Origin of the sequence: Occallatibacter sp., assembly GCF_035317045.1 — a bacterium.
GTDB lineage: Bacteria > Acidobacteriota > Terriglobia > Terriglobales > Acidobacteriaceae > Telmatobacter.
This window is the reverse complement of record NZ_DATHHT010000022.1, coordinates 1-57,671: the sequence shown is the minus strand read 5'-3', so window position 1 is coordinate 57,671 and position 57,671 is coordinate 1. Positions and strand designations below refer to the sequence as shown.

Here is a 57,671-nt window from a genome sequence, read left to right as displayed (position 1 = left end):
AAGTTGCGCGCGCTGCGCCGCGAAGTCTTCTTCAGGGTATTTGCCGGCGCGATATTCGAAGTTGAGGTCGCGCAGATTTTCGTAGAGTTGTTCCTTGCGTTCTTCGAGATAATCGAGGCGCGTCTTCTGCCGCTGGCTGGCAAACGAATTCTCAGGCCAGAAGGTATAGAGGAACAGCACCATCGCCATCATGCATCCAAGCGCCAATCCAAGAGTTTCGCTCATTGCCGACCTCCTTCGTCGCCGTCATTATCGGTTTCGCGGCGAATTTGTTTGCGCAATTCGTCCATTTCGGGTGTGCTTGCCGTTTGCTCGGCTTCCTTTTTGCCGACTGACCAGTGCCGGACGAGCAGAATGGTGCCGAACATGGCTGCGGCAAAAACCGCAAAGGGCGCGATCCATGCCACAAGGTTGAATCCCTGCATGGTGGGCGCGGCCAGCACGGTAGCGCCATATTTCGCGGCGAAGCTGTCGAGGATCTGCTTGTCCGTCAGGCTGGCATTGATGGCCGTGCGCAATTCAGCCAACTGCACGGGCGAATCGGGGCAGCCGACGTGATTACACTCGCCCAGAACCTGCCCGCATCCGCAACTGCACATAAGCTGGTGGTTCAGGTGATCGTAACGCGCACCTGCGTCGCTCGCACCCATTGAAAAGCAAACCACAACCGCGAGCGTTCCGGCCTGCAAAGCTTTCTTCCAATACTTCAAACTTAGCGGGATTCGCATCTCAGTCGCCGCCTTTCAAAACTGCTTCGGATTGCTCCGTTCGAGCAGTCGGCGTGCGCACTCCCGTGGTTACCGGCTTGAGGCTTGGAACCAGTGCCGCAAGTGTGCCCCACACGATCAGCACCACGCCCGCCCAGATCCAACTGACAAGCGGATTGAGAAACGCCTTGATGATCGGCTGCCCGGTATCAGGATTGGTGCCCTCAAAAACCACGTATAGATCCCAACTGGGAACGGAGTGAATCGCGACCATGGTCTGGGGCTGCTGGCTGACCAGGTAGACGCGCTTCTCGGGCGCCATCTGGAACTGCTTTTTGCCATTCCGATACACATCGAGCAGCGCATAGTCGGAGTTGTAATTGGCGTTCGAATCCTGGGTGAAGCCGACGCACTCAAGCGTGTAGGGGCCGACACTCATTGTGTCGTGCAGCGCGAGTTCTTTTTCCGTGTTGCGATTGAACGCCGAACCGGCAAGGCCGATGACGACGATTACCACGCCGATGTGGACCAGGTAACCACCGTAGCGTCGGGTGTTACGGCGACAGAGCAGGTACATCGAACTGGCGATATTTTTGCCTGTCTGTTTTGCAATTACGCCCGCTCCGCGGAAAAACTCCGAGAGAATAGCGGTCATGACACTGGCCGCCAACGCAAACGCAACCAGCGCGTAGAAATTGCCGGGATCGAAAGCACCGTCTTTCCATGGGCGAACGCCAAACACGAGACAGACGATGACCATGGCCCACAAGGCAACCGTCGGCAATATAAAGTTGCGGCGAACGGCTCGCAGTGATGTCGAACGCCACGGCAGCAGGGGTCCTACGCCGGTCAGGAACAGCAGGAACAAGCCGATGGGAATCGCCACCCGGTTATAGAAGGGTGCGCCCACCGTGACCTTGTTGCCTACGACGTATTCGCTCAGGATGGGAAAGAGTGTTCCCCAGAGGATCACGAAGCAGGCGGTCAGGAGTACGAGGTTGTTGAAGAGGAAGCTCGACTCGCGGCTCACCAGCGACTCAAGCCGGTGCTCGGCCTGCAGGTGATCGCGCTGCACAATGTAGGTGAAGGTACAGACTGCAATCACGATCCCCATGAAGACCATGAACCAGGTGCCGATTGACGACTGCGCGAACGCGTGAACCGAACTTACAAGGCCAGCGCGGGTAAGCAGCGTTCCCAGAAGGGTGAGCAGGAAGGTAGAGAAGATGAGCCAGACGTTCCAGCTCTTCATCATCCCTTTCTTCTCCTGCATCATCACGGAGTGCAAGAAGGCCGTCCCGGTGAGCCAGGGCATGAAGCTTGCGTTCTCAACTGGATCCCATCCCCAGTAGCCGCCCCAGCCGAGTACAGCGTAGGCCCAGTGCATGCCGAGGAAGATGCCGCCCGTGAGGAAGAGCCATGTCACCAGCGTCCACACGCGCGTGATCTTGATCCATTTTTCTCCGGGGTATCGCATCATCAGGGCGCCCAGCGCGAAGGCGAAGGGTACCGAGAATCCCACGTAGCCGAGGTAGAGCATCGGGGGATGAATCACCATCTCCGGATACTGGAGCAGCGGATTCAATCCGTTGCCGTCGGCAGGAAGCGCGCCCCTGAGCAGCGCAAAAGGCGGTGCCGCAAAGTTCACCAATGCCAGAAAGAAGACCTGAATGCCGGCCATAATTGTCCCGGCGTAGGCATAGAGCTTTACATCCGTCTTATGACGCAGGCGCAGCACAAACCCGTACGTGGCGAGCAGCCAGCACCAGAGGAGCAGGGAACCCTCCTGGCCGCTCCACAGGGCAGAGAATTTGTACCAGCCGGGGAGAGCGCGGTTCGAGTGCTCCATGATGTAGGTGATGGAGAAATCGTTGGTGAAAACCGACCAAACCAGTGCAATTGCCGCTGCTGTTACCGCGACAAACACGGCAATTCCGGCCCGGCGAGCCGTGTCGGCCAGTCGTTCCGGGGCAATCGGCGCGGGCTGGCCGGTCGCCAGCAGTCTCAGCGCGACAATGCCGGCAAAGAGGTTATATGCCGCCAACGCTAAAGCGATGAGAAGAGAGAGACTTCCAAACGTTGCCATCAGAGCTCCATCTCTGATTCTCGCACTGAGGACTAATGCCTTAGGGGAATCTAACGAGCCTATTCTCAACCATCTTAGGCTTCTGACATGTGATTTGCCTCACACTAGAGGTCGAGATGGAAGGGAGTTGGGTGAAAACGAGAAGTCTATACCTAAACGCCGGAGAGGCAATGGACCTGATCAAACAGCAATTCCTGGCAGGCGGGACAGGAGCCGTATCAGCTCCCCCTGGCGGCGGGAGCGTGTTTTGGCCAAAAGGGCCTTCATTTGCGATTTCACGGTCTCGCGGCTGACGCGGCCTAGATCCGCTGTCTCCGATGCTGAATGCCCGTTGAGAAGGGAAAGCGCCAAGCGGGTCTCGGCCGGAGTCAGGCCGAAGAGAGTCCGCAGCACTTCTGCCGGAACTATGGGATTTTCTTCAGGATCGTCGATGAAGACTGCAACGGAGGCTTTAGTGCAAACTGGATTGTCTGTCGCATGAAGGGGAGAAACGAGAATGTGCAAGGGACGTTTTCCGGGGCGGTACAACGGCATCGATCCGCCGCCGGTCCTATCTGCGCGGGCTGGATTGGCGAGGGCCTTCGCAATCAGTTGCTGGAGTCGAGATGATTCGGGGGAATCTCTTTCGGCTAATTTTGATTTGCGCACGTAAAGGCTATTGTCGGCGCCCAGGAGGGTGCGTGCCTTGCGATTGACAAAGATCACGTTCTGGTTTGAGTCGAGCAGGATCAGAGCGCTGGCGATGGCGTCGAGCGCGGTTTCCAGATCGGAAACGCGCCCTTCGAGAGCCGCCAGCTTGCGTCTAGTTTGGAGAGCGATTTTCAGATGTGGTGCAACAGTATTCAGCAAGGTTATCTGCTCGTGATCGAACTTTTGTTCGTGCCTCGCACGGTAGAAGCTGATTCCATCGAACGAACCCTGTTTGCCGGGAAAAAAAACGGCTGCCAACCGGCAAATTCCATACTCGCGGAGAAACTCGTTGTAAAAGACGCTCTTGAGAAACGCCGGTTCGGGCCACACCTCCTCACCCAGATGTACTTGTCCCGCTAAACCCACCTTCGGAAGGCGGGCAGTCCACTCATCGAATTGCCAATAGTATTCCTCGTACTCATTTCCGCTCTCCTTCAACGCATCTCCCAGTCCGGCGACGATGCTGTGATGGTTGCGCGACATGTCATGCGCGATCAGAGCGGCCTTATCCACTCCGCAGCTTTCGCCAAGTTGACGCAGAAACTCGCTCCAGAGTCGGGGGGCGGCGGGGGCGGCATACAGGGTGCTGAGGAGGCGAACAATGGAGTCGTCGTGCATGGATTCCTCGGGGAATGGAGGAATTAGGAGTGGAAGGAGTATAGCGCCCTTTGATTTGAATGGAAAAGAAAAGTTTGATTTTCCCCCAGGTGGGGGATGACACGGCTACCGCGGCGGTGGACCATCTAGGCGATGAACGGAGGTCACATGCATCAACTGAAACCACTTTTGCCGATTCTCTTGAGCCGCGCAGCCCTTTGCGTGGCGATAACCATGTCTGCCGCGATGGGGGCGTCGCTTCAGACCCACGCACAAAAGATCATCACCTTCGATGCGCCGGGCGCGGACTTGACGCCAGGGGATTTCAACGGAACCATCCCCGGCGGCGTCAATGTCTGGGGAACGATCGCTGGAGCCTACGTTGACGCGAACAACGTGTACCACGGGTTCGTGCGCAGTCCTGAGGGCAAATTCACCGCGTTCGAGGCACCCGGCGCGGATACGACCCCAGGTTCTTTTAATGGAACCAGTCCGAACGCCATCAACGACCTCGGGGTGATTACAGGAAACTACTGGGACACGAATGGCTTCAGTCACGGCTTCGTGCGAAGTCCGAACGGAAAGTTTACGACCTTCGACGTTCCAGGTGCGGGCGGTTTCGGCACCACTCCGAGAGCTTTCAATCTTGAGGGAGCAGTCGTAGGCGTCTACACCGACTCAAACTTTTCGTTCCATGCATTTCTGCGCAGTCCCGAGGGTAAGTTTACGACGTGGATTGGTCCAGACGCCTGCACGGGCAACGGGTCGGACGGCTGTTTTGGGTCGGGAGCCAGCAACGTGAACTTATTTGGACTTGTTGCAGGTGGCTTCGAGGACAATAGCGGCAACTTCGTTCACCACGGCTTCGTGCGCAATGCCGAGGGCAAATTGAAAGTGTTTGACGTTCCCGGCGCGGGCACCGGCAGCTATCAAGGGACCGGGTGTCCCGGTTGTAACCTGGGCCTCAACCAATTAGGGGCGATCGCGGGAAGCTACATTGATGCGAATAATGTGAGCCATGGCTTTCTGCGCAATGCCAGAGGCGAGTTTACGACATTCGATGTACCGGGAGCGGGGACCGACAGCTTTGAAGGAACGGGTTGTCCTTCCGATTGTCCCGTGAGCTTAAACGACTGGGGAGCGATCACGGGAATCTACATTGACGCGGATGGCGTGCTTCACGGCTATCTACGCACTCTCGACGGCAAATCTGCAACGGTCGATCCTGCTGGTTCAATCTTCACCTGGGTGTCGGGCATCAACGACCGAGGAGTCATCACGGGCTATTATGTCGACGCCAATGATGTCTACCACGGCTTCATTCGAGAACCCTAGACGGTTTCTACGGCCCGAGAATCTTCTCGGTTTAACGTGGAGCCTTAAAGGTCGGTCTTCCAATCCTTAAGAGACGACGAAACCCCATGCCATGAGGGAGGAATTCGAAGAACAGAATCTGGCGCAGTAGCCTGCACCGTTGTGACGATCGTCCACGCTACACCGATCGTTGGACTGCTCGTTGGCACCATCCTGTCGTCTGGAACGCCGAAGATATCATGCAAGAGGTGCGTGCGCCCGAGCCGCCGCCTGCAAATGCGACCGATCCTGACGATCATGACGAGTGGACAGCAAGAGTTTTTGCCAGCGCCTCGGAACCGTCCAGTCGCACGTGTTTTATCTCACCGAACCAACCATGGTTCGCTGCGCAGGTCTAGTCCGGATAGGGCTCGCCGGGCTTTACGATGCGGATCAGGTGATCCGTAAAAATTGCGTGGCCACCCGGCAAAGGGACCCTGGGCATGTGGCAGCTAACACAGTTTGATTTGCTTACCGGGCAGCTTTTGGCAGCCGACGTCGCATTGGTTGCGGTCTCTCCGTGGCAGGCCAGGCACTTCGCATCGTAAGAAACAAGGTTATGGTCGGCCTGTTGATGTGGATTGTGGCATGCGAGGCAGCTGATGCGCGGATCGTTGCCGATGAAGCACTTGCTGTTTGCGAGCCGATAGGGCTGGAAGCGCACATCGGAAGGCCCGTGCCAATGATTCCGCACCGTCGCGTCCCATGTGCGATGGCATTGACCGCAGAAATTCCCGGCATCTTCAGCGTTCATGGTCTTGAGCGACTTTGGCAGCGAAGAGAAGTTTCCGCGAGCGGCGTCGGCTTTGTGCTGTTCGGCGCCGGCGTGGCATCGTTCGCATCCTACCCCAGGGCTAAGATTTTCCAGATCCAGCTTTTTCCCTTTGACTACGTTGGATGCGTGGCAGCCGAAACACTGTAGAGATTCCCACGCGGAAATCTTCCTGCCGAATGCTTGCATCAGGTCCTTGGGAACGATTTTCGCATCTCCGGGCGTCGTGGCCAGCCCCTGGTCCAGCGGGAAGTAGCTGACCAGGCTTTCATAGAGAACGCCATCTTTTTCGAGTACCCAGGTTTGGGCGTGCTGGCCAAAAATCCACCGAATGGGCACGGTTAAGGCGTTAGTGCCGTCTGACACGCTGTACGTGCTGCGACCATTTCTGGTCTGCACTGTGTAAAGGTACTGGCCTTGTTGAACACTCAGGTTGGGATGAGACTCAAGGGTTGGATTCGCTCCGGGAGTTTCAAGTGCGTGGTGCATGGCTGCGTGCGCATAGGAGGACGTGACACCCGAATGGCAGTCGGCGCAGGCAGGCTGATTCGCCGAAGGCTTCGGCGACGCCGCGAAAGCCGTCTGCCCTGAAGACAGCGCGCACAGCAACAAAACGAGTGTGAGGATGCGGGCTCCCAAGATTTTCAAACTATTTTGCCAGGCTAAGACAGACCATCCGCTCACGGTAGGCGTCCTCTCTTCTACCAGCCCGCGAGTAGACGTCTGCCAATCCCATATGCGCTTCGAGGTTCTGAGGGTCTTTTCGCAGCACCTTGTTCAGCAATTCGGTGGTGCGTTTTACATCTCCGGTATCAGCGAGGGCGCGTCCCAGGGCGACCTGCGCCATTTCCATGTCGGGGGCGGCGGCTAGAGCGATTTCGGCTTCCGGCTTTGCCTCGGCGAAGCGGCCGGCAACAGTGAGGGTGAACGCGAGCACGCCGTGCGCATAAATGTTGGCGGGCACATGCTCCACTTCAGCGCGGAACTGCTCAATTGCGAGCGTTGGACTGTCTTTGTAGAGCAACGTGCCATAGAAGAAATTCAGATTAGGCGTCGTAGGATAGCGCGCGAAGAGGTCGTTGAACTGTCCATCGGCCGCATCGGTGTCATCCGAAAGATACGCATACCCAGCGTCGCCCACGGCTTCAAAAAATTGACGCTTCTCCGGGAGGACATTCTGGGGCAGGTCCGGGATTCTCAAACCGGCCAGCCCAATCCCCAGCGAGAGCAAAGGATCTTTGAGGCGGTGGGCGGCGAAGAATGAGTATTGCGCCACGGCGTCGTCAAAACGTCCGGCGCGGCCCAGTAGTTCTGCGAGATGAAAACGGAGAATCGCCTCGTTGCCGGGCTGATCTCCCGCACCCTGCTTGACGCCTTGCTCAAGATCGCGCAGCGCATCATCGTAAGCCGCGGTTTCGAATTCAGACAATCCGCGCAAGGCGATTGCAGCGCCGACGCCGGGTTGAAGCTTGAGAAAGTGATTCAACGCATCGATCGCGGAGGCATAGCCATTGGACCTGTATTGAAGCAAGCCGACATAGAACCAGCCATCAGCCCAGTCCGGCTTTGCGTCTAAAGCTTCGCCGTAGAGTTGAATTGCGAGCGGGATGTTTTGCTGATTGCGTGCTTCGGTTGCGCGAGCGGACAGGGTATCAAATTGCGACACCGGTTGTTGCGCGTGCAAGCGTCCCGCGCATGCCGCGAGCAGAATGATCAAAACGATGGTGAAAGAGCCCTTGGCCACCGGCTTGACGGTCACCAATCGTGTCTCCAGTCCTTTCAATAGGGACGGCCAGCGAAAAAGATTCGACGATCAGTCCTGTATTGTTTGACGGAATTGGAATTCCCCGGGGAATCTGCTTGCACGGTGCATTCTAACAAAAAACTTCATCTCGATTGCAGACGATTCCGTTTGCTCAGGCGTCCGTCGACCGCTATCCGAACAGAAACTCCTTTTCGCGGAGTTCTTTGATCGAGTCGCGCAGTTTGGCGGCCTTTTCGAATTCGAATTTCCGGGCGGCCTCGCGCATCTCCGTCTCGAGCCTGGCGATGAAGGCATCGACATCGGCCTGCGAGTTGAACTCGGGCAATCCCGCGGCTTCCTCGACTTCGATCTCGCCGTATTCGGCCTTGAGAATCTGTGCCAGGCCCATGTCCATCTTGTTGATGATCGACTGCGGCGTGATGCCGTGCTCCTCGTTATAGGCGCGCTGAATGGCGCGACGTCGATCGGTTTCGCCAATGGCGTGCTTCATCGAGTCGGTCATTTTGTCGGCGTAGAGTATCGCGCGGCCTTCGAGGTGGCGCGCCGCACGGCCCATGGTCTGAATCAGCGATCCGGTTGAGCGGAGGAAGCCTTCTTTGTCGGCATCGAGGATTGCAACGAGCGAGACTTCAGGCAGGTCGAGGCCTTCGCGCAACAGGTTGATGCCGATCAGCACGTCGAACTCGCCCTTGCGTAAACCGGCCAGCAGCTTTACCCGTTCCAGCGTTTCGATCTCCGAGTGCAGATAGCGGCAGCGCACACCGACTTCGGTGTAGTAGCCCGCAAGGTCTTCAGACATGCGCTTGGTGAGGGTCGTGACCAGGACGCGCTCGTTCCGCTTGGCACGATCACGAATTTCGGCGAGCAGGTCGTCAATCTGGCCTTTTACCGGACGGATTTCGACTTCAGGATCGACGAGGCCGGTCGGGCGGATCACTTGCTCGACCACGACTCCTGCGGAGCGGGTCAGCTCATACGGACCGGGCGTTGCGGAGACATAGATCGTCTGATGGATGCGATTCTCGAATTCATCAAACTTCAATGGCCGATTGTCCATCGCCGAGGGCAACCGGAATCCATAATCCACAAGGTTCTGCTTGCGGCTTCGGTCGCCGTGCCACATCCCGTGCACTTGCGGAATGGTGGCGTGGCTCTCGTCCACAAATAGCAGAAAATCGCGCGGAAAATAATCGAGCAGCGTTGGCGGAGCTTCGCCGGGCAGTCGGCCCGAGAAGTGGCGCGAATAATTCTCGATGCCGTGGCAGTAGCCCATCGACTTGATCATTTCGAGATCGAAGCGCGTTCGCTGATGCACGCGCTGCGCTTCCACCATGCGGCCTTCAGCCTCGAGATACGCCACCCACTCGTTAAGCTCCGCGACAATGGAGTCGATGGCCTGGGCCTTGCGCTCCGGCAGCACAACATAATGGCTCTTGGGATAAATCGGCAGCCGCGCATATTTCTGCTTGACGGTACCGAAGAGGGGATCGATTTGCGCGAGCGACTCGATCTCGTCGCCAAAGAGCTCGATGCGATAGGCCGACTCGTCGTAGGTGGGGTAGACCTCGATGATGTCGCCGCGCACGCGAAATGTCCCGCGGCGGAAGTCCACGTCGTTGCGTTCGTAGAGGATCTCGACGAGACGGCGGGTGATGTCTTTGCGGCTGATGCGCTGGCCTTTTTCAAGCAGCAGCAACATGCCGTAGTACGCTTCCGGCGAACCGAGTCCGTAGATGCAGCTCACTGAACTGACGATAATGGCGTCGCGCCGCTCAAACAGCGAACGAGTCGCCGAGAGCCGCAGCTTGTCCAGTTCCTCGTTGATCGTGGCTTCTTTTTCTATATAGAGGTCGCCCGCCGGGATGTATGCCTCGGGCTGGTAGTAGTCGTAGTAGCTGACAAAGTATTCAACGGCATTACCGGGGAAAAACTGCTTGAACTCGTGATAAAGCTGTGCGGCGAGCGTTTTATTGTGCGCAAGGATGAGTGCGGGCCGGTTCGATTGCTCGATGACCTTGGCCATGGTGAAGGTCTTGCCCGAGCCGGTGACGCCGAGCAGGACCTGGTGTTTCTCGCCAGCCGAGAGCCCTTCCATCAGCTCCTCGATAGCGCGGGGCTGGTCGCCGCGAGGCTTGTAGCTGGTCACCAACTGAAAATCCATTCAGGGATTATAGCTGAATAGCGAAGAATAGGCGAAGAACCAAGGGTGCGAGAGGTCTTGTCTACTTGGTCTCTTCGAACCCAGGCAGAATGCGGAATTCCGATCCGAACTTGTGGTACCCGCCGGAGGTCACGTCGTTGATCATGGTTTCGAAGTAGCTATACAGGCTGAAGACCATGCCCCACTCGCGCAGTTCGCGCTCGGAGCGGCCTCGCGAGACCTCCACGCTCCTCTGGGGACAGATATAGGTCTTGCCGCCCAACGCCTCCGGACCGTACTCGACCATGATTTGCGACCGGATGAGCGGGACGTCAGGGTCCCGTTCTTCGTCGAGATCTGCAGTGGTCACGATCCGCATGATGGCCCCGGAGTCGGGGTTTAGCGCGAATTCGCCGTAGTCGGCGGCCTTGTTTTGGTAGAGAGTGGTCCCGTTACCTTCCGGAAGACAGCAATACGTGAGCTCGGGCGTGATGCTCGTGCTGGCAGCGCTGTAGGAGAACACCGCCAGATCTCCGTCCTTGCCGCGCTCCCAGCGCTTCCACTTGAGGGTGCTTGAACTCGCGGTGGCGGCCCTCAGCACGTATGCAAGAATGGGTCCGAACGTGCCCGATGATTCAAGATCGCGCGCGCGTACCCCGCGGACGGCGGGTCGTTTGTTCAGTTTCTTCTTTTTCTCAACCACTTCGTGTCCGCTCCGATAAAGAACTGTCGCGTGCTCTCCGGTAGCAAAGTGCAGAGTCTGATCCTGGTGCAGCATCTTCCAGCTCTCACTTTCGCGCCCGACAGGCTCTTCAAAGCGCTCGGTGTTTCTCAAAGCAGAGAAGTCGGGCAGTTTGGGAATGGCATTTTGAAGGTAGTCGATTGCTCGCCGGAGAATGGCGCGCTGCTCCTCCATCGGAGGCGGCGGGCGATCCACAATTTCATCGGGCGGGGGCGCGAGCGCGAACGACAGATCGGCATCCGCCGTCAATGCCTGGCGTTCCCGTTCGCTGCGTACCTCGCTCAACAGCGCATTGAGCCGGCGCGTACTCATCCGTTGGGTGAGTTCGACGTTCTCCAGCTTTCGGAGCAGGTCGCTGTGCGCATGCACCAGCTCTTCAAGCTGCGCCACGGTGACTTCTTCTATCCCAGGTCGGGGATTGTCGAAATACACAGGCTCGTTGTAGTAGCCCGTGGCACTGCGGACAGTCAGGGCAGGATGATCGACCTGCACACGGATGTCGTGAAACTCGTCAACCTGGTAGGTGTGCGTCGGATTGAAGGTGAGAGTGTAGAAGCTCCGCATCTCTTCAACACACAGATCGATGTCTCGATCGAGATCTTCCGACGAGTCCAGCACCAGGCCTCCTGTGTGCGTCGCGATCACCTGCAGAGCCATTCTTTCTGGTTGCATGTCCTTTTGTGACCGGGGCGCGTCGAGGTAGTCGTGATAATTGAATAACGGGACTGGATTCAGCCACACGTTAACGCTGTCCACCGTGATGCGCGCTTCCCGCAGCCGCGTAGAAAGCTCCGTTGTCTCGTCGAAACCGGTATCGCCGCCATTCACAACAGGCCAGCCCGGACCGATCCACACCACGACCTTGTGGCCGGGGACATCTCTCTGATCGATGGCAATGGAGCCCAGCGCGCGCAGAGAGAGGCGATTGGGCTGCAACCTTCCCTCTAATGAGCGGCGTAAATCGGATTTATCATTTGGACCCAATCTCCACACGGCCAGTTGCGATCTCGTCTGTTCCAGTTCTTGTTCCAGAAGAGCCCCGTCCTTCACCGGCCTCAATGAGGAAAACAGTCCGTCGCGCGTGAGTCGATAAAGAAGACACGGAAATTCCCGGTGTCCGCTGTTTCGGCGCAGGAATCGCGATATTGCGCTTTCGGTCTGCGTGAGCTGCTGAGGCGATAGATTGTTGGTGTCGAGGACAAAGATGAGCTCGGGCGCTGGTTCGGACGGGGCCAGAGCGTTGTGGAAGGTGCGAATCTTTGCCGGTTGGCCGTTATCGAGAAGAGTGAAATCCAGGGGCGCGAGGTCCGAAACTGGGTTCCCTGCCGAGTCCGCTACAACCAGGTCGATGGTGAAGAGGCCTTTGCGCACCACTGGATTGGTGGCGCTCAGGGGTGCGATTGGCTTTTGCGCACCTAACGGATCTCCCAAAGGCACGGTTTGACCGCCTGCCCCGCAAGTCCCGAGAATCATCATCCATGCGATAAAAGCTGTGCGCTGCGGGTTGAGTCGATTCATCACGATTCCACGTGGTCCGTAGACTCGCGGCGAGCGTAGCATGGAATGCGTCGGCGGCGCTATGCGAGACCGAGGTGAGCTCACGCCGGCCTCTTTCAAAAACAAGGGCGATGCTGGCGAGTCACCGTCAAAGCTGACCGCTGACATATCTTCGTCAGAGGCAACGAACGAGCGGTCGATCACGTTCGCTGCCCGTCCGTTTGTCCCCAGGCTCATCCTGTCAAGGCCTCTTTCTGAATAAATTTCGCAACCCTCCGGCATTGAGCTACTTGCAGATTCCCCACATTTGCAGGTAATTACCCATGAAAAAGGCACAATAGTCCTGTGCGATGAATCCCGATGGTCCGCGCCGTAAACCTGCAGCGCAGGCGGTGGGGAACGATCGGCGATCATTTCTGTTTTTCGCTTTTCGTTCTCTTCGATCCGGCTTCTAACTTCTTTACGAAGAAATCTCTACGGCTACGTTCAATCACTGCAAATCTTTGGCGGCACACATCCTCCTAGACCCATGAAAAGAGGATCTTTCCCCCAAGAGACGGATAATAGGGGGTGCCCGTTGCCGTGCAAATCTCTGTCGAGGCAACGGTGCAAATCGGGGTTGTGCTAGCGAATGCCAAGATCCCGCCGCGGATCGCCAACCATCTTTCGCGGGTCGACGGCGCGATCGAATTCTTCAGCGGTTATGAACCCGCCGGCAACCGCCGCTTCGCGCAAGCTGATCTTCTGCTCAAGAGCGTTGTGTGCGATCCTTGCTGCATTCTCATAGCCGACCAGGGGGCTCAACGCAGTCACCAGCATCAGGGAGTTCTCGACGTTCCTTGCGATCTGATCTCGGTCCAGCGTGATCCCTTCAACGCCATATTTGCGGAACTGACGGCAGGCATCGCCGAGAATCCGCGCACTGTGAAGCACATTGCGAATGACGACAGGGCGCATGACGTTCAGCTCGAAGTTGCCCTGCGTGCCAGCGAACGCGACTGCCGCATCGTTCCCGAGCACCTGCGTGCAGACCATGATCAAGGCTTCCTGCTGGGTGGGATTCACCTTGCCCGGCATGATGGAGCTGCCCGGCTCATTCTCGGGAAGATTGAGTTCGTGCAGTCCCGTGCGCGGGCCGGATCCGAGCCAGCGCAGGTCATTGGCAATCTTCATAAGCGTAACTGCGAGCGCGCGCAACGCGGCGCTGGCCGCTACCATTGCATCCACCGAAGCGAGCGCTGCGAACTTGTTTGGCGCAGAGACGAACGGATAGCCAAGAAGCGACGCTAGCTTTGCAGCGACCTTGTCGCCGAAGTTCTCCGGCGCGTTCAGTCCGGTACCGACGGCCGTGCCGCCAATCGCTAACCGGTATAGGCCGTCCATCGATCGAACCATCAACGCGAGCGCATCATCGAGTTGCGCGCCATAACCCGACCACTCCTGCCCGACAGTCAGTGGCGTAGCATCCTGCAGGTGTGTGCGCCCGATCTTCACCACGTCGACCCATTCACGGGCCTTCGACCTGACTGCGTCTCTGAGCGCAGAGACCGCGGGAATCAGATGCTGGTCGAAAGCAAGCACCGTGGCGATGTGCATCGCCGTCGGGAACGTGTCGTTCGACGACTGGCTCATGTTGACGTCGTCGTTGGGATGAACCGGATCCTTGCTGCCAAGTTTCCCACCCACGAGCTGAATGGCCCGGTTGCTGATGACCTCGTTCACATTCATGTTCGTCTGCGTGCCCGAACCGGTCTGCCAGACGCTGAGAGGGAACTCGCCGTCGAGCGCGCCGGAAATCACTTCCTCGGCAACAGTTGCAATCAGATCGGCTTTCCACGCAGGCATTGCGCCGATCTCGCCATTCGCCTGTGCCGCCATCTTCTTTACATATCCATAAGCTCGACACACCTCGATCGGCATGCGGTCGTCGCCAATTGCAAAGTGAATAAGAGAACGCTGCGTCTGGGCGCCCCAATAGTGTTCGGCTGGCACATCGATCGCGCCCATCGAATCGGTTTCTCTGCGAGTCCCCGTCTTCCCGGCGCCCACGGGAACGTTTCGGATTGTCCGCGTCTCGGCGTGCTCTGCGGGCCGTAGCTTCTTCATTCGTTTGTTCCCCGCAAGCTGAGAATGATCTGGTTTGAATCGCCTTCCGCTCCGCACGTTGCCCTGCTTCACGAATGCTGCTGATGCCGGGGAGCGGCGATCCAAATCGCCGTTCAAGGAGTCACTTCGGAAGCAGGAGGTCTTTGAGCCACGGTACCGGCAGTGCACCTTCATCCAATGCGCGATCGTGAAACGCGGCGAGGTTAAAGTCCTTGCCTTTGGCGGATTCGTAAGCCTTGCGCAGGCGCCACCATTCCGTGGTGCCGACGAAATAAGTCGGGAGTTGCGTGGAACTCAGCTTTGCTCGTTGCAGCTTGCCTTCGGCCTCGGCGCGTGTCTGGAAGGCGTCGTCCATCATGAAGTGCATGGCTTCGTCGTCGGTCATGGCCATGGTTTGCATGCGGATGTCGAGGATGCTGTTGCCGACGGCGCGCAGCCAGACTTTCAAATAGCTGAGCCGGTAGTGGGGATCGCTGTTGGCGAATCCCTGCTGCATCATGACTTGCGCGATGTACTCGGCCCAGCCTTCAACATATGCGCCGTTGCCGTAGAGGCTTCGCACGAGGCGGCGCGTCACGGGCTGGATGTCGTTGGCGTGTTCGGCCTGGACGTAATGGCCCGGAAGCGCTTCGTGGATGCAGAGCCACTTCAACACCCAGTTGTTGTACTCGCGGAGACGCGATTCAGCGCCGGCTTCGGGCGTGGTGGAACTGATGGGCGTGACCCAGAATTCCGCTTCGGCATTGGGATCAAGGGGCGGAGCGGAGTGAAATCCGCCGACCGAGTAGATGCCACGCTCGAATTCAGGAGTGGGAATCACCTTGAGGTTGTCGCGCGATTTCAGCGAGACGACCTTGTTGTCGATGATGAACTGACGGATCCCGACGAGATCGCCCTTGGCAGTCTGGATGAGGTCGTCGCGCTTGGGATGATCGTCGGCAATCTTATGCAGCACCTCGTCGATCATAGTGTTCTCGCGCTCCTGCTGGCTGAGGTTGGCATGATCGCTATGGTCGGGGAAGTACTGCTTATGCAGCGGCAGCGCCAGTTCCAGCATCTCAGCACGCGTCTTTTTGAAGGCGTCTTCGGCCTCGGCAAGCACCTGGTCAGGCGTGATGTCTGTTTCCATCACAAGTTGGAATTTCTCCGCATAGAATTGCTTGCCCAGCCGCCAGGTGCGAGCCGTTTTCCGTTTCGCAAGGTCGTTCTGCAGCCATTGCGAGAAGTCCTTCAGCGCTCTTTCGGCGGGAGGAGCAACCTGTTCGAAGCGCGTCTTCAACTCCGGGTGCTTCGCGACGGCGGCGGCAACAGTGTTTTGGATCAGGTCGACATTGCCGTCGTTTTCTTCCACAGCGACGCGGATGAAGATGGGGTCGGCATCGACTAAGTCACTCCGCGCCTGGTCGAGAAACTTTGGCGTTGCGGCCACGCGCGCGAGCACGTCTCCAAGGCGCACATCTTCCGCTGCGTAATCGTCTGTCAACGGTTGAAACAGGGCGCTGCCAAGGAGTTCCACATATTGGGTCGGATTGTGTTTGTAATTCTGGATGCGATCGAATTCAAGGAGGGACAGCCCGATCTGGTCGTCGATTAGATGCCAGTCGGCGGCGTCTTCCGGTCCGAGAGAAGCAACGGGCGTTTCTGTGTGGAAGCGATCGCGCCACCGCGCATAGACCTGGCGTTGTTCCGCAACGCCCTGGGGGCTTACATCATCGAGCAGGGAATCAAGCGCTATCGTTTTTCCGGTCTTTGGATCGACATGCTTGTGATAGCCGGCCTGCGAGGCGCTCGAGGGTGATAGAGCCAGCGTCTCATGAATGAACTCCTCACTCATCGTGGCAAACTTCGCATTGGCCTGCGGTGCTGGAGGCCCAATTTGTGCCGAGAGCGCACCCGCGCACAGAACGAATACTGCAAGCAGACTTTTTCGCATGCTGATTCCTTTCAATTCACCTTGCCGGCCTGAGACTCGAATCCGTTCCATCGCTACTCGTCGTCGTCCCCATCGGGGCCGCTGCGGGTCACGGCCATTGCGGCTCCGTACGACTTCATCTGATACTCGTTCGGCGGGATGTCGCCTGCAAGGTAGCGCACAAAGTAGTCCCACCGCCGGCGCATCATGTATTGCGATGCAGGCCCGTAGCCGTGCGGGACATTGGGAATCAAGACCAGATCGAAGTCCTTATTGGCCTTGATCAGGGCATCCACCATCAGCAGAGTATTGTTGGGAGGCACGTTGTCGTCCATCGTGCCGTGCGCGAGCATCAGGTGGCCTTTCAGATTCTTGGCGATGTTCTGGTTGGCTTGTGAATCGTAGTTGCTGGTGCCGTCGGGATTTTTGACTTCGATGCCGGCCCATTTTTCTGCCCAGTCGTCTTCGTAGTCGCGCTGGTCGTGGTTGCCGCTTTCGGCGATGCCGACCTTGAAGAAGTCAGGATAGTGCAGCATGGCCGCGCCGGTTGCGTTACCGCCGCCGGAGTGTCCCCAGATTCCAACGCGATCGAGATCGATGAAGGGGTATTGTTTTGCGAGATCTTTCATTCCGGCGACCTGATCGGGAATAGTGTTATCGCCGAGGTCCGCGTAATAGGCCTCGTGAAATGACTTCGAGCGGAAGGGTGTTCCCATGCCGTCGACGCAGACCACGATGAAACCGAGCTCGGCGAGGGCCTGCATGTCCCCATGGGCAGCGCGGAAGTCGCGCGCGCCACAGGAACCGATCTGCGGGCCGGGATAGACGTAGTTAATGACGGGGTACTTCTTCGATGCGTCGAAGTGTGTCGGCTTGAACATGAAGCCGTAGAGTTCGGTTTTGTCGTCGCGGCCTTTTACGGTAATCGGCGTGAGCGGCTGCCAACCCGAAGCGAGCAGAGGCGCAATATCCTGCTTAGCCACGTCCATGACGGTCTTGCCTTCGTCATCGCGCACCACGGTGACCTGCGGTTGGGTCGGCGTCGAGTAAGTGTCGGTGAAGTAGCGGCCGTCGTGCGAGACCTTGATGCGGTGATCCGCGTTCTCGGGCGTTAGCAGCTTCAGTCCGGTGCCGTCAAAGTTCACGCGATAGAAGTGCTGGAAGTACGGATCGCGATCTTTTTCCCTACCGACGCCGACGAAGTAGATGATGTGTGCCTTGTCATCGACATACAACACCTGCGTGACATTTCCCGGACCGCGCGTGACCTGGTTCTTCAATTTGCCTGTGGCGAGGTCGTAGAGATAGAGATTGCCCCAGTCATCACGCTCGCTGAACCACAAGATCTCGTTCGACTTCTGGAGGTAGTGCCAGTTGATTTTGCTGTTGCCGCTTTCGTAGAACTTCGGCACGGTCTCGCCCATCACCTCGCGTACATCCCCTGTGTCGACGTCAGCCACGCGGAGCCATTCCTGCTTGTGTTCGCGCGAGGTCGATACGAACGCCAGGTGTTTTTCGTCGGGACTCCACTCCACGTCGGCAAACGTGTCACCGTCGCAGGCGATGTCATCGCATAAAGTCGAGCGATGCTGATCGGGCTGCATCTTAAGGCGGATCACTTTGCGCGCCTCGACGTCGATGATGACACGCTCGATCATCGTCACGTCCTTGTCGCCCACAAGCGGATACTTCCACGCCTTCAATTCAGGATGCGTGTTGGTGACGGGGACGAGGTACATCTCACCGTCTTTGCGTTGATCCTGTTGAAACGTGGCAATCTTCTTCGAATCGGGCGACCACAGCAGGATCGCGGAATCTGAATGCTTCCAGCCTGCGTTGTCGGTTGCATAGCCAAAGTCCTTGATGCCGTCGGTGGTTAGCTGCGTCTCGGCGCCCGTCGCGAGATCGCGAACCCAGAGATTCCAGTCGCGAATGAAGGCGCCGAGCTTCCGGTCGGGTGAGAGGTTCATGGGTGGTTGCGCGACCTGGCCCGGCCGGGCTGGCCCTCCCGAGATCGCTTTGCACGAGGATGAAGTGGCAAGGGTGCACTGGTATGTCGCGCCGCGCATGTTGAATGCAAGTGTGCGGTCGCCGTCGCTGAGCGAAATATCGGAGAGTTGCAGATGCCGGGCATCGATAGGGGGACCTCCCTTGGCCGTCTCTTTCAGCGCGGCCGCCAGTTTTTCACGGTCGAAGAGAGGTTCGTGCGATCCCTTTGCGGGATCGACCATCAGATAACTGGTTCCGCTTTCATCCACCTCGCGATACCAGAAGCGATCGTCATCGAGCCATTGCGCCGTCACCTGGCCCTTGTATGCAAGAGGATTGACGTTGTAGGCCATGAACTTCTCGGCGTTCGCGTAATCCTGGTCGGTGTATTGGCGCGGCGGCTGCGGCAGCGCGGCAACGCAAGCCAGAGCTAGCCCCGCACATAAGCTCGCAATCGATTTTGCACGTGTCATCGCAATCATTCGTTTGGATTCCTCAATTGCAGACAAACCGTTCGGCAGAGGGGACGGAGTATCCGCTAAGTTGTAGATCGGAGAAGCTGTTACTCGTTCGCAATTTTATACGCAGATCGCCCAGATCGAGATGCCGAGGAGCGGAGACGTTACCTCAACATCGCACCGATATTCGCCTTGATCGAGGGACTGGCTGCGGTTCCTGTAATCGTCAGAGGTATTCCGCGATTTGATGTCTGGGCCGGCTTTGCGTTCGGGTGTAGAAAGCCTCCAACAATCCCGCCAACCGCGTTGACGGCGGTGTTGGCGATGGCACCGACGGCATTAGATGAATTCAGTTTCGCTGTCAAATTGAAATCGATGGATCCCGACTGCGCAACGGTTCCCTCGCCGGTAGCGGAGCCGAGCTGGGGCAGATTGCCGTAGATGGCGGTGACCTTGGCGCCCTCGGGCGAAGAACTGACATTGGCTTTGAGCACTTGGATTTCTGTGCCGGCGGAGGTTCCCCCAAAAGGATTCATGCCTTGAATCTTCGATCCCAGATCGAATCCGGCAAGCTTGGTGTTGTCGATTTCGACGGGCCCCGCGAGGGTTGCGGTAGTTGCCGGACCCGTGACTGTAATGTTGGCGGTCAGTGTTCCGCCCTGGAGCGAAGACCCGCTTGGCAGGTGGATGCCGACGACCGGTAGCAAGCTCTCAAGCTGGTCGATGGGAACGTTGGGCGCAGCCAGATGCAGGTTAAGCATGACAGCCTGGGGCGTGAACTGGAAAGTGCCATTGACATGGACCGCAGCCGATCCGGCGTGCACCGCGATATCCGAAACGGTTGCCAGACGCGACTCGAGATTGTCGGTGATGGTGTAATCCATCTCAACCGGATCCTGCGCGGGTGATCCCCTGGGCACCAGTTGCAGCCGCACTGCCTTGATCTTACCTGTGCTCGAGACGGTGACTCCATCGGACTTCATCTGGGCATCCACGTCATCCACCATTGAGATTCCCTTGCTCTGGTCGATTACGCCGGATGCAACCGGATCGAAGTCGCGCAACTGCAGCGTGGCCTGGAACCGGGTTTGAGTCGTGTCTGTCTGAGAGATTGGGCCGGCCTCACCGGTGAGCTTTAAAGAGCCCTCACCTGGGAGCTTGGCGGAAAGATCGAACGGAAAAGACCTCAGAAACGAGAAGTCCTTTACCGTCAAGTTGACCGCAGAATACTGAAAAGGCGTTTGAGTCACGGGAATTGAAGATACCGTTGCGCTACCATCGGTGATTTTCAGTTCGTCTACGGTCAAGTCGGGCACAGAACTCGGCTGGCCCGGTTGCGTCGATGCGCCACCGATGCTGGAGAAATTCCATTTGCCGCTTCCGTTCTGGATGAGCTGAATGGAGGGAGTGTCGATGTTCAGCCGTGTGATCCGCACCTCGTGATGAAGAACGAGAGGCAGAATCTTCACGCCCACGTCGAGTCTCTTAGCCTGGATGAAAGGAACGGAGCTGTAGGCCGGATCATCGGCGATGGCAATGTCGTCTGCCACCAGATTTCCGGCCAGGATGGAGAGAGTCAGACGTCCCATTGTCACGTCGCGGCCGAGCGCCGACGAAAGCTGACTCTCCACCGCCGGTCTGAACGTGTCCGCGTTCACGAAAACCGGCACCAGAGTGACGATGAAGATCATGAGAAGCACGACGGCAGCAGCAGGTAGAGCCCATTCCTTTTGCATGGGGTTCCATCTCCAGTTCAGACTGGCACGATTGTATCGCCCCGGCCGCCGGCCGCGTCATGCGGGGCCGCCTCCGTAATTTGCGAGAGATGAGGCACGTTCTACCAAGGCAGAGGCTTACCCATGTGGAAGTAGCCACCGGTGGGTCCATCGTCGGGAAGCGTGGCCAGGGCCGCGCTGGTCTTGCCGCCCTCGCTCAGGTCCATCGTCGCGCTCTGACCGCCCATGTCGGTTTTGACCCACCCGGGGTGCGCGGAGTTCACCTTGATTTTGGTATCGCGCAACTCGTAGGCAAGATGCACAGTGAATGCATTCAGGGCGGTCTTCGAGGCGTCATAGGCGAAGGACTTTGCATGGTAAATCGGCGAATTCGGATCGGCATGGAGCTTGAGCGAACCCAGAATGCTGGAAAGATTCACGATCCGTCCTGCCGGGCTTTTCCTGATCAGGGGCAGCAGTTTCTCGGTCAGTTCGACCTGGGCGAAGAAGTTGGTCTCGAAAACCTTGCGCAGCAGATCCATCGGCACATCGGCGGCGCGATGTTCCGGGCCCTCGCCGGGAAATGTGCCTCCGGCGATACCAGCGTTATTTACGAGGATGTCGAGCCGTCCGTAATTGGAGTCAAAGTAGTCGTAGGCGGCGTTGTAATCCGCCGGCCTGGTGATGTCGAACTGGATCATGTCGGCGTCGACGTCGGCGGCGCGCAACCGGGCCAGCGCCTGCTCCCCCTGCGTTTTGTCGCGAGAGCCGACTACAACCTTGATGTCAAATTCCTTGTTCTGTCCGAGGTCGAGTGCGGTCTGGAAGCCGAGTCCGCGATTTCCACCTGTAATGAATGCGATCTTTTGTGCCATGGGGCCTGTTTCTCCTGTCGAGCCTTGGATTCCAAAGCAGATCCGTAGGGTGCAGAAATTCAGCACTGGAGGCCGAGTCGAAGCGCGCATTCTTTGATGGGACAAAGGAGATTCTCAACTACATGGGGGAAAGCTCTCCAATTCGTTTGCATCGTGGGATGGAGAGCGACTAAGGTTCAATTGATATAAGTTGGAGCCTGAATGCGCCTTTCTGATTCCCCGGAAGAGGACGCAGTTGCTGAAGCTGAGGTCAAGCCGGTCGGACTCGCTCAGTTCGCGTTGGAGAACCTGTTTGACATCTCTCCTGACGCCATCTTTGTCACGGACGCCCAAGGCATCATTCGTGCCGCAAATCCGCGTTCCGCAGAGCTGTTTGGTTACATCCAGTCGGACCTGATCGGCAAGCCGATCGAGAGCCTTGTTCCAGAGCGCTTCAGGACGCACCACCCAGCACATCGCGAGAACTATCATGCCCATCCACGGGCCCGCCAGATGGGTGCAGCCCTGAACCTCTTCGGACTTCGCAGGGATGGCACGGAGTTCCCGGTCGACATCATGCTCAAGCCGCTGACGACGCCAGATGGCACGATTGTGCTGAGCATCGTTCGCGATGTTACCGAGCAGCACGAAGCGCAGCAACTGGCGCGGCGCAAAGACCTTCAGCTTCGTTCGTTGCTCGACGGCGTGCGGGACTATGCCATCTACCTCCTCGACACGGAGGGACACGTCACAACGTGGAATCCCGGCGCGGAAAGGGCCAAGCAATACAAAGCCGAGGAGATCATCGGCAAACACTTCTCACGCTTCTTCACGCAGGATGATATCGACCGCGAGCGTCCGGCAGAGTTGCTGAAGCTCGCGGCACAACGCGGACGAATTGAAGACGAAGGCTGGCGAGTTCGCAAGGACGGTTCTCGTTTCTGGGCGAATGTCGTTCTTACTGCCATTCGCGACGAAACCGGCGAACTGACGGGGTTTGCGAAGGTGACGCGCGACTTTACCGACCGCAAACGGGCGGGAGAAGCTGTAATGCTGCAGCTTAGCCAGGCGCTGCTGGCCAATATGGATGTGCGCAAGCTTCTGTCTGCCATTTCTGCCAGCCTGCAGGAGGTGGTGCCAATGGATTGCGCAACGCTGGGACTGGTCGAAGAAGGATCGGATTCGATGATGGTTCAGTTTCTCGGCGTCAGCGAAACGCAGCCTAGCCGTGGGGATGTTCGCGTGCCGCTGCACGATTCGCCTGCCGGCCGCGCCTTCCTTACACGGGAGCCCGTCTGTCTCACGCACATCCAGAGTAGCGGGTTTTCACAAGAGGGAATTCAACACCTTACGAGCCTCGGCATGCAGTCCGGTTGTTGGATACCGCTGGTGGATCGCGGCCAGGCAATCGGGGCTCTTGCCGTGGCGAGCAGGATCGAGGGCGCTTTTGCCGAGCATGAAACCGAAATGCTAGTGCAGGTGGCCGACCAGGTGGCGATGGCAGTCAGTAACGCGATGGTCTTTCGCCAGATCACCGATCTTCGCGATCGCCTGAGCCAGGAGAAGCAGTATCTCGAAGAGGAAATCAATCTCGAGAATCGCTTCGAAGACATCGTTGGCGAAAGCGGGGGGTTGCGCCAGGTTCTCAAACAGATTGAGACGGTGGCACCGACGGACGCAACCGTATTGATCCAGGGCGAGACAGGAACAGGAAAAGAACTTCTGGCCCGCGCCATCCATCGCCTGAGCCCACGCAGAGATCGCACGTTCGTGAAGGTGAATTGTGCCGCGATCCCTGCGGGGCTTCTCGAGAGTGAACTTTTTGGCCACGAGAAGGGCGCATTTACAGGAGCCATCGCGCGCAAGCTCGGCCGGCTCGAACTCGCGCACGAAGGCACGCTGTTTCTCGACGAGGTTGGGGAACTTCCGCTTGAGTTGCAACCAAAGCTGCTTCGTGCGATCCAGGAAAGGGAAATCGAGCGTCTAGGCAGCACGCGTTCCATTCCCATCAGCATTCGACTTGTCGCGGCCACTAATCGCGATCTGGGCCAGATGGTTGCCGAGAAGCAGTTCCGCAGCGATCTGTTTTATCGGCTCAAGGTTTTTCCGATCTTTGCTCCGCCGCTGCGCGACCGCGCGGGGGACATTCCGGTGTTGGTGCGCCACTTTGTGTCAACACACAGCCGGCGGATGGGCAAGAACATCGAGACCATCCCCGAGGAAACCATGAAGGCTCTTTGCCGCTGGCCGTGGCCGGGCAATATCCGCGAACTGGAGAACTTTCTGGAGCGCGCCGTGATCCTAACCCGCGGATCCGCACTCTACGTTCCCCTTGCGGAGCTTGAGACGAAGGTCGCCGAGGAAGAGGCGGAGCTGGAAGAGCGGAACCCGACCCTGCATGCTGCAGAGCGTGAACACATCCTGCGGGTGCTGCGCGAAACCAAAGGTCAGATCGGCGGAGCGGACGGCGCCGCGGATCGTCTCGGTCTGAAGCGGACAACGCTAAATTCGAAGCTCAAGAAACTCGGCATTGAACGCAGCGACTATATGTAGGGTCGCATTGCGGGAGTTGCTGGCCTGCTGAGTTGTTTTTCTTAACCCAAGAAGCCGGCTTGTGACGACATCTCGTCTGGTGACGATATTCCGTCTTCGTCACTTCGTCAGTTCGGGGTCGTCGCTTTGGTTCAGCTGAAGATTCCTGCAAAAATAAACCTTTCAAAATCAGCTACTCACAGCCATCGTTTATTCGTCACACCAGTTTGGCACGCCAGTTGCCTTAGTAGTGGTCGAGGCCATTGAGGGCCAATATACGTTGCGAATCACATTTCAAGATACCGACGAAGCAGTAGAGATGAGGCTGGAAGGCCGTGTGGCGGGGCCGTGGGCGAGTGAGCTCGACCGTGTCTGGGTGGATACGGCACCGCGAGTGGCTTCCAAGAAACTCATCATCGATCTGCACAACGTTACATATGCAGATGCTGCCGGCAAGAACGTGCTGAAAGCGATCTACGCACAGACTCACGCCGAGTTTGTCACAAACACACCATGGGCCAGGTTTCTAGCAGAAGAAGTCACCGCAAGCGAAGCCGCAAAAGTCGAAGAGGGAGAGTAACAATGCTGACGACACGCGATACGATGAACACCTCGAATGGGCAGACTCAACGTGCAGGCGAGTTTTTCAACAGACTTTCACCTGCAGCTCTGCGAGACCTGGAGTCGATGGAATTCCCCACGTTGTATCAACCGGGCATGATGCTGTTCTCTGAGAAGGCTACGCCCCAGGGGATCTTCATCGTGGTGTCGGGCGAAGTGAAGCTATCGATCAACTCGAGCGAAGGCAAGCGCCTGATCCTCAGCATCGCCAAGGCCGGCGAGGTGCTGGGTCTCTCATCGGCTCTTTCGGGACTGCCCAGCGAGATGACGGCTGAGATAATGCATCCTTCACGCATTGCCATCATCGAGCGCGATCAGTTCATCGCATTCATGGGCCGTCACCCCGAGGTCTACCAGGTAGTGACGCAGGAGCTGAGCCTGCAGTACAAGGTCGCCTGCGAGCAACTGCGCACGGTCGCCCTCTCTGGCTCGGCGCCTGAGAAACTCGCCCGCCTTCTGCTGGACTGGAGCGAGAACGGCCAGAAGACCGAAGTGGGCACTCGTTTTCGCTTCTCTCTAACGCACGAAGAAATCGGCGAATTCATCGGTGCATCGCGTGAAACGGTCACGCGCACGCTGTCGACGTTCAAGAGCCGCCGGCTAGTTGCATTCCACGGTTCGATTCTTGAGATTCCCAGCAGAGTGGCACTCGAGCACCTGGCCGGAGTTTAAGAGAAACCCGCAAATTGCGTTGTAATCGTTCGTTCAACAGTCTTGATTTTCATCCGCCGCGATACATATATATATTCGGGCCCGGGTTCGTGGCGACGCAGTCATAACAAATCCCGAGCAATGCGCATGGAAGCCTTCGCGTTACAATGGCAGCCAACCATCTGCCACTCACCTTCAGGAGGCTTCCATGCGCAGGGTCCTTCCCGCAATCCTCTCCATTCTGATCGCATTTGCTGCTGTTGCGCCGCTCCTGGCACAGGGTGCTCCGCCGCAGGCAAGCGCCGATCAGCCCTATTCCGTTGAGTACTACTACAAGGTGCAATGGGGCCATCAGCAGGAGTTTCTCAATCTCTTCCTCAAGAACCACTACCCGCTATTGAAGAAGATTGAGTCTACCGGCCGCATGCTCACCATCAAGATCGAGGCGCCCGCGTACCACACGACCGAGGACGGCCGGTGGGATTACCGCGTCACTATCCGCTACAAGAACTCCACCGTAGCGACGACCGCGAATCCCGACGAGGAAGCATTTATCAAGCAGCTCTGGCCGGATCAGGACACCTACAAACGCGAGGAGCAACGGCGCTTCGAAATCCTCGCGGGACACTGGGATCTTCCGGTCACGGATATTACGCCGCATTAGACGGCAGGTGCTACGCTCTGCGTCTCCATTTCTCGACCAGGTCCTCGGCGGCGTGGGCCCAGTTGGGAATATTGAACGTGAACCCCGCGTTCAGCAGGCGGGTCGGAATCACACGGCGGCTCTTCAACACCAACTCAGTCTCGGTGCGCATGAAGAAGGCAGCAATCTCGAGAAGCGGAGCCGGGGCAGGGATTCCATTGGGCATGTTCCAGGCTTCGCGCAGGATTGCCATGAATTCGCGGTTCTGTTCCGGGTTCGGGGAAGCGATGTTGACCGGGCCTTCAAGGTCTTCGCGCGCGATCAGGAACTCCACAGCTCGGGCGAAGTCGTCTTCATGAATCCATGAAACCCACTGCCTACCGTTTCCTTGTTTTCCGCCGAGTCCTATGCGTACCAAATTTGACAATACGGCAAATGCATTTCCGGGGACCGGGCTGAAGGTAATGGCGGAGCGCATCGCAACTTTGCGGGTGTTCGGTGTTTCGGCCTTGAGGAATGCGGTCTCCCAGTCACGCGCCACACGAATGGAGAAATTCCAGGTATCGGGCGCGCCTGATTCGCGTCCGCCGAGTACGCCGGTTTTCTCGTCCATCGGGCGGTCGAGGGCGTGGCGGTAAATGGTCGCTGTCGAGGCATTGAGCCACACACGAGGTGGATTTGAGAGTGAGGCGATGACCTCACCGAGGAGGCGTGTGGATGCGATGCGCGAGTTGTAAATTTCAACGCGATTGTCCGGCGTATAGCGGCAGTTGACGCTGCGGCCGGTGAGATTGATGCAGACATCTGCGCCGTCGAGATACTGCGTCCAGAGGCCCGGCGTCTGCGCGTCCCAGTGCACGGTCTGCCACTCTGCCGTATGCGGCGAGCGGGTGAGAACGATGACCTGGTCGCCGCGGCGCTGGAAGTGCCGTGCCAGAACGCGCCCTACCTGTCCGCTTCCACCCGGAATGACAATGCGCAGGGGACGCACTGTCGCAAAACGACTCGTGGTCATCAAAGCGAGTGTATCGGAAGGCTATTGGGCGGGCGGTCCCTGCTGAACTGGCGGTTGCGGTGGGATGGGCGGGTACCCATAGGCTGCGAAATACTGCCTGCGCCGCCGCTCTCGAATTTCGCGCACGACGAGAACGATAATCAGGCTCATAACCAGCAGCGGAGTCCAGAACACCCATATCGGCTGTGCAAAGCGGCTGCCTGTGATATTCGCCGTGTCGGCTGCTTGCAGGCCGCCGAACATGACTACCAGGTCGTTGCCGACCGTTACGTTCTCTCCCAGGTGCACGTTCCCGAAGAAGTTCACGACATCGTGGCCGATTGCGGCATCATCTTCGGTGTGAACGGAGCCAAAGAAGACGACAACATCGTGCCTGGACTGGTGCGCGATGTGTACGTTGCCGAAGAAGACCACTACGTCATGGTCGATGTCGCCTTTTGCGTTGACGCTGCAGAAGAAGCAGACCGCGTCATGCACGGACTGGCCTTCGGGGACCACAATATTGCTGCCAAACTGCACCGCGTCTTTGTCGGCGTGCGCGGGCGAGGCTATGACCAGAAGTGCAGAGAACACAAGCAGGGCGGAGAACAAGCGTTGAGTCATGGCAGCCCTCACTTGGAATTCTACGCGTGGGCCGGGCAAACGGTTCCCGCAAACCGAAGATAAATGGAGTGAATCAGTCTAGTTCGACCCGCGAAAAACCTACAAGGGCTTTGATCGCCTTGCGCCCGGGGTCCGCAGCGAACTTCACCGCCTCACACCGAGGGATGACAAAGGCAGACTTAAACACAAACTCTTTCGCAGGCTGACTGACGATCTTCGCCATCCCAAACTCGAAGAGCATCTCGCAACCGTCACAGCGGGGTGAAAATCGAGGGGCTTGACAGGTTTTTTGCGTCTTTGTCCCGTGCCCTTAGATGTTCTCGGCAGCGGTGGTTGTCTCGGCGAGAGCCAAAGCCGGCCCAAAATGAAATTTAAAGTTTTATTAAATATGACACGTGTTGTCATGTATGGTCTGTCATCGTTGTTCTGTGCTCAGATTTGGGCCGGAGGAAAACCGATATGACAACGGCGATTGCGGAAGTGGGCGTGGAGACGGCTAACGATCTCCTGAAGAACTGGCAGGGACACAGGCGACTTACGCGCAGGGTGATTGATGCGTTTCCTGAAGACAAGCTTTTCGAGTTTTCAATTGGCGGGATGCGGCCGTTTTCGGAGTTGGCGTGGGAGTTTATCCGCATGGCGGTTCCGATTGCGGAGGGCGTAGCGACAGGGAAGTGGGCGGAGTTCACGGTATCGAAGGCGAATGTGACAACGAAGGCTGAGCTGTTACGGATATGGGATGAACAGACCGCAAAGCTGGACGAGGTGTTCGCGCAGATTCCGCCGCACCGCTTCAGCGAGGTGGACAAGGCATTTGGCCAGTGGGAGAATCGGGGCATCGATACGATCCGGTACGCAATCGACAATGAGATTCACCACCGAGGCCAGGGGTATGTGTATCTGCGGGCTCTCGGAATCGAACCGCCTCCGTTCTGGGAGCGGTGAGGTTTGTTTTTGCGAAGGTGAGAGTGGGGGAAGGCAGAAAAGCAACTACAAGTTCCTCCACTCCTCTTCCCCTTCGCTCAGGGTCAGGATCGGTCGGAATGACAAACTCACTAAGGAAGACGCCTGAATCCTTAGAATTCCACGCGCATGCCTAACTGAATGCGGCGGGGTGGGCCGTCTGCGGTGACTTCACCGAATGTTGGTGAGCTATCTACCGTGTCGATGCTCGACGGATTCTGGTGATTCAGCAGGTTGAATGCGCCCGCGGACAGGCCCACGCGTGGCGCATCCTCGTCCTTATTGGCGGTGATGGCGAAGTCGTGGCCCCAGCGCAGGTCCAGATCGACATAGGATGGAGCGTTCTCAGTATTGCGACCAACGCCGTCGGGCCGCGTGTTGAAGAGCGAATCGCCGTAGAGATCGCTGCCAGTGGTGATGGTCCATGGCCGTCCGGTGTTGGCGAAGATGCCTGCTGCAATGTTGTAAACGCTCTTGGGATTGACCATGGCGTACATGCCGAGCCGGTTACGCCGATCGAAGCTGGCGTTTGACCACTCGTCATTCGGGGCGTACTGGTTCTGCGGAAACCAGCCGATGCCGCTGGTATTGGACTCGTAATGGGACCAGGTGTAGCGTCCGAAGCCCGTGAAGTACTTATTGACACGACCGCGGAAGGACAGGTCGAGTCCGTTGCCCTCGAAGAACCCATACGGCTGCATCTGGCGGATCATTCCGAAGTCGAGATCGGGGCGCTGGGTGTAACCAGACTCAGGAGTCGGCGCGTTGATGTCGACGGAACGGAACTCGTGGATGCCGCGAGTCTGATACGCGCTGATGATGCCGGTGGCCTTCTCGCCCAGCTGGCGCTCGATGGAGAGTCCGTACTGCATCTGGTAGGGAATTGCCGCATGGGGAGCAAGTTGGGCCAGGTTTGCGGGCTGTTCAGTGACCGTGGCGCAGGCATTGACGGGCACGCATCCCGTTGCCGGCTCACTCGCGGGATTCAGAGATATCTGCACCGACCGGCGCCGCGCATTCTCGTAGCGCGCGAGGTCAAGCAGCGGTCCGGAGCCGAAGCGGTCGTAGTAGACTCCGCCGCCGCTGCGCACGACAGTCTTCGAATCTTGATCGACCACCCAGGCGAACGAGACACGTGGCGAGAATCCAAGGTGCTTCGTGGCCAGGAAGTTCTGCCAATCGTAGCGAAGGCCGGGCGTGATGGCGAAGCGGTCGTTGATCTTCCACTGGTCCTGGATGAAGGCGCCCATCTCCTGCTGGTGATAGATGAAGTGCACGTCGCCGGTGTTTTGCGAAAAACCTGACGGCAGATTGTTGGAGTAGTTCTGGAGAGCCGACTGGGCGACGCTGCCATCCGCATTCAGCGTGGGACCGAAGGTATAGGTACCGAGCGCGTTGGTGTTGTCGTCGAACGCGCGGCGATTCATGTGGGGAATGCCGGCGCCAAACTTGAAGGTATGACGACCGCGCGTCCACGTCACCATGTCGCTGATGCGGAAGTTATATTCGGTGCTGAGGTAATCGCCCTGCGCTGAGCCGCCAACGAAGTCGCCCGCAACGTTGATCTTCGGTGCCTCAAACACATTGGCGTGGGTATTGAAGTCGTGCTCGCCGACGACGGAAAACTGGTTGAGCAGCACGGCGGAGAGCGTCGAGTCGACGTGTACCACCGTGTCGTCTTCATGGTACTTGCTGTTATATCCGCTGCCGGCAAGCGACTGTCCGCCTACGCCCTGGTTTTGCCCGGTCCACTCTTCGTAGCTGTACTGTGCGTATGCCGAGTACTTGTCGCCGAACTGGTGGGCGGCGCGGACGCTGAATTCGGTGTCGCGCGTGGGAGCAGCGACATTGGCTTGGAAGAGTCCGGTTGGATCGGCATCGGTGGGAAGGACGGTGGCGTCGACGACCGAGTCGAGGTCTTCTTCAGCGCGATTGAAGCTTGCGAGAAAGCTGCTCTTTTTCGCAAAGAAGATCGGGCCGGTCGTGCTGCCCTCATACACGCGGCGCTGCTCGAAGGGTTTCGACGGAGCAAGTGCGTTCTGCGCATTCAGCGCGGAATCGCGAAAGAGGAAATTGAACTGGCCGTGATATTTGTCTGCGGCAGATTTGGTGATGATTTCCATTTGCCCACGACCGGGCCAGTAGTACTGCGCCGAATAGGGGTCTTGGTTGATGCGTACTTCCTGGACTGCCGAGGAGGATACGGTCGCGCGATTGGCTTCTACACCATCGACCATCAAACCCGACCCGCCTGTGCCGGATGCGCTGTCGTCGAGGAAGGAACTCATCGCGGTGACGTAATCGTTGTCGAAGATTGGTAACGCTTTCAAATCACTCGAAGTCATCACCGAGGAATCACGATTGTCTTCGGATGCGGTGAGATCTTCGTCAGTATCGCCGTTCACGCGGACACTGGTGGCGACTGCGGCGATGGGCAGCGTAATGTGCAGCGGCGCAGCCATGACGTGCGCTGCCGGGGCCGCCGCCGAAACCACGTTGGGCCGGACTGTCACGGGAAGGTGAACGGTCTCAAAGCCAGGCTCGGAGATGACCAGCGTGAAGCTGCCGGAATGAGGTGCGGCCATCAGGAAGTTTCCGACGCCGTCGGACTTCGTTGTACCGGCGATCGATCCATCAGCGTTAACCAGGTCGACTTCTGCGTTCGGCACAATGGCGCCCGTTTTGTCGGCGACAACGCCTTGTACGGTGGCCGCGGGGGTCGGTTTTGAACTGGAATTAGACGAATTGCCGGCGAGAATCGCGGCGGGCGACAGTAGCAATACAGCCAAGGCAAAAAAGCGAAGCATGCATATCTCCAGCGAAACCGAACATCAAGGCCAGGGGAGTGGCCCGTCATTGCTTTAGTATTCAGAGGCCCATGTCCCCGCTTCAAGATGGACATCCGATGCCGGCGAAAGTCCTAGAGAAAAAGCGCATCTCCTAAACTCTTCGCTTCGGAATGATCTTGGACTGCGCTCTAACTCCATGCAGCATACGCACTTGCAGTCTCGATTGAGGGTACCGTTATGAATCAATTCTCGCAGGACTCAGGGCGGCTGTCCAGTCCGCTGGTGAATCGACCATCACGTCGGGGGGAATGGCTTCGAGGCTTCCCGGAGCGAGGCCGAAGGTGCAGCCGATGACCCAAGCGCCGGCGTTGCGGGCAGTGAGCACATCCACCTGACTGTCGCCGATCATCACGGTCTGCTCGGGCGTTGCGCCTGCATCCTTCATGAGCGCAAGCAGGCCCTCGGGATCGGGCTTTTTGGTGGCGAAACTGTTGCCGCCGTAGATGCGCAGAAAGTAGGGGGCCAGTCCCAGCGCTTCGCAGATGGCCTGCGCGGGACGCACCGGCTTGTTCGTAAGCACGGCCATGGCGCGCGCCGGCACGTCGGGTTGATCGTGTACCTGGTGCAGCGCCTTGAGCGCTTCCAGCACGCCTTCGTAAGCGTAGGTGAAGTCCAGTTTGTGTTCTCGATAGTAGTCGAGGAAGAACTTGTAAGCTGCGGCGAGCAATTCTTCGTCCGGCTCTTTGCCGTCGTCGGTGGCGAAGGCGCGGCGCACGAGCATGAGCGCACCGTTGCCGATATATCCGGCGATGATTTCGTCGGAGAGTTTCGGGCGTCCAAAATTCTCGAGCGTGGCATTCACACTGTTGCAGAGATCCTGCGCCGAGTCGATGAGGGTACCATCAAGGTCGAATACCAGCAGCTTGAGGCGTTCGACAGGCACAGGGCGAATAACCCGAATCATGCTTCCAGTGTAACGGTTGCACCATTTGTTCGCGCTGATGGCAATCACGCTCTGGAGAAGGGAATTGCACCACGCGGTCAATTAGAATTTACAGTTTGCATACAAGCCGAGGAGGCTTCGCATGTTCCGAAAGAACCTCGTATCGTTCTTCATTTGCCTCGCGTGCATCACAGGCAGCTTGCTGAGCGCGGCGCAAGAGGCGCCGCGCACCGCACCGGTCGCAGCCAGCGAAAGTATTCCAAATCTCGGACCGCTGCTCAACCGCGTGAATGCGCTCAAATCGGAATTGCGGCAATACCACGCCTGCACCTGCACGTGCGGTTGCTATACGAAGGACCTGGACATGGAGGCGGATCGTGCGGTTGCTTTCCTGGGAGCGCGTGCACATCGGCGTGACAACGAAAAGACGGCTCTCGTTCTCGACATCGATGAGACGACGTTGTCGAACTGGGGGGAGATGTCGGGTGCGAATTTCGAGTACGACAGCAAGGCCTTCAATGCATGGATCGAATCGGCGCAGGCACCGGCCATCCAGGGTACGCTGCGCATCTATAGTGCGGCGCAACGATCGGGGGTGAAAGTGTTCTTTCTCACGGGTCGGCCGGAGGCGCAGCGCGCGTCGACAGAGACCAATCTGCGGCTGCAGGGATTCACCACATGGCAGCAACTCATCTTGCGCAAGCCGGAGCAAGCAAAGTTGACTGCAATCGCATACAAATCAGCGGAGCGCGCGAAGATTGAGGCGGCGGGATATCGGATCATCCTCAATGTCGGCGATCAGTGGAGCGACCTGCGCGGCAAGCCGGAGGCGCAATTCTCGGTGAAGTATCCTGACCCTTTTTATTTCATCCCATGAGTGGGAGGGCACATTCAGAAATCGGGGGGAGGGAAAAAAGACAGGCGAGGCCTCCCAGGAGGTTGAGCTAAGTCATCGCGGTCTGATGGCAAAACTCCGAAGCCTCGCCTGAGGAACGAACTTGTTAGCAAAACTGTTGATTGTCGCGCGGCCCAACCCAGCCACCTAGACCTGGCCGCAAACACTTCTGCAAATCAATGAACGCGAACGTCGCCCGAGCCGGTTTCGATGCGCACGGTTGGTCCGCCGCCATGAACTTTTCCAATGATGTGGTGCTTGTCAAACGATCCCTGCACGGCCATTTCCTGATCGGTGTGTACTGAACCGGAGCCCGTCGATGCATCGAGTGTGAAGCCGGTGTTGCCAGCCCAGAATTCAACGCTGCCGGAGCCGGTTTCGAGCTTCCAATCGGAGGTCGGGGTTCCTGCAACCTTGATGTTGCCCGATCCAGTGCCGGCACGCAGGCTTCCATTCAGGTTTTTCAATTCGACGGTGCCGGAGCCGGTTTGCGCCTTCACATCGCCCTGGCCGGTCTGCTCGGCGTAGATGTTGCCGGAGCCGGTATTGGCGTTGAAACCGCCCTGCAAGCCGGTGGCATGGATGCCGCCTGAACCAGTTCCGAGCTTTGCATTCTGGCCGACGCCATCGTCGTTGATGTCGCCGGAGCCGGAGTTGGCCTCGAGAAATGCATTCGCCGGAGCTTCAATATCGTAGTCGATGCTGATGTTGTGGTAGTTCTCGTGGCGCTGGCCGATCCTAACGATATTTCCGGTCTGCTCGACGGGTGGATTGTTTGCGATCTCCTGCACCTTGGCATCGTTGGAACCCCAGCTGGACTTCACATGACCGACGATGTGGACGCGGTCGCCGGAACCATGCGTGATGTGGATGTGCCCGGCGCCTGTTGAGACTGTCAGTTCGACGTGGCCGTTGACGGTGAGGTTGCGCTCGAATGTCGCTTCGTTGGCCAGCGCCGGAACAGCGGCGAGAGCCAGAATTGCTGCTGCAAATGCAAATCGCTTCATCATGTTCCTCGATTCACTTCTGGTACCGCGGCCAGTGTGCGGGATTCCGATTTGATCTGATCCGTTCTTGACCTTGCACTTCTGACCTTGTTTTGTTCTTCGTTGCTGTCAGTTGATGGGGGAGGGAAATAAACTCCACGTTGTAGGGATGAGCATGCGCATTGCCAAAGGCACATTCCGCTGCAACTTCACTGATTTGTGTGCGCCCGCCTTCGGAGAGGAGACGGACAACCGCGTCGCGGGTGTCCGTTTGCGAACACTGTTGTGCGGCACTGAACAATCTGCCCAGGGCATTTGAGCGAACCGGAGAAGGCTGATCTTTCGCACTTGTTCTCCCATGAAATCCCGTACTACAGGGATGACGTTTGGAATGCACCCTTGTTAACAAGAAATCGTTAACTCAAAACATCGAACTCCAACTCACAACTGCTTCATTGCTGCAGTACGACCTGATCGCCCTCTTTGAGGCCTTTGACGATCTCGGTTTGCGAGCCATTCGAAAGGCCAACGGCGACGGCTACTTTGCGCGTGCCGTCTTTCTGATTCTTGTCAGGTACCTGGACGAAGGCGTTCTTCTGCGCATCGTAGCTCACGGCGTTTTCAGGAACCATCAGCACGCCCTTGTGCTCGTCGAGCATGATCTCGGCATTGGCCGTCATGTTGGCTTTGAGTTCGCCGCCGGGATTGTCGATGCTCACGCGCACTTCAAAGGTGGTTACATTGTCTTTTTCAACGCCGAGCGGAGCGATTTTGGTGACCTTGCCGTAGAAGGAGCGGTCTCGGAAGCTTTCGACCTTGATGCGGGCGGGCTGACCCATATAGACGTGCGCGATGTCAGCCTCATCGACCTTACCCTGTACGTAGACCTGATTCACATCTCCTTCGGTCATGACCAGCGTGGCCGTGGAACCGAGCACGAGGATGGAGCTGACGGCGTCGCCCATCTCCACATCGCGCGAAAGGATTTCGCCATCCATGGGGGCCACAATCGTGGTGTAGCTCAACTGCTCTTCGAGCTGTTTGAGGCTGGCCTGACTCTGGGCCACCTGAGCCTTCGCCTGTTTCAGTTTGGCGGTGTCAACGCCAATCTGGGCTTTGGATGAATCGCGGCGTGTCAGCGCTGCGAGGTAGTCCTTGTTCGCATCATCCAGCGCCTGCCGGCTCACAATGCCTTCTTTCGACAGCTGTTGATTGCGATCGAGCGTGGCCTTGTACATGGGTAGATCCGGCGCCGCCGCATTCACCTTGTCCTGCTCGATGTTGGCTTCATAGGTGGCGACGTTCGCCTCAGCTCCCGAGAGCTGAGCCCGTTGAGCTTCTACCTGGGCTTCAATCTCCTGCTGATCGAGCTGCGCCAGCTGCTGCCCTTTGTGGACCTTGTTGTTGATGTCCACGAAGAGCCTGGTAACGATGCCGGATGCCTTGCTCTTGACTTCGACCTTGGTAATTGGCTGAATCTTGCCTGTCGCCACTACGGACCGCAATACATCGCCGCGCTGCACCTTGGCGATGCGGTTGGGATCGATACTCGCCGACCGCACCAGTCGTGCAGCCCCAACGCCAATCACCACAATCACCAACAGCGCAACCGAACCAATCCAGATCCAGATCTTTTTGCTTTTGCGCGAAGCCATGGAGCACCCCCGAGACCAATCAGGAGCCTGTCGCTCCTCGAATATGAAAGCCGAATGAATGAGCCAAATGCCGGTGAAGAATGGAAACTCCGCAACGGTAACAGCAATTTCAGTTCCAAAAAGACGGAACGAAGCAGACTCGACATCGCTTTCAGTCGCTCTGCCGGCTGTAACCGGATACGCACCCTGCGCGTGGTTAGTTCCAGACATGGCTGTGACTCGCCTTATTCCCAATTGGTGAGCACCAAACTGGGCACCCCAGGGGCGAATGCTATCCTCACAACCGAGATGCACGGTCTGCCGCTTCTCCAGGTTGTCGCCGTCGCCATGCTGATTCTGGCCAATGCCTTCTTTGTGGCCGCCGAATTCGCGATGGTGAGTACTCGCGACACCCGCATCGAGCAACTGCTCGCCGCCAAGGTATCGGGCGCGCGGGCCGTTCGACGCCTTCAGCACGATCTCGATTACTTCTTGCCGGCGGTTCAGCTCGGTGTCACGTTGTGTTCCCTGGCGATCGGTTGGATCGGCGAACCACTGGCGGCCAACATCGTTCTTGGCTGGATCAACCTGTTGCCGCAGCCACCCTCTCACGCGCAGGTTTATGCGCATGCGGCAGCGATTGTGTCCGTCGCCATCGGTTTTGCAATCATCACGTACTTTCACGTGACCATTGGCGAACTCGTTCCCAAGTCACTTGCCCTGCGCCGTGCCGAGGCACTGGCGGTCGCCGTAGCGCCGCCCATGCTGATCTTTATGCGCATGGCGCGGCCGGCGGTGAGGCTGCTGAAGGTTTCGGCAGCTGTCATTCTTCGCGGCTTCGATATCCCTATGACGGAGCGCGCTGCCGTCCACTCACCCGAGGAACTGAAGCTCATCACCACGGCCGCGCGACGTCTCGGTCTGCTGCCGCGCTTTCAGGAGACGCTGATTCATCGGGCAATTGAGCTGGACGATGTGCCGGTGCGGGAGATCATGACGCCGCGTCAGCGCATCTTTTCGCTGCCGTCGAACATGCTGATTGAAGAGGCCAGCGCGCAGGTGATCGAGCACATGAACTCACGCGTTCCGGTATACGACGAGACGCGTGGTCCGGAGCATATTATCGGGGTTGTTTACTCGAAGGATCTTTCCCGGCTTATGTTCTTCCGGCCCAAATCGCAGCAACGCCCGGCTGTGCAGCAGAGCAGCGATGATGCGGCCGCTTCACGTCCCGTGAATCCGCAGCTTGGCCTGCCATTCATGGAATTGCGGCTGCGGCAGGTGATGCGCGAAGTGCTGGTTGTGCCGGAGACCAAATCCGCGCTGGCGCTCCTGCGCGAATTTCAGAAGCGACGCCGGCAGATGGCGATTGTTGTCGACGAGTTTGGATCGACGGTAGGACTTGTCACCGCGGAGGACGCCATAGAGCAGCTCACCGGCGAACTGGAAGACGAGTTCGACGATCCAGCGCGCCCCGTGCTTGCCAATGCGCAGGGAACGCTGGTGCTGGAGGGTGGAGCCAACCTGCGCGATCTGGAGACACAGATGCAATGGAGCCTGCCGCGAGATGGAGGGGTGGAGACCATCGCCGGATTCATGCTCACGCGCCTCGGCCACATTCCAAAAGCGGGCGAGAGCGTGGACTATGAAGGCCGCCGGCTCACGGTGGCGGAGATGGAGGGCCGCCGCATTGCGAAGATTCATGTCGACCCCATCGACACAGAGGCCGAGACACAGAGCAGCAGTGCAGCCGACCCCAGCAATGCGGCTTCATCCTGAAGGAGCCGGTCGCAAAGCAGGAGGATTGCTCGAAGGTCCCACCCGTGGCTTAGGATCGTGGGATGAATTACGAGAGCATCTCCTTCGAAACCGAAGACAACATCGCAGTGGTGACCCTGAATCGACCGCAGCGGCGCAACGCTCTTTCGCTTTCACTGATGCGCGAGTTGATCGACTGCCTGAGTGCGATTGGAAACCGGCGTGATCTGCGCGTGGTAATTCTGGCGGCAGCAGGCAGCGTCTTTTCTTCTGGCCACGATCTCTCGGAGATGGTCGGGCGCGAACTGGAGGAATACCGACAGCTCTTTGCCATTTGCACGGAACTGATGGCCAGGTTGCAATCGATTCCTCAGCCAGTGATCGCCGAAGTGCAGGGGATGGCTACGGCCGCCGGGTGCCAGCTTGTGGCAAGCTGCGACCTGGCGATTGCGGCTGAACGAGCCAGTTTTGCGACGCCCGGCGTGAGAATCGGGCTTTTTTGCATTACTCCGATGGTGGCTCTGAGTCGGGCACTCGGACGCAAGCGGGCCCTTGAGATGCTGCTGACTGGGGAGGCGATCGATGCACAGACGGCGGCCGATTGGGGACTGGTGAACCGGGTGGTTCCAGCGGAGCGGTTGCGCACGGAGACGGTCAGGCTGGCGCGCCGGATTGCTGAAGCCAGCGACATGGTGGTGGCTTTGGGCAAGAATGCCTTCTACGCCGAGATAGACCTCGATCAGCCGAAGGCTTACGCATGCGCGCAGGAAGTCATGAGCAGGAACGCAGTCGCCTGCGATGCGCAGGAAGGGATCTCAGCTTTCCTGGAGAAACGGACTCCGTGCTGGACGGGGAAATGAGCGATACCCGCGGGCGGAAGTTTGTTTTATCGGGTCAGCCTCCGGCGTAAGTCCAGTTCGTTTCGATTACCTGGTGCCCTTGTTTACGCAGTGCGTCGGCCTTATCTTTTTCGGCGTTCTTCGATGTGACCTGGTCGCAGGTGACGCTTATACCTCCCTCATTGCCGGATTGGCCGAGGTACGTCCTGAAGTCCTTTGCCCAGGGCTCTTCCATCATTTGGGTTGGGTCCGCCGTTTTGATGGGGAAGACCGCGCTGATGCGCACGACCTGCGCGGTCGGGGTGGTGTAGCACAGCATTTGCACGGGACCGTTTGCACTCGTAGCTTCACCCGGAGATGAGGCTGACTTACAGGAAGTACAAAACCAAAAACCGCAAAGCGCGACTGCAAGGCACGTGGTTCGCATGACTCTGTTCTGCATCGTTCCTCCATGAAGCCGGCCCCGGATCAGACACAGTTTTGAACCGATTCAGCGCAATTGGATCAAGGGATGATCCCAAGAGTATAGAGGCGGCGGCGCGGGAAGGCAGAAATCATTGACAACGAAGATGTCCTTATCCTCTCAGTTCCCTTTGAGGCCGCTAACTGTGATCCGCTCAACGGAGCGGAAACGTCCGGCGTTTTTCACTTTTCGCGTCATTTGCACTGTTCAAGGCGCAAAAAATCGTTGAAATTCGAACTGTATTGTTTTGTAGATAAACAAGATACGACGATCATGGTGCATAAGATGGGAACACTACCTAGGGAGGGGTGGGCCTTTTCGCCCCAGCGCAACTGGTGATATCGGATTCGCGCTCAATTTCGCGTCGTCAGGGATCCAGAATAGCGAATTGGAAGAAATAAACTGCAAATCTTCGCAAATTTTTTGCGGTTTGTTTTCAGTCATTTAGGGGGAGTTGATAGACAAAATGGGTTGACACCGGCAAAAGTGGAGCCCTTTCGGCAGGCTTGGTCGAAAGCGAAAGTCCAAGAGGCACATGTTACTTGCGTTACAGGAGTAATTCGGACTAGCGTTACTTAACTCTTGTTTGGTAACACCTAGGTGCTACACAATGCCACCAAGGGTTGACTATGAGACAAGAAACCTATCGATTCGCACTTGACCAGGCGACTGCGGAACTCAACGACATCGTTACGCAATTTGAGTCGCTGAAAGCTAAGAAGGAACAGATCGAGAAAATTGTTGAGGCTCTCAGGCCTTTCATCGGTCTGCAGGCCGAGACTCTAACCGTTGAGGCGAGCGCATCATTCTTTGCTCCCGAGTTTGCCCCAGCGCCCGTGGTTGAACAGACAGTTTCAGAAGAACCAATCGCATTCACCTTCATGCAGGTTTCTGGACCGGGCATGGAGGTTGAGAAGTCGGAGCCGGTTCACGTGAAAGCTCACGTGGAAGAGAAGGAAGAGATTCTTGAGCCGGTGCACGCACTGGATGAGGCAACACCGGAACAGGTTGCATATTTTCGGCAGCCCACGGCAGATCCGTTCCAGCGGCGCATCGACGATGCATTGTGGGGGTGGCAGCAGAGGCCGGAGGGGCTTCTGTCGCCTATATAGGAGCAATTGGGCCAATCGTGAAGGAGTAGTCGGAAAAAGGGCCATAAGATGCGGGCCGTTCCGCCCAAATTGAAGCGGAAATGGTCAACCCAGACAGGCGCTCCCCGCCCACAGGCGGAGAGCGCCTGACCGCGTCTATATGCTGCACTTTGTTAGAGATGCGACTAACATGATAGTTGCAGAAGGAATATATTGCGGGCTTCGGGAATCATGTTAAATTCGCCACTGTGGAGATCGATATGAAGCCCAATCAAGGTGAAGTTTATCGTATCGCGTTCGACTCAGCGAACTCTGAATTGAACGACATTCTGGGTGCGTTCGAGGAACTCAGGGCACGCAAAGATCGGATTGAAAAGGTTGTGATGGCTCTTAAGCCACTGCTAGGCGCCGAAGAAGCCGCCGCAGCCGCCGCAGCGGTGCAAAGCGCTTCGGATGCCGCCAACGAGGCGGCCCAGTCGATGGAAGAAGTTCCGGCATATCAATATCAGAGTTCGAATGGTGCTTCGTCGGATCCCTTTGCGCGTCGACTCGACAGCGCACTCGGACACGGCGTGGGACGGAAGTTCAGCCGGCAGTTCTAAACCCGGGTCAACCCAGGCTCAACGGCTGGCGGTGCGATGCACCTGCCTGCCGTTGAGCTTTTTTGTGTCGGATTTGGGGTTGTCGCTTCCCACTCATGACGCGATAAGGCTACGTCATGAGCGGGCACAGGGCTGCGTCGTCGTGGGCACTCGCGGTTCTCAAATCCGCGTGGGGGCAGGGTAACTCTTACTATTGACTCTTACTTTATGTCCTTTTCTGCGTGCTAGACTACGCGCCGGGAGAGGGCATGAAACCGCAAGGAAATGTAGAGATTTATCGTGTAGCATTTGACGCTGCGAATTCAGAACTGGCTGAGATCAGTGCGGAGTTTGAGAGACTTCGCATTCGGAAAGAACATATCGAGAAGCTGGTTCAAGTTCTGCAGCCTCTGATTGCCGAGGGGGAAGAAACAGTCGAGCGTACTTCGGTTGCAGGATCAGCGCCGAATACGGAAAACACAGCGGAATCGCCCATCGAGGCGCGCGGCGGGTCGGAAGCGGTTCCCGCGGATCCATTCCAGCGCCGTATCGATCACGTGCTGGGAATCGGCGGCGGTATCCGTGACGTGAGGAAGTACAGCAGGCAGTTCTAGAACGTCATTGTCAGCGAGGTGCGATCGCTAGTAATTCCTGCGCGATCGGCAGCCTTTTGCTCTCCTTTTCAATTTGCAAAAAATTGCAGGTTGGCAAAGTGCATCCGTCGCGCGGCGCGGGGTGATGGAACTGGCGCGCGCTGATTATCGTTGAAGCCAGCCCATGAAGCAGTTTTTTGTCCGCCTCGCGTTGACGCTGCCGGATGTCTGGCGGGTGGTGTCGCTTGTGTTTCTTCTGATTCACCTTGTACCAAGCGGTCCGATCCAGATGATGTGGACGAGGGTGGGATTATGCGCTGTTGCAGGGAAACCTGCTCTCGATCGGGCTGACCTATGTGCTGGTGAACCTGTTGACCGATCTGGTTTACCGGCTGGTGAATCCGCGGATGCGCTGAAGCGGGAACGGCGCCTGGGGATGGCAACAATGGTTTGGATGGAGGCAGGGGTTTGGCCTGCTCTTGCATCCAAGGTCAACAGGTGATCGAACCTAAGTTTGTTCCCTGGATGCCCGAATTTGATTTTCCTGATGAGCGTCTGCGTGACATCCATGTCTAATGGATTGCTGGCGAAGCGGCCGGTTTCCCCTTTGGCGCGTCGCGCGGGATTTACAAACAATCGAGTCGAAAAGTTGGTTCAGGAGGCATGCAGTCTTGAAGTATCCCAACCGTGAGAGCTCGTGTATCGATGCGGAGCAGTGGCCGGTGGTTGTTGATTCGCGGAAGAGAGCGGAGTTTGGATTCCCTACGTGGGTGCGTTTAAGCCGGCGGTGGCGAGCGGCGGGTTTGGTCGTCGTGCTGCTGGGGGGAGTGAGCGCCGCGATTGCGCAGTCGGCGGAACAGGGGATGCAGACGGTGGGATCTTCTACGACCGTCGATCGGCCGAGGTCGGGGAGAGACAGGCAGGCGGCGTCAGAGAATCCGGATGCGCCCAGACCGGTTCTGCTGCAGGCCGCAGGCGACCCGCGGCATACCGGAACGGGGGAAGTTGCGCTTCAGAACGCGCTACAGACGGGGGAGATTGCCGGACTGCCGGCATTTGACTCTGCCGATTGGAGCGTATCGCCGGACGCAAGTTTCGATCCGAGTGTAGAACCGGCGGCTCACGCAACCTATGTACCCCTGAAGGATTGCCCGACAGATGAGACGCGCGCGCGGGAGTGCCGGATGCACTGGGGGCCGATGGTAATGGAGTCGGTGCTCTTCAACGCATTCGAGGATGGCGGGAATATCTATACAGGCTATTGGTATCGCAACGAAACGCTGACGGGCAGATGGTGGGACCGTTATGTGGCGTCGGTGGATGAGTGGCGGTGGAGTCGCTGGAGCGACAACAACCCGATTCTGGACGATTATGTTGGCCATCCCATGATGGGCGCGATCACGAACAGTATCTGGATTCAGAATGACCCCAAGGGAATGACGCTTGAGTTTGCGAACGACAGAGCGTATTGGCGCAGCAGAATGCGCGCGCTGGCGTGGTCGACCTTCTACAGCTTTGAATGGAAGCTCGGTCCGACGGGGGAAGCCGCCGTTGGACATAACGGTGATCACTTCTTCTTTGACAAGGGCGTGCTGACCAACGAGACGGGATGGGTCGAACTGGTGACAACGCCCGTTGGCGGCTTTGGCTGGACGATCGCGGAGGATTATCTCGACAAACATGTGGTAACGAAGCTGGAGGACAAAAGCCGTAATCCGGTTTTGCTCACGATATATAACTTTCTGACGCCCGCGCGCGGCTTTGCGAACATCCTGCGATTCAGGCCGCCGTGGTATCGCGATTCGCGGATTGTGAAGGCGAACAGCTTCTGGAGCGATCCGGGGGAGGGCGTTTCGGCATCAACGGCGGATGCAATCCGCTACGCGTCGCGGCATCACGACAGCAAGGCAGAGTCGTATCTCGCCTCGGTGGAGCGGGTGCCTGTTGCGGCGCCGGCGAACTGGCAGGGTCCGGGCGGGAAGCATGAGTTCGGCGCGTGGTGGGGAATATCGCTGATGAGCGGCCACATTTGGGGATTTGCAGGGGATGTGAAGTACATGCCGATTGATCTGCGGTACTCGTATGAGTTGCACCGGCATCACGAGTCATGGACGATGCGGTATTCGCCGGAGATGACGGCACTTGCCATGCTGGACTGGCCCACTCCGAACACCACTTCGACGAGAACGGCGTTAAACCAGCGCAAGCGCGCATACGGGAGCGGCTTGAGCCCGGTGGGATTTCAGATGGACTTCCGTCCGCTGCATCGAGTGCAGCCCTTCCTCTCGACGGATGGGGGATTCATTTACTTCAGCGATCGGGTGCTGAGCCCGGAGGGGTCAAGGTTTATGTACACGATCGACTACGGAGCTGGGCTGAATATCTTCCACCACAAGAGCCAGGCGATCACGATCGGCTATCGCTACCAGCATTTGTCGAATGCGAACATCAGCCTGCACAACCCTGGCACGGATGCGAATACGTTCTACGTAGGAGTTTCGCGGTTCAGGACGAAGGGCGATCAGCGGACGGAACTGGATTTGCGCTAAGGCAAATCGAGGTGGATGATCTCCGCGGACGGATTGGAATTTTTTTCGAGCGTCAACAATCCAATGCTGACGGGAAGCTCGAAGCGGCGGGGGCCGCAGGAGCCGGGGTTGAAATAGAGCACTCCCTTGCGATGTGCGATGTGGGGTTTGTGGGAGTGACCGTAGAGCACCGCCGCGAATTTGGCTGGGGCCGGATCGAGGTGCAGAGTCTGCACGTCGTGGAGCATGTAGATGTAGTGGCCCTCGAGCAGCAGGACTTCAGTTTCGGGCAGGCGACTGCAGGGGCCACTGCGATCGACGTTGCCGTGAATGGCGGTGACAGGAGCAAGCTTCTCAAGGGATTTGAGGATGGCTGGATCGCCGACGTCGCCGAGATGCAGGATGCGCTCGACGCCGGCGAGGGCGGGGAGGACTTCAGGGCGGAGCAGGCCATGTGTGTCGCTGACGACGCCAATTTTCATCGACCGAAGCTGAAGAGAAGCGACCAGCGGCTCCTGGATTTTTCCATCTCAGGTTGGTGGACGGGATCGACCATCTGGCGGGGGTAGCCGGGCGTCCCCGCATTATCCATCGCCACGCAGTAGACACCGCTCCAATTCCTTTGCCACTGCCAGTCTCTTCCCGCTCCGGTTGCCTGTGCCTCGATGTGAGTTGCGGCGTGCGTGGGCGAGAGCTTTTCATTGCAGTGGGGACAGCGCGGCGAGGCGCCCTTGCGGAAGCGTCCTGCGCACATACAGGGCTGGAGAAGGGACTCCCACGATGCATCGATCTCAGCGAACTGGATGGACAGGGGAGGGAATCCGGCCACGTACGGGTTGGTGTAGTTGAGGAGGGCGAGCATTCCGCAGTCGTCGCAGTATGCGTAGGAGTTGTCGCCAAATCCCGAGTGCCAGAGCGAATAGCGGTAGAAGCGCCCGCAATGCTCACAATCGCCTTTTTTCACGATGACCATAGGTTTTTCATAACCCCATTTCCAGACGCATGGGCGGATCGAGCTGATCGCGCAGCGCGTCTCCTAGAAAGTTGAAGCCAAGAACTGCTCGAGCTACCGCCGGAAAGAGAACGAGATGCAGTGAATCAACAAGATGGATTCTCGCGCAGCGAGGCCGGGAGCAGGTGAAGCCATTCGTGTTACGTTGACTCTGTTGGCACTTTCACCTGCATCTAGCCGACGCTGCTCACCGCCGACATCTCGCGATCATTTATTAAGAAAGTAGTGCAAGAAGCTTGAGCGGGATACCTGAAAACTAATATGAAGGAATTGCCCGGAACCAACGGAGTACACGCTCGGACAAACTGGCGAAACGCGGTCGCAGCCTATACAGATCGGCGTGTGCTGCAGGTGCTTGCACTCGGCTTTTCCAGTGGTTTGCCGCTCCTGCTGACGTACTCGACTCTTTCAGCGTGGCTTTCGACGGTGGGCGTGCGGCGTGCGGCAATTGGCACTTTCGCGCTAGTTGGCACGCCCTACGCATTCAAATTTCTCTGGGCTCCGCTAATGGATCGCATACCGCCGCCGCTGCCACTGGGCCGACGGCGCGGTTGGGGAATTTCCATCCAGATACTTCTGATGGGCGCTGTCCTGGGTCTAGGATTGTGCAATCCCAAACGCAACCTGCCTCTGATGGCCGCGCTGGCGGTGCTTGTCGCATTTCTGTCTGCGAGCCAGGACATTGTGATCGATGCATGGAGGGTAGAAAGCCTGAATAAGGAACAGCAGGCTCCTGGAGCAGCCATGATTCAGTCCGGCTACCGGATCGGCATGCTGGCTGCCGGGGCAGGCGGCCTGTTCCTCGCGGCGTATGCGGGGTGGTTTGCGGCCTATGCCACCATGGCTGCGCTTCTCGGCGTGGGGCTTCTGGTGTTCTTGTTTGGTCCCGAACCGAAGGTTGTAGTGGAGACCTCAGATGCAACGGGATCGGGATGGCATGCGATTCGCCACGCGTTTTCGACAGCCGTGATCGGTCCCTTTCGGGACTTCATGAATCGGCCGCTTTGGCCCGTGATCCTGATCGCCATCTTCGGATACAAGATGGGCGAGGCCATGGCAGGAGTGATGTCAACGCCGCTCTATATCTCGCTGAAATTTTCGCTTCCCGAGATCGCGACCGCCTCGAAGATATTTGGATTTTTCTCCATCGTGACAGGGTCCCTCATAGGCGGCGTCGTGACGACCCGATTTGGAATCCGCCGCGCACTGATTCTTTGCGGCATTTTGCAGTCGGTCGGGAACCTGTTCTTTGTTTTGCAGGCCGTCGGTGGGCATCGGATCGGCTATCTTGCTTTGTGCGTCACTGCCGAAAATCTCACGGGTGCAATGGCTGGGACCGCCTTAATAACCTGGCTATCCAGTTTGTGCACACCCGCTTTTACTGCGACTCAGTTTGCGCTGCTTTCCTCGCTTGCATCGCTCAGCCGCACCGTGGTGGCCTCCTCGGGAGGAGTCCTGTCAGAGAAGATCGGCTGGGCGCCTTTTTTCCTGCTTACCAGCGTCGTTGGATTACCGGCCCTCCTTCTGGTCCTCTGGGTCGGACCGCGCGATTTCAGGAATGACCAACGTACACCAGCCCTCTAAAACCCGGTTGGCAGAATTCTCGGCTCTGGTTTCGCGCTGGAGCAGGGCATTCAGAAAATCGCAAGCAACATCGCGCCCGCCACCCCATGGGATTGACGGCGAATGCGCTTTCCGAGGGTCCAGAAGTTGCACATTACGATGGTAAGGATACTGCGACCGCAAAATGAGTTATGTGTATAAGTAGACGTGAATACTTCAGGTAAACAGATCTTCGCCGTCTTTGCGTTATTGGCACTTTGCGTCTGGGCGCGGTCGCAGGCAGGGGCACAATCGCGGCAGGCGGTGGAGCCGGGTAGTGTGCAGTTGATGGCTTTGGCGAACGAAGCCCGCGCGGCAGCGGGCGCGGCGCCTCTTCGCTGGGACAATGCACTCGCGGAGGCTGCGCGCAAGCACTGTCTGCGCATGGCAGCGGAGGGTCCGATTGCTCATCGCTATCCGGGGGAACTCGATCTCTCGGAGCGGGCGGGACTGGCGGGCGTCCACTTTGACTTGGTCGAGGAGAACGTTGCGATCGGTCCGACGCCTTCGGTCATTCACGAAGAGTGGATGCACTCGACAGGGCATCGCGAGAACATGCTGAATCCGGACGTGGATCGCGTGGGGATTGCGGTAATTGCGAGCCGTGGCGTGTTGTATGCGACAGCGGATTATGCGCATGGCGTGCAGGTGCTCTCGCAAACGGAGATCGAGAAGCACGTTGCGGAACTGATCCGGCCGAGCGGGGTGGCGATTGGCGGGAGCACTCCCGCTGCACGCGTCGCTTGCACCATGGAGAATGGCGTGCCTCGGTCATCAGGATCGATGCAGCCGCTCTTTGTGATGCGCTGGCAGGACTCGGACTTGAGCCATCTGCCGAAGGAACTTGCGGATCAATTGGCATCGGGCCGGTATCGCGGGGCGAGCGTGGGGAGTTGCGAGCCGAGCGGGGCTGTTGGCACGTTTACCGCGTACAGGGTTGCGGTGTTGCTCTACTAATCTGAATGGGCAGTTGGCGAAGGCTGGGATGTTTGTCGCGTGTAGACGAGGTCGTACTCGACGTGCCAGGTCTTGCCGCCGTCATTTGATCCCTGCGAGAACTGGCGGACCTTGTCCGGCGCAAGATTGAAGAACTGAAGATGGCGCAGGAGTGTTCCGCCGGTGGATTGCGGCACGTCGTCTGTCCAGTAGTCCATTACACCGTCTTTAACGCCTCCGTGAAAAAAGATGACGCCCGCCGCATTGTCGACCCAATACTGTTCCCAACGCTTGAGGTTGACATTCCACGTGTTGTAGCTCTTACCGAAATAGGGACCTCCGGCGGAAGTCCAGTTCTCCCAGAGGACACAAGCGCCCATTTCCTTTGCAACATGGCTTGAGCCCTGATGCACTCCTGTGGCGGCAGATGCGACGTCCCAATCGCCGACCCAGAAGTCGAACGACCGGAAGTCCGGATCTTCGCACGGAGCAGCGTTGTGCTGCACCTGCTTTGAAAGCTCGATGAATCGCGGGTTCCGACGCAGCGAACTCCACTCGACATCGCCGGTGAGACGGGCAGGCTGAGAGAAGCCGCCATCGGCCGAGGCTTTCAACGACGCGAGCGCGCGATCCGAATCTCCCATCGCAGCATAGATATCGGCGATCTCATAGTCCGCGATGAAAGCGGGCAGACCGTTCGCGGCACCAAGAGTCTTTGCCTTCTGCATCGCATTGATGGCAACATCGAAGTCTTTGTTATGGCGCGCGGAGATGCTGAGTCGATACCAGAAGCGCGCAGTCGTCGGACTCAGCTGCGTAAGAGCGGAATACTGAGTCTCGGCATCGGTCCAGTTCTGGGAACTGTACGCCTTATCGGCAGCGACCGCCGCCGCGTCGTTTGGCGTGGGGGACTGGGGCGATGCGGCCAGGGGCATCAACACGGTTATCAGTACGACGTTGCGAAGGAAAGACATCAGTAGTCCTCAGGTGCGACTTGAATTGCGGACAAATCGTAGCAGTGATGATCTGTCACCGCGGCACAAATCATTTGCAGATTGTGATCGATTGAGGGTTTGGTGTGACGATCAGTGTTCGCGCGGGCAGACGGAACGAATCAAGGCTGGCTTGGATTGCCGGGAGTTTCAAGATGAACGCTCTTCAGAAAGTCCCATGCCTTGGCATTCACCTGGTCGGAGATGGCGTAGTAGTTGTGGTCGTGGTTGGGGATCAGGTTTACCTTGATGTCATATCCGTTCGCGGCATACAGTTTCCGGGTCGTCTCAACGGCATCTACCGGAAAGAACGGATCGCGATCGCCAACCCAGATGGCGATGGGCATTTTGCGATCCGCCTGGTCGAAGAGCCCTTCAGGGTTGGACTGCAGCGCGCCCGCATGAACGGGGGTGGCGGCGAATAGATTCGAATCCATGATGGCGAGAAAAAGCGCGTATGCCGCGCCGGCAGAGTGTCCGAAGAGATAGATGCGGCTGTCATTGATGGGATGGATTGCCTTGACTTGTTCGACAACGGCCTTGAAGAATTCCGGCGGATCAACCGACGATCCCCATCCGGCCGAATCGAAAGCGTCGGGCGCAGCGACGATGAAGCCCTCGCGTCCGGAGAGATCCTTCCATGCCTGGGCCATGATTTCGCCGTTGCGGCCGGAGCCGTGGAGGATGACAACGACGGGCATAGGGCTGGGCTTGTCGGGGACGACGACGTACATGACTCTAGGGTGTCCGGAGAAATCAAAAGAGAGCTTTGAGATTTTTTCTTTGGCGGCGACGGGAACCGTCAGCCGCAGCGCGCACAGCAACATCACGAAACAGCGCAGCATTTTCATCGGTTGCCTTATCAATCGCGTAAAGGAGACCAGTATATGCCTGCGGTTTCGGGATCGCCTCGCCTCAGCCGAAGTCCTGATGTTCTTCCCAGATCTCCGGCCAACTCTTGCGGGAGGGTCCGCAAACGAAAATGTCCGGGTGATCCCGGCTTTCTTCGTTGCGAATGCCAAAAGAGTTGCCATTGTGGCCGGCCCAACGGCAGCCAGTAAAGATGGAGTTTGCCTGTCTCTCGCTGAGGCCAAGGACGATGATCGTGGTGGGTGGATCCGTCGGGTAGCCACGCAGCCACTCAGAGTTGGTCGTGCCGATCGGCGCCGGCAAGCCATAGGCCGGGCCGAGGATTTCAATGGCGCCGTATTCGCCGTAGTTTGCAGTTGTGATCCCAAGGTGCTCACGTTCTTCGGGCGGCAGCGAGTCCCGAATTGACGCAACAGTATGCACCAGTTCATCCCAGCCAAATTCTTCGCGCAGGTCGCCGTTGTTCTTGAGAGCGAAGTCACGCAACGGACCCGAGGAGGCAATAGGTATCAGCCTGGCTACAGCGATAGCACCAAACGCAAACAAGCCGATGAAATAGACAGCGGCGATTGTGCGGCGGGCCCACGACGGCCTGTCCGCAAGCCAGTGCTCAATGACAGCAGCGCCCATGGCAAGCAGCACCGGATAGGCTTCCGCAACGTAATAGAAGCGCCCCTGGTTGATCCAGAAAAACAGAACCGGGACGAGGTACATCGACGCAAGAACGCGATAGCGGCTGTCGCGCAGGAAGGCGATCAGACCAATGATCCATATAGGCGTCGAAAACGGATTTACGTCGAGCAGGAATTGGTATTTCCAGTAACCCTCAGCCCGGCCTTCGCCCACGTCGCGTGCGTGGATGTGCTGAAGGAAATGATAGGAAATGAAATTGTGGCGGATAAGCCAGACGATGTTGGGCAGGAAAAGAGCCAGCGCAACGGCCACGCCGCCCCAGAACCAAGGGCTGATGAAATAGCGGCGGGAGCGCGTGAAGACGAGTCCGATGAGAAGGCCAGCCACGAAAAAGATCACGGAGTACTTCGTGAGCAAACCCATTCCGATGGCGGCTCCAATGGCGAGCCACCAGCGCGGATTATCGGTCTTTAGCAGCCGGATCGTGAACCAGCAGACAAGCACCCACCATAAGAACGAGAATGAAGTGTACTGGAATTCGGTGGATTCAAACAGCGGCAACCCGGACAGTCCGACTGAAAAAGCTGTGACGACCTGGGCCAGCCGATTGCCGCCGAGGTCGCGGGCCATGAGTCCGCTGACAAGGATGACGACAGCCTGGCCGATGACCGAAAAGAGACGCAGGCCTACGAGCGAGAGACCAAACAGACTCAAGCCGATGCGTTCGATGAACGGAGTGAAAGGCGGGTAGGCGACGAAACCCCAGTCGAGGTGTCGCGCATCGGAGAGGAATTGCAGCTCATCGCGATGAAAGCCGTAGCGGCCGTTGGTGAGGATGTGGCCAAGGGCAAATGCAATGGCAATGCAAAACAGAGGAAGCAACTCGGCGCGTGCGGAAGTGGCCGGCGCTTGTTGCGTGTGGTCGACGGGTGCACGGGACACACTGGATCCTGCCACATTCGCCTCCTGAATTCAACTTACGTTCCCGTTTTGGCTCCGGTTCCAGAACTTTCGCGTACGGGCTGGGCGACGAGCACCGATTGCATGCCTGCCGCGGTGGCGGCTTGAATGCCGAGTTCGGTGTCCTCGAAGACGAGGCAGTGCTCGGAGGCGACACCGAGTTTCGATGCGGCCAGCAGAAATCCGTCGGGTGCGGGCTTGCCATGTTTGTAGTCTTCGGCGCAGACGAGCACGTCGAACTTGTCGAGCAGGCCCAGGGCGGTGAGCGAGCCAACAACTGAAGCTCTGCGACTTCCGGAGACGACGGCGAAGGGAATGCGGCCGTGTTGTGCCTCGATGTGCTCGATGACTTCGGGGATGCCTTTCAGCTCATGGAGCTGAGCGTGGTAGTAGCTTTCCTTGCGTGCGGCAAGCGTGTCGACGGGCATGTTCAGGCCCTGCATCTCATTCAAGTCGGCAATGATTTTGCGTACTGGCTTGCCTCCCCACGCGTAAAAGAGGTCTTCTTCGTAAGTGGCGCCGTACTCGGCGAGGGCTTTCGTCCAGGCCTTGTAGTGCAGCGGCATGGAGTCGGCGATGGTGCCATCGCAGTCGAGGAGATAGGCACGAAAGTCACCAGCGGGCAGTTTGAGATTCATCGAAGAGGAGAGCTCCTGGTCAGCTATTTGTTTGATGCCTTGCATTGATCGGTACGAATTCGAGCAGATTATCGCGACGTTGCATCGGTGTGTTCGGTGGGCGCGGCGCGGCCACCTTCGCCGGGTTTGGTGGGTTCCATATTGAGGGCGTTGTTGAAGCGATTGAAATAGTTGAAGAGACCGATGGCGCAAAGCAACTCGACGATCTCGCCTTCGGAGTAGAAGTTGCGCAACGCGGTAAACTGCTCGTCGGTGACGGCGTGGGAATCGCGGGTGACGGTTTCAGCCAGGCGCAGGGCTGCTTTTTCGGCAGGAGTGAAGTCGCCGCGCCGGGACCAGTCGGCAAGGTGGGCAAGCTGGTCGTCGGACCAGCCGAGCGATTTGGCGAGAATGGTATGGCTGGCGAGGCAGTAGGGTGTCTCATTCACCTGGCTGGTGCGCACGATGATAAGTTCCTTGAGCTTCGGTGAGACGGTCCCGGTGTTCAGTACCGCGCCGAAATGCGCCTGCATGGTGGCGAAGATTTCAGGACGGTGAGCCATCACGCGGAACATGTTGGGCACGTTGCCGCGTTGCGCGAAAACCTTGTCGAACAGGGCTGCCAGATCGGGCGTGACTTCGCTGCGATCGAGGCGGGATATGCGGGACATAGGGCCTCCTGACTGGCCGCATGTATGGTAACGGACGGCTGTATTTATGGTAGCGGATGGCCGCGTCGAGGGTAGGCCGGAAGGGCCTTTTGGCGGGGTTCGACATTTTGACGCGACCCGCTGAGTCTGTTAACTTTATAGAGGACAATTCACCGCCAGTCACTCCTCAGTAGCTCAATGGCAGAGCATTCGGCTGTTAACCGAAGGGTTGTAGGTTCGAGTCCTACCTGAGGAGCCAATTAAATCAAAAACTTAGAGCAGTTGAAAGAAGCAGAAGGACACGAAATTGGCCCGATTGTAGTCAATTTTGTCGTCACTCACTTTCAAAACGGGTGCTAACCCATAGCATCCGAGCTCCGTTGTGGCCCCCTGATAGACCGACTCCGGACCTCCAGCCCGAATGTCCTGAACCACGCCCTCGCGCGGTGCCGGGGCTCCTGAAATTTGATCGAGTTTTGCATTCGCCTGAACCTTCAGTCGCGCGCCTACACCGGCGCGCTCACCGACAGGACAGGAGTCCCGAATGGCAACGTATCTCAGGGGAAAGTTTTGGTGGTACCGGTTTCGCTTCGCCGGCGAACGAATCGACGAACCGACAAAATCGACATCGCGAACCGTCGCGAAAGAGGCTGAACGGCAACACCGAAGAACACTCGAAGCTGGCTACAACAACTTCAAAGAGGTTCGGCAGAACCGTGTCCGGGTTCTTGAGGAGATCATTGACGAATACCTCACGGGCTACCGGCTCCGATACCGGTCGGCGAGTTTTGCCGAATACGCTCTCGGACACGTCAGCCGTCTTCTCGGCACAAAGATCGTCGCGGACATCACCGACATTTCAGTTCTCCGCTACCAGGAGGACAGGCTCCGCGAGAAAGCAGCGCCGAAATCGATCAACGAAGAGGTTCGGTTTCTTCTGAAGATGCTGGGAGACCCGGGCGAAGTGATCCGCGCTCATCTCAAGAAGACCAAGCAGCTCAAGCTTACCGTTCACAAAAGCATCGGCAAAGCCTTCGACAGCGAAGAAACGGAGGGTCTCGCAACCAAAGCAAAGAGCTCACGCAGCCCCCATATGTACCCGGCCTTCATGCTCGCCCGCAACGGAGGTCTGCGAGATACCGAGATCAAGACCCTTACCTGGGGCCAGATCAACTTCGTCGCGAAAACGGTCCAGGTAGGCAGAGCAAAGAGCGAAGCCGGAGAGGGCCGAATCGTTCCCCTAAACTCCGAGGTCTACCAGGCACTCATCGACCATCGCGCTTGGTATCGCAAGCGGTTCGGCGATATCAGCGAAGAGTGGTACGTCTTTCCCTGGGGTAGGCCCAGGCCCACGGATCCGACGCGGCACATTACCTCGTTCAAGACGGCCTGGAAGACGACCCGCACCAACGCAAAAGTGAAAGGCCGGTGGCACGATAACCGGCACACACTCATTACGGAACTTGCCGAAAGTGGCGCCGGCGACGAAACCATCATGGAGATCGCCGGGCACGTCGACCGCCAGATGCTTCGTCATTACAGCCATATCCGGATGAAGGCGAAGCGCGAAGCGGTGGAGTCAGTCATCGCCTCTCGAAAGGGAAACTCGCAATTGGGTTCTGCCTCGAAAGCAGGCCCCTCCGCGTAGCAACCGGAGATGTACGGGTCGAATTGACCGAGATCGAATCTCGGGTTAGCTTCTCGGTCAGTTCGGCCGCAGGCTGCCAGCCACAAGGAGAACAGAATGGAATCATTTCTCAATGAAATCCAGGTTTCAGAAAAAATCCAAGTCAGTTTGGCCTGCTTAAGGCGGTGGCGACTTCGCGGAGAAGGACCACAGTACGTAAAAGTGGGGCCACTTGTCCGCTACCGTCCTGAAGCGATAGAGCAGTGGGTGGATGCCCTGCCGACTGGCGGGAACGGTCGAAAACCGAGGTCAGTCAGGGCACCACGCGATCGACTCGCCCAAACGGCTTAGCCGTTTGCTCGGCTGGAATCGTGAACCGAACGCAGCACGGTGAATCCATATATACAAATGGAAATTTGACTGAGTTTTGATGCCGCCTCATGCTGTCTCCGCATTGGAAGGCCTGCGCGTCTTGTCGGAGAACTAGAATGCCAGGCCAATGCGGAACGTGACTCACTTTACCGCTGAGGCGCGAGGAAAAGCGATGTTTGATTCAATCAACGATCTCGCGGCCAAACTCGCAGCCACCGGCTACTTCATCGACCCGGTAATGACTCAGGTGGTCTTTCTGGCCGCCAAGCTGCAAAAACCGCTGCTGCTTGAAGGGCCTGCAGGGTCAGGTAAAACGCAATTAGCCGTTTCTGTTGCCGCAGCAGCGCGCACGCACATCGAGCGGCTGCAGTGCTATCGCGGTGTGACCGAGGACAAGGCGATTGGCCGCTTCGACGAGAGCCTGCAACGCCTGTACATGGAGTTCTCAAAGGGCCAACACGAGGACTGGCAGAGCGTTCAGACGAACCTGAAGGGGCGGGAATTCTTCCGTCCCGGTCCGCTGATGCGCGCGCTCGAATATGACAGGCCCTGTGTGTTGCTAATCGACGAATTGGATAAAGTCGACGATGGGTTCGAAGCGCAGGCGTTCAAACGGGCATGCAGCTGTTTTGGGCTGGGCCGTTATCTCTACAACTTCACTGAGACGTGGGTTCCACTCAACGAATATCGCCAGCCGGTCGAGTTCCCTAAGGTCCCGCATTGGGCGCTGCCCAAAGGGAACAACACGGGCAAGACTCACCCCGCGGCTGGGTCGCGGCCTCCATCGGTGCATCGAGGTCCGATTGACCAGAAGACAACGGTGAGGATTGAGGGATGTCGACGGATCTTGGGAGATCCAATCTATGGGGAGATCCTCTGGCGCGTCGCGCAAGCACGTCAAGCAAGCGCCATTCCGAACGGACAGTTGCAAGCCAATGTTGCCGAGGCGATGGAACGAGCCTCCCGGGGAGTTAGCAAGGCACAGTCCCTCGCCGAGCAGATTGGCGAGACATGCTTCATTGCGATCCTCGACAAGTTGCGAATCGAGTCCATGACTGCGATTCCCAGGCTCGAAAGCCTCAAGACTCTGGTGGCTGAGCTTGAACAGGAGGCGGCCCGAACTGCTGCCTGACGGCAGACACGTTCCACCTTGGACCTCGGAGGGCATATGCGCAATGTATTGATGATTCGCCGCGAGCCGGGCTTGGTTTCCATTCCCGTGGAGAACGCCGTCTATTGCGAGAACTGTGAAACAGTCTCGACTTCGGCCAAGCAGCGCTGCGGACTCTGCGGATCGGAGCAGATCGCTCGATTGGTTCCCTCGATCCCAGAGCCATGGGACCCGGGCCCTGCTCCAGCCGCGGTTCTGGCCGCATAACAACTCGGCGTGATCGTGGCGACAGATGCGTTTCCGGTAAAACCGGCGTCACCATGCCAATTGCGTATCGTCTTCAAACACCAGCCCGGTACCCACTTTCCTCTTCGCCATCCAGGCGACCGTCGTATTTAAGCGCCTGCTCAACAAACAGCGCCCCTAAATCGAGTAGACCGAATGGCGTGCTGGAAATATCAGCCGTCACTACCTGAGATGTCGTCCGGCCTATGAGCCCTTGCGCTTCGAGCCGCGGAAGGGCACTGAGTACATCGACGAAGCGAATGAATCGGTTCCGGGCGGTGAACGAGGTCTCTTTCCATTGCGCAAACACTGCTTGCGCCCATTCGTCCTGCAACTGCCGGTCCTGTGAATCGCCCCCTAGGCCATTTAGTTCGCGGTATTTCTCGATCACCGCCCTCTGGCTCTGATAGATTGCCCGAAGAACGAGAACATCGGTGTCGGTCAGTATCTCCGCGATCCGCAGCGGTCAGAAACTTCATTCCACTAGGCGAGGTGAATTCATGCGGAATGTCGCGCGGCTGAAAATGGGTTACTACCCACTACCGGAAGCCGAGGGAGTGAAACTTCGCTCCCTGCTCTCCTTCACTGTGCTTGCCTCAGTAATCGACCCCTGCGTAGGACAAGGAACCGCGCTCGAGCTTGTGACCAGCGACGCTCCGGTTCGACGTTATGGAGTCGAACTTGATGCCGAACGTGCACACATTGCAGGTACCAAAGGCATCGAGACCATTCAGGGCAACACCTTTGACACTATTGTCCGGCCGGAATCATTCTCGCTTCTGTACCTGAATCCGCCATATGACTCCGAGATCGGCACCATTGCGAATCGGCGCATGGAGGCCGTGTTTCTGGAACACACTTACCATTGGTTGCGAATGGAAGGCGTTCTGATTCTGGTGATCCCATTTGAGCGGTTGCACGATTGCACCGGCATCCTGAGTTCTCATTTCACTAACCTGAAAGTCTTTCGCATGACCGATCCTGATTCGGTCCAGTACAGGCAGATTGCCGTCTTCGGCGTACGCCACGAGGTCAGAGGCTCCGCCGTTGAGAATAATAAGCGGCAGCTCCACGGCATCGGCCTCTATGGGAGCTTCCTGGAGTTGGAGGAGTTGCAGCCAGGCGCATGCGCTCCCTACTCCGTTCCTCCGTCTGGGGAAGCGATGCTGAACTATCGCGGCCTCCCCTACGACATTTTGGAGGACCTTCTTACGATGTCAGGAGCATGGAGACAGGCGGCGCCGTTGTTGATGCCGTACGATGACGTTGCCACCGATCGCCCCATCACACCGTTGCATGGGGGGCACGTTGGCCTCTTGTGCACCGCAGGACTCCTCAATGGCGTCTTCGGCGAGGGAGAAAACCGGCACATCGCTCGCTGGCGGTCGGTCAAGCATGTGACAACCTTCGTTGAAGAAGATAGAGACGGCGAGATCATTCATCATCGGGAACGCTGGACCAACGAACTCCGTCTGGTCTACGTCGATGGGAGAGTGCTCAAGCTCACTGAGACCGCGGCTAAGAAGGAGGGTGAAGGCAATGGAGAATGCACACCTTCGACTCGGGCTGCTTGAGTACGTACGCATTACGGAAAAAGCCTCGACCCGCATTCGCCTGCGGGTCGACCGTTATATAGGCGAAGATCGGCAGGCGCATCTTCTCAGTGTTTTCGGCAACGATTCGGATGTGGGAGCGATCACGGCGGCCGTCCACGAAAAAGCCACATTCAACCTGGCCTTTCCCGACGGTACGACAAAGGATGTTTCTCTGGGCGAACATGCCTCCTGTTACAAGGGGACTGTGACTCTTCCAGACCGAAAACATCCCGTGCGTCATCTGCTCGCAGTTTCGCAGGAACTTCATACCAATGGGAGCGCCGGGCGGACCATCCTGTTACGCTATCGGCGCGAGGAAGCGTGGGCGGCGCTGGTGAGTTTTCTGGGATTGCCCGCCGATCCGGCATGGGCAGATCACATCCTTCAAATCGTCGAGGAAAGGCGCAAGATCGAAGAACTCGATGGCATCGGCTGCCAGCCTGTTTTGATTTCTGCAACGACTGAGGAAATGCTTGAGTGGATTGGTGATGGTCTGCGCTCGCAGGCGCTGAATTTTCCGAGTTCAAACAATCCCATCCGCTGGTCGCGCCATCCGGTTCGGCTACTGCTACAGCGATCGTTTCCGCATGGACATCCATGCCCAAAAATCGTAACTTCTCTCTCATGACCGGTTCCCTCCGCTTGTGGCTCTGGACTGGCGTTCTTAACAAACTCAGCCTAACCCACAACTAGCGCATCGAGCCGGTCACACCATAATGACTACCCCAAAATGGGGCGTATGTCCGAGTGGCCCACCTCTATGTAAGTCCAAGTCAAGAGAAAAGCACAGAATTCCTGGGCGCGCACCGGAGGGCGCGCAATTTGTCTGATCAGGATCTGCCTCAGCGCAACGGTGCCTCTCGGCCGATGATTCCTGCATCAAGCAGAACCACACATC

Annotated in this window: 47 protein-coding genes, 1 tRNA gene and 1 pseudogene (1 of these 49 running past the window's edge); 21 read left to right on the top strand and 28 right to left on the bottom strand. The window is 57.8% G+C overall.

Translation table 11 applies throughout. From position 1 onward, the window contains the following. The 4 genes from VK574_RS09895 to VK574_RS09880 form a co-directional block, all read right to left on the bottom strand. On the bottom strand, positions 1-225 hold the 5' portion of the coding sequence (locus VK574_RS09895) for a hypothetical protein (RefSeq protein ID WP_472799678.1). 57 nt of this gene lie to the left of the window's left edge; 225 of the gene's 282 nt are visible here — the first part of the coding sequence; its start codon is at positions 223-225; the stop codon falls past the left edge of the window. Beyond that, on the bottom strand, positions 222-728 hold the full coding sequence (locus VK574_RS09890; RefSeq protein ID WP_472799677.1) for a cytochrome c-type biogenesis protein: 507 nt from the start codon (positions 726-728) through the stop codon (positions 222-224). The genes VK574_RS09895 and VK574_RS09890 overlap by 4 nt, the downstream gene beginning before the upstream one ends. Before the next feature lies 1 nt (position 729). Continuing rightward, positions 730-2,793 (bottom strand): heme lyase CcmF/NrfE family subunit, encoded by a 2,064-nt coding sequence (locus VK574_RS09885; RefSeq protein ID WP_472799676.1) that lies wholly within the window; start codon positions 2,791-2,793, stop codon positions 730-732. A gap of 180 nt (positions 2,794-2,973) precedes the next feature. Beyond that, on the bottom strand, positions 2,974-4,101 hold the full coding sequence (locus tag VK574_RS09880; protein ID WP_472799675.1) for a helix-turn-helix transcriptional regulator: 1,128 nt from the start codon (positions 4,099-4,101) through the stop codon (positions 2,974-2,976). Between the two features lie 147 nt (positions 4,102-4,248). Between VK574_RS09880 and VK574_RS09875 the strand changes: the two genes are divergently transcribed. Continuing rightward, positions 4,249-5,415 carry a hypothetical protein gene (locus VK574_RS09875; protein WP_472799674.1) on the top strand — a complete coding sequence of 389 codons (1,167 nt, stop codon included), beginning with the start codon at positions 4,249-4,251 and terminating at the stop codon, positions 5,413-5,415. A 373-nt stretch (positions 5,416-5,788) separates the two neighbouring features. Here the strand turns inward: VK574_RS09875 and VK574_RS09870 are convergent, their stop codons facing one another. The 9 genes from VK574_RS09870 to VK574_RS09830 form a co-directional block, all read right to left on the bottom strand. Continuing rightward, positions 5,789-6,853 carry a multiheme c-type cytochrome gene (locus tag VK574_RS09870; protein ID WP_472799673.1) on the bottom strand — a complete coding sequence of 355 codons (1,065 nt, stop codon included), beginning with the start codon at positions 6,851-6,853 and terminating at the stop codon, positions 5,789-5,791. Between the two features lies 1 nt (position 6,854). Beyond that, a complete protein-coding gene (locus VK574_RS09865; RefSeq protein WP_472799672.1) occupies positions 6,855-7,964 on the bottom strand; it encodes a tetratricopeptide repeat protein in 1,110 nt (369 codons plus the stop codon). 175 nt (positions 7,965-8,139) lie between these two features. Next, positions 8,140-10,131, bottom strand: a complete 1,992-nt coding sequence (gene uvrB / locus VK574_RS09860; protein WP_472799671.1) for an excinuclease ABC subunit UvrB — start codon at positions 10,129-10,131, stop codon at positions 8,140-8,142. 61 nt (positions 10,132-10,192) lie between these two features. Further along, a complete protein-coding gene (locus VK574_RS09855) occupies positions 10,193-12,370 on the bottom strand; it encodes a VWA domain-containing protein (RefSeq protein WP_472799670.1) in 2,178 nt (725 codons plus the stop codon). Between the two features lie 603 nt (positions 12,371-12,973). Further along, positions 12,974-14,455, bottom strand: a complete 1,482-nt coding sequence (fumC, locus tag VK574_RS09850) for a class II fumarate hydratase (protein ID WP_472799669.1) — start codon at positions 14,453-14,455, stop codon at positions 12,974-12,976. A gap of 121 nt (positions 14,456-14,576) precedes the next feature. Beyond that, entirely contained in the window at positions 14,577-16,388 is a 1,812-nt protein-coding gene (locus tag VK574_RS09845; RefSeq protein WP_472799668.1) for a DUF885 domain-containing protein, read from the bottom strand. A gap of 53 nt (positions 16,389-16,441) precedes the next feature. After that, complete coding sequence (locus VK574_RS09840) at positions 16,442-18,829, bottom strand: S9 family peptidase (RefSeq protein ID WP_472799667.1); 2,388 nt, start codon at positions 18,827-18,829, stop codon at positions 16,442-16,444. A 149-nt stretch (positions 18,830-18,978) separates the two neighbouring features. Continuing rightward, on the bottom strand, positions 18,979-20,571 hold the full coding sequence (locus tag VK574_RS09835) for an AsmA family protein (protein ID WP_472799759.1): 1,593 nt from the start codon (positions 20,569-20,571) through the stop codon (positions 18,979-18,981). Positions 20,572-20,651: 80 nt separating this feature from the next. Continuing rightward, positions 20,652-21,404 (bottom strand): SDR family oxidoreductase, encoded by a 753-nt coding sequence (locus VK574_RS09830; RefSeq protein ID WP_472799666.1) that lies wholly within the window; start codon positions 21,402-21,404, stop codon positions 20,652-20,654. A 201-nt stretch (positions 21,405-21,605) separates the two neighbouring features. Here VK574_RS09830 and VK574_RS09825 point away from each other — a divergent pair, with 201 nt between their 5' ends. The 4 genes from VK574_RS09825 to VK574_RS09810 all read left to right on the top strand — a co-directional run bounded on the left by VK574_RS09825 (position 21,606) and on the right by VK574_RS09810 (position 25,851). After that, entirely contained in the window at positions 21,606-23,936 is a 2,331-nt protein-coding gene (locus VK574_RS09825) for a sigma 54-interacting transcriptional regulator (RefSeq protein ID WP_472799665.1), read from the top strand. Positions 23,937-24,195: 259 nt separating this feature from the next. Next, entirely contained in the window at positions 24,196-24,495 is a 300-nt protein-coding gene (locus VK574_RS09820) for a hypothetical protein (RefSeq protein WP_472799664.1), read from the top strand. Positions 24,496-24,497: 2 nt separating this feature from the next. Further along, positions 24,498-25,208, top strand: coding sequence for a Crp/Fnr family transcriptional regulator (locus VK574_RS09815; RefSeq protein ID WP_472799663.1), 711 nt, complete (start codon positions 24,498-24,500; stop codon positions 25,206-25,208). Positions 25,209-25,395: 187 nt separating this feature from the next. Beyond that, positions 25,396-25,851 (top strand): hypothetical protein, encoded by a 456-nt coding sequence (locus tag VK574_RS09810; RefSeq protein ID WP_472799662.1) that lies wholly within the window; start codon positions 25,396-25,398, stop codon positions 25,849-25,851. Between the two features lie 10 nt (positions 25,852-25,861). On the opposite strand, the gene VK574_RS09805 is transcribed toward VK574_RS09810, so the two are convergent. Both VK574_RS09805 and VK574_RS09800 read right to left on the bottom strand, forming a co-directional pair. Then, positions 25,862-26,845, bottom strand: coding sequence for a TIGR01777 family oxidoreductase (locus VK574_RS09805; RefSeq protein ID WP_472799661.1), 984 nt, complete (start codon positions 26,843-26,845; stop codon positions 25,862-25,864). A gap of 21 nt (positions 26,846-26,866) precedes the next feature. Further along, complete coding sequence (locus VK574_RS09800) at positions 26,867-27,448, bottom strand: hypothetical protein (protein ID WP_472799660.1); 582 nt, start codon at positions 27,446-27,448, stop codon at positions 26,867-26,869. Positions 27,449-27,569: 121 nt separating this feature from the next. Here VK574_RS09800 and VK574_RS09795 point away from each other — a divergent pair. Beyond that, positions 27,570-27,713: pseudogene (locus VK574_RS09795) on the top strand (hypothetical protein); the annotation flags it as partial. A 194-nt stretch (positions 27,714-27,907) separates the two neighbouring features. Continuing rightward, positions 27,908-28,393 (top strand): DinB family protein, encoded by a 486-nt coding sequence (locus tag VK574_RS09790; RefSeq protein ID WP_472799659.1) that lies wholly within the window; start codon positions 27,908-27,910, stop codon positions 28,391-28,393. 131 nt (positions 28,394-28,524) lie between these two features. Here VK574_RS09790 and VK574_RS09785 read toward each other — a convergent pair whose 3' ends face one another. After that, on the bottom strand, positions 28,525-31,218 hold the full coding sequence (locus VK574_RS09785; RefSeq protein ID WP_472799658.1) for a TonB-dependent receptor: 2,694 nt from the start codon (positions 31,216-31,218) through the stop codon (positions 28,525-28,527). A gap of 217 nt (positions 31,219-31,435) precedes the next feature. Beyond that, positions 31,436-32,164, bottom strand: a complete 729-nt coding sequence (locus tag VK574_RS09780; protein ID WP_472799657.1) for an HAD-IA family hydrolase — start codon at positions 32,162-32,164, stop codon at positions 31,436-31,438. Between the two features lie 121 nt (positions 32,165-32,285). Between VK574_RS09780 and VK574_RS09775 the strand changes: the two genes are divergently transcribed. Continuing rightward, on the top strand, positions 32,286-33,020 hold the full coding sequence (locus tag VK574_RS09775) for an HAD family acid phosphatase (RefSeq protein ID WP_472799656.1): 735 nt from the start codon (positions 32,286-32,288) through the stop codon (positions 33,018-33,020). A gap of 194 nt (positions 33,021-33,214) precedes the next feature. Here the strand turns inward: VK574_RS09775 and VK574_RS09770 are convergent, their stop codons facing one another. Both VK574_RS09770 and VK574_RS09765 read right to left on the bottom strand, forming a co-directional pair. After that, a complete protein-coding gene (locus tag VK574_RS09770; RefSeq protein WP_472799655.1) occupies positions 33,215-34,048 on the bottom strand; it encodes a DUF4097 family beta strand repeat-containing protein in 834 nt (277 codons plus the stop codon). A gap of 428 nt (positions 34,049-34,476) precedes the next feature. Then, the gene (locus VK574_RS09765) at positions 34,477-35,679 is read right to left on the bottom strand and encodes an efflux RND transporter periplasmic adaptor subunit (protein WP_472799654.1); all 1,203 of its coding nucleotides are present in this window, start codon (positions 35,677-35,679) and stop codon (positions 34,477-34,479) included. A gap of 237 nt (positions 35,680-35,916) precedes the next feature. On the opposite strand from VK574_RS09765, the gene VK574_RS09760 reads away from it, so the two are divergent. Both VK574_RS09760 and VK574_RS09755 read left to right on the top strand, forming a co-directional pair. Continuing rightward, on the top strand, positions 35,917-37,437 hold the full coding sequence (locus tag VK574_RS09760; RefSeq protein WP_472799653.1) for a hemolysin family protein: 1,521 nt from the start codon (positions 35,917-35,919) through the stop codon (positions 37,435-37,437). A gap of 62 nt (positions 37,438-37,499) precedes the next feature. Beyond that, on the top strand, positions 37,500-38,276 hold the full coding sequence (locus VK574_RS09755) for an enoyl-CoA hydratase (RefSeq protein WP_472799652.1): 777 nt from the start codon (positions 37,500-37,502) through the stop codon (positions 38,274-38,276). Positions 38,277-38,310: 34 nt separating this feature from the next. On the opposite strand, the gene VK574_RS09750 is transcribed toward VK574_RS09755, so the two are convergent. After that, on the bottom strand, positions 38,311-38,580 hold the full coding sequence (locus VK574_RS09750; protein WP_472799651.1) for a hypothetical protein: 270 nt from the start codon (positions 38,578-38,580) through the stop codon (positions 38,311-38,313). Between the two features lie 767 nt (positions 38,581-39,347). Between VK574_RS09750 and VK574_RS09745 the strand changes: the two genes are divergently transcribed. From VK574_RS09745 to VK574_RS09730, 4 genes are all read left to right on the top strand, one after another. Further along, positions 39,348-39,830 (top strand): hypothetical protein, encoded by a 483-nt coding sequence (locus VK574_RS09745; RefSeq protein ID WP_472799650.1) that lies wholly within the window; start codon positions 39,348-39,350, stop codon positions 39,828-39,830. A gap of 239 nt (positions 39,831-40,069) precedes the next feature. Next, positions 40,070-40,411: a hypothetical protein gene (locus tag VK574_RS09740; RefSeq protein ID WP_472799649.1), complete on the top strand. Its 342-nt coding sequence runs from the start codon at positions 40,070-40,072 to the stop codon at positions 40,409-40,411. 248 nt (positions 40,412-40,659) lie between these two features. Then, complete coding sequence (locus tag VK574_RS09735; protein WP_472799648.1) at positions 40,660-41,004, top strand: hypothetical protein; 345 nt, start codon at positions 40,660-40,662, stop codon at positions 41,002-41,004. Between the two features lie 650 nt (positions 41,005-41,654). Beyond that, on the top strand, positions 41,655-43,532 hold the full coding sequence (locus VK574_RS09730; protein WP_472799647.1) for an acyloxyacyl hydrolase: 1,878 nt from the start codon (positions 41,655-41,657) through the stop codon (positions 43,530-43,532). Here VK574_RS09730 and VK574_RS09725 read toward each other — a convergent pair. Together VK574_RS09725 and VK574_RS09720 are read right to left on the bottom strand one after the other, a co-directional pair. Then, a complete protein-coding gene (locus VK574_RS09725) occupies positions 43,529-43,993 on the bottom strand; it encodes a metallophosphoesterase family protein (protein ID WP_472799646.1) in 465 nt (154 codons plus the stop codon). The genes VK574_RS09730 and VK574_RS09725 overlap by 4 nt on opposite strands. Next, complete coding sequence (locus tag VK574_RS09720; RefSeq protein WP_472799645.1) at positions 43,990-44,484, bottom strand: hypothetical protein; 495 nt, start codon at positions 44,482-44,484, stop codon at positions 43,990-43,992. The genes VK574_RS09725 and VK574_RS09720 overlap by 4 nt, the downstream gene beginning before the upstream one ends. 300 nt (positions 44,485-44,784) lie before the next feature. Between VK574_RS09720 and VK574_RS09715 the strand changes: the two genes are divergently transcribed. Both VK574_RS09715 and VK574_RS09710 read left to right on the top strand, forming a co-directional pair. Continuing rightward, positions 44,785-46,107: an AmpG family muropeptide MFS transporter gene (locus tag VK574_RS09715; RefSeq protein ID WP_472799644.1), complete on the top strand. Its 1,323-nt coding sequence runs from the start codon at positions 44,785-44,787 to the stop codon at positions 46,105-46,107. Positions 46,108-46,293: 186 nt separating this feature from the next. Then, positions 46,294-47,082 carry a CAP domain-containing protein gene (locus VK574_RS09710; protein ID WP_472799643.1) on the top strand — a complete coding sequence of 263 codons (789 nt, stop codon included), beginning with the start codon at positions 46,294-46,296 and terminating at the stop codon, positions 47,080-47,082. Here VK574_RS09710 and VK574_RS09705 read toward each other — a convergent pair. From VK574_RS09705 to VK574_RS09685, 5 genes are all read right to left on the bottom strand, one after another. Beyond that, positions 47,079-48,035, bottom strand: coding sequence for a tetratricopeptide repeat protein (locus tag VK574_RS09705; protein ID WP_472799642.1), 957 nt, complete (start codon positions 48,033-48,035; stop codon positions 47,079-47,081). The two genes, VK574_RS09710 and VK574_RS09705, sit on opposite strands and share 4 nt — an antisense overlap. 140 nt (positions 48,036-48,175) lie before the next feature. Beyond that, positions 48,176-48,904 carry a CE1 family esterase gene (locus tag VK574_RS09700; RefSeq protein WP_472799641.1) on the bottom strand — a complete coding sequence of 243 codons (729 nt, stop codon included), beginning with the start codon at positions 48,902-48,904 and terminating at the stop codon, positions 48,176-48,178. Between the two features lie 64 nt (positions 48,905-48,968). Continuing rightward, entirely contained in the window at positions 48,969-50,513 is a 1,545-nt protein-coding gene (locus VK574_RS09695; protein ID WP_472799640.1) for a glycosyltransferase family 39 protein, read from the bottom strand. A gap of 20 nt (positions 50,514-50,533) precedes the next feature. Further along, positions 50,534-51,154, bottom strand: a complete 621-nt coding sequence (locus VK574_RS09690; protein WP_472799639.1) for an HAD family hydrolase — start codon at positions 51,152-51,154, stop codon at positions 50,534-50,536. A 68-nt stretch (positions 51,155-51,222) separates the two neighbouring features. Continuing rightward, the gene (locus tag VK574_RS09685) at positions 51,223-51,804 is read right to left on the bottom strand and encodes a carboxymuconolactone decarboxylase family protein (RefSeq protein WP_472799638.1); all 582 of its coding nucleotides are present in this window, start codon (positions 51,802-51,804) and stop codon (positions 51,223-51,225) included. 163 nt (positions 51,805-51,967) lie between these two features. On the opposite strand from VK574_RS09685, the gene VK574_RS09680 reads away from it, so the two are divergent. The 3 genes from VK574_RS09680 (at position 51,968) to VK574_RS09670 (ending at position 54,914) form a co-directional block, all read left to right on the top strand. Further along, positions 51,968-52,042: transfer RNA gene (locus VK574_RS09680), tRNA-Asn, on the top strand. 285 nt (positions 52,043-52,327) lie between these two features. Next, on the top strand, positions 52,328-53,431 hold the full coding sequence (locus VK574_RS09675; protein ID WP_472799637.1) for a tyrosine-type recombinase/integrase: 1,104 nt from the start codon (positions 52,328-52,330) through the stop codon (positions 53,429-53,431). A gap of 523 nt (positions 53,432-53,954) precedes the next feature. After that, positions 53,955-54,914, top strand: a complete 960-nt coding sequence (locus VK574_RS09670; protein WP_472799636.1) for an AAA family ATPase — start codon at positions 53,955-53,957, stop codon at positions 54,912-54,914. A gap of 319 nt (positions 54,915-55,233) precedes the next feature. Here VK574_RS09670 and VK574_RS09665 read toward each other — a convergent pair whose 3' ends face one another. Then, positions 55,234-55,569, bottom strand: a complete 336-nt coding sequence (locus tag VK574_RS09665; RefSeq protein WP_472799635.1) for a hypothetical protein — start codon at positions 55,567-55,569, stop codon at positions 55,234-55,236. 109 nt (positions 55,570-55,678) lie between these two features. Between VK574_RS09665 and VK574_RS09660 the strand changes: the two genes are divergently transcribed. Continuing rightward, entirely contained in the window at positions 55,679-56,752 is a 1,074-nt protein-coding gene (locus tag VK574_RS09660; RefSeq protein WP_472799634.1) for a DUF6094 domain-containing protein, read from the top strand. Beyond that, positions 56,718-57,401, top strand: coding sequence for a hypothetical protein (locus tag VK574_RS09655; protein ID WP_472799633.1), 684 nt, complete (start codon positions 56,718-56,720; stop codon positions 57,399-57,401). The genes VK574_RS09660 and VK574_RS09655 overlap by 35 nt, the downstream gene beginning before the upstream one ends. The last annotated feature ends 270 nt before the right edge of the window (positions 57,402-57,671 follow it).

Bases quoted from the DNA above. Each gene is read 5' to 3' on its own strand.
- VK574_RS09740 (WP_472799649.1), top strand. From the start codon at position 40,070: ATGAAGCCCAATCAAGGTGAAGTTTATCGTATCGCGTTCGACTCAGCG.
- VK574_RS09705 (WP_472799642.1), bottom strand. From the start codon at position 48,035: ATGTCTTTCCTTCGCAACGTCGTACTGATAACCGTGTTGATGCCCCTG.
- VK574_RS09825 (WP_472799665.1), top strand. From the start codon at position 21,606: ATGCGCCTTTCTGATTCCCCGGAAGAGGACGCAGTTGCTGAAGCTGAG.
- VK574_RS09765 (WP_472799654.1), bottom strand. From the start codon at position 35,679: ATGGCTTCGCGCAAAAGCAAAAAGATCTGGATCTGGATTGGTTCGGTT.
- VK574_RS09660 (WP_472799634.1), top strand. From the start codon at position 55,679: ATGCGGAATGTCGCGCGGCTGAAAATGGGTTACTACCCACTACCGGAA.
- VK574_RS09805 (WP_472799661.1), bottom strand. From the start codon at position 26,845: ATGACCACGAGTCGTTTTGCGACAGTGCGTCCCCTGCGCATTGTCATT.
- VK574_RS09745 (WP_472799650.1), top strand. From the start codon at position 39,348: ATGAGACAAGAAACCTATCGATTCGCACTTGACCAGGCGACTGCGGAA.
- VK574_RS09655 (WP_472799633.1), top strand. From the start codon at position 56,718: ATGGAGAATGCACACCTTCGACTCGGGCTGCTTGAGTACGTACGCATT.
- VK574_RS09785 (WP_472799658.1), bottom strand. From the start codon at position 31,218: ATGCTTCGCTTTTTTGCCTTGGCTGTATTGCTACTGTCGCCCGCCGCG.
- VK574_RS09715 (WP_472799644.1), top strand. From the start codon at position 44,785: ATGAAGGAATTGCCCGGAACCAACGGAGTACACGCTCGGACAAACTGG.
- VK574_RS09790 (WP_472799659.1), top strand. From the start codon at position 27,908: ATGACAACGGCGATTGCGGAAGTGGGCGTGGAGACGGCTAACGATCTC.
- VK574_RS09775 (WP_472799656.1), top strand. From the start codon at position 32,286: ATGTTCCGAAAGAACCTCGTATCGTTCTTCATTTGCCTCGCGTGCATC.
- VK574_RS09810 (WP_472799662.1), top strand. From the start codon at position 25,396: ATGCGCAGGGTCCTTCCCGCAATCCTCTCCATTCTGATCGCATTTGCT.
- VK574_RS09845 (WP_472799668.1), bottom strand. From the start codon at position 16,388: ATGCGAAAAAGTCTGCTTGCAGTATTCGTTCTGTGCGCGGGTGCGCTC.
- fumC (WP_472799669.1), bottom strand. From the start codon at position 14,455: ATGAAGAAGCTACGGCCCGCAGAGCACGCCGAGACGCGGACAATCCGA.
- VK574_RS09840 (WP_472799667.1), bottom strand. From the start codon at position 18,829: ATGACACGTGCAAAATCGATTGCGAGCTTATGTGCGGGGCTAGCTCTG.
- VK574_RS09675 (WP_472799637.1), top strand. From the start codon at position 52,328: ATGGCAACGTATCTCAGGGGAAAGTTTTGGTGGTACCGGTTTCGCTTC.
- VK574_RS09885 (WP_472799676.1), bottom strand. From the start codon at position 2,793: ATGGCAACGTTTGGAAGTCTCTCTCTTCTCATCGCTTTAGCGTTGGCG.
- VK574_RS09815 (WP_472799663.1), top strand. From the start codon at position 24,498: ATGCTGACGACACGCGATACGATGAACACCTCGAATGGGCAGACTCAA.
- uvrB (WP_472799671.1), bottom strand. From the start codon at position 10,131: ATGGATTTTCAGTTGGTGACCAGCTACAAGCCTCGCGGCGACCAGCCC.
- VK574_RS09855 (WP_472799670.1), bottom strand. From the start codon at position 12,370: ATGAATCGACTCAACCCGCAGCGCACAGCTTTTATCGCATGGATGATG.
- VK574_RS09670 (WP_472799636.1), top strand. From the start codon at position 53,955: ATGTTTGATTCAATCAACGATCTCGCGGCCAAACTCGCAGCCACCGGC.
- VK574_RS09690 (WP_472799639.1), bottom strand. From the start codon at position 51,154: ATGAATCTCAAACTGCCCGCTGGTGACTTTCGTGCCTATCTCCTCGAC.
- VK574_RS09890 (WP_472799677.1), bottom strand. From the start codon at position 728: ATGCGAATCCCGCTAAGTTTGAAGTATTGGAAGAAAGCTTTGCAGGCC.
- VK574_RS09880 (WP_472799675.1), bottom strand. From the start codon at position 4,101: ATGCACGACGACTCCATTGTTCGCCTCCTCAGCACCCTGTATGCCGCC.
- VK574_RS09725 (WP_472799646.1), bottom strand. From the start codon at position 43,993: ATGAAAATTGGCGTCGTCAGCGACACACATGGCCTGCTCCGCCCTGAA.
- VK574_RS09800 (WP_472799660.1), bottom strand. From the start codon at position 27,448: ATGACTCAACGCTTGTTCTCCGCCCTGCTTGTGTTCTCTGCACTTCTG.
- VK574_RS09770 (WP_472799655.1), bottom strand. From the start codon at position 34,048: ATGATGAAGCGATTTGCATTTGCAGCAGCAATTCTGGCTCTCGCCGCT.
- VK574_RS09720 (WP_472799645.1), bottom strand. From the start codon at position 44,484: ATGGTCATCGTGAAAAAAGGCGATTGTGAGCATTGCGGGCGCTTCTAC.
- VK574_RS09735 (WP_472799648.1), top strand. From the start codon at position 40,660: ATGAAACCGCAAGGAAATGTAGAGATTTATCGTGTAGCATTTGACGCT.
- VK574_RS09700 (WP_472799641.1), bottom strand. From the start codon at position 48,904: ATGAAAATGCTGCGCTGTTTCGTGATGTTGCTGTGCGCGCTGCGGCTG.
- VK574_RS09755 (WP_472799652.1), top strand. From the start codon at position 37,500: ATGAATTACGAGAGCATCTCCTTCGAAACCGAAGACAACATCGCAGTG.
- VK574_RS09780 (WP_472799657.1), bottom strand. From the start codon at position 32,164: ATGATTCGGGTTATTCGCCCTGTGCCTGTCGAACGCCTCAAGCTGCTG.
- VK574_RS09830 (WP_472799666.1), bottom strand. From the start codon at position 21,404: ATGGCACAAAAGATCGCATTCATTACAGGTGGAAATCGCGGACTCGGC.
- VK574_RS09685 (WP_472799638.1), bottom strand. From the start codon at position 51,804: ATGTCCCGCATATCCCGCCTCGATCGCAGCGAAGTCACGCCCGATCTG.
- VK574_RS09875 (WP_472799674.1), top strand. From the start codon at position 4,249: ATGCATCAACTGAAACCACTTTTGCCGATTCTCTTGAGCCGCGCAGCC.